At 64.5% G+C, this 57,671-nt stretch carries 51 protein-coding genes (2 of these 51 only partly in view); 36 read left to right on the top strand and 15 right to left on the bottom strand.

All coding sequences use genetic code 11. The features are described 5' to 3' along the window. From J1M81_RS10470 to J1M81_RS10460, 3 genes are all read left to right on the top strand, one after another. Positions 1-1,147, top strand: the 3' portion of a protein-coding gene (locus J1M81_RS10470; protein ID WP_371828235.1) for a nitrate/nitrite transporter. Its footprint begins 155 nt before the window's first position; the window shows 1,147 of its 1,302 coding nt (coding positions 156-1,302); the start codon falls outside the window, past its left edge; its stop codon occupies positions 1,145-1,147. Positions 1,148-1,239: 92 nt separating this feature from the next. Beyond that, positions 1,240-2,952 (top strand): MDR family MFS transporter, encoded by a 1,713-nt coding sequence (locus J1M81_RS10465; protein WP_052068758.1) that lies wholly within the window; start codon positions 1,240-1,242, stop codon positions 2,950-2,952. A 4-nt stretch (positions 2,953-2,956) separates the two neighbouring features. After that, positions 2,957-3,682 carry an alpha/beta fold hydrolase gene (locus J1M81_RS10460; protein WP_206498021.1) on the top strand — a complete coding sequence of 242 codons (726 nt, stop codon included), beginning with the start codon at positions 2,957-2,959 and terminating at the stop codon, positions 3,680-3,682. Positions 3,683-3,689: 7 nt separating this feature from the next. On the opposite strand, the gene J1M81_RS10455 is transcribed toward J1M81_RS10460, so the two are convergent. Then, the gene (locus tag J1M81_RS10455; RefSeq protein ID WP_032365304.1) at positions 3,690-4,367 is read right to left on the bottom strand and encodes a TetR/AcrR family transcriptional regulator C-terminal domain-containing protein; all 678 of its coding nucleotides are present in this window, start codon (positions 4,365-4,367) and stop codon (positions 3,690-3,692) included. 406 nt (positions 4,368-4,773) lie between these two features. Here J1M81_RS10455 and J1M81_RS10450 point away from each other — a divergent pair, with 406 nt between their 5' ends. Together J1M81_RS10450 and J1M81_RS26295 are read left to right on the top strand one after the other, a co-directional pair. Continuing rightward, positions 4,774-6,258 carry an ice-binding family protein gene (locus J1M81_RS10450; RefSeq protein ID WP_206498020.1) on the top strand — a complete coding sequence of 495 codons (1,485 nt, stop codon included), beginning with the start codon at positions 4,774-4,776 and terminating at the stop codon, positions 6,256-6,258. A gap of 7 nt (positions 6,259-6,265) precedes the next feature. Beyond that, entirely contained in the window at positions 6,266-6,937 is a 672-nt protein-coding gene (locus J1M81_RS26295) for a class F sortase (RefSeq protein ID WP_206498019.1), read from the top strand. Positions 6,938-7,181: 244 nt separating this feature from the next. Here J1M81_RS26295 and J1M81_RS10440 read toward each other — a convergent pair whose 3' ends face one another. Beyond that, positions 7,182-7,580: an ASCH domain-containing protein gene (locus J1M81_RS10440; protein ID WP_206498018.1), complete on the bottom strand. Its 399-nt coding sequence runs from the start codon at positions 7,578-7,580 to the stop codon at positions 7,182-7,184. A 7-nt stretch (positions 7,581-7,587) separates the two neighbouring features. Then, on the bottom strand, positions 7,588-8,661 hold the full coding sequence (locus J1M81_RS10435; RefSeq protein ID WP_206498017.1) for an endonuclease/exonuclease/phosphatase family protein: 1,074 nt from the start codon (positions 8,659-8,661) through the stop codon (positions 7,588-7,590). Between the two features lie 94 nt (positions 8,662-8,755). On the opposite strand from J1M81_RS10435, the gene J1M81_RS10430 reads away from it, so the two are divergent. The 18 genes from J1M81_RS10430 to J1M81_RS10345 all read left to right on the top strand — a co-directional run bounded on the left by J1M81_RS10430 (position 8,756) and on the right by J1M81_RS10345 (position 30,197). Then, positions 8,756-9,568, top strand: a complete 813-nt coding sequence (locus tag J1M81_RS10430) for a TIGR03084 family metal-binding protein (protein WP_206498016.1) — start codon at positions 8,756-8,758, stop codon at positions 9,566-9,568. Continuing rightward, positions 9,565-11,292: an acyclic terpene utilization AtuA family protein gene (locus J1M81_RS10425; RefSeq protein ID WP_206498015.1), complete on the top strand. Its 1,728-nt coding sequence runs from the start codon at positions 9,565-9,567 to the stop codon at positions 11,290-11,292. The genes J1M81_RS10430 and J1M81_RS10425 overlap by 4 nt, the downstream gene beginning before the upstream one ends. Continuing rightward, positions 11,289-12,437 carry an acyl-CoA dehydrogenase family protein gene (locus J1M81_RS10420; RefSeq protein WP_027498169.1) on the top strand — a complete coding sequence of 383 codons (1,149 nt, stop codon included), beginning with the start codon at positions 11,289-11,291 and terminating at the stop codon, positions 12,435-12,437. Before J1M81_RS10425 ends, J1M81_RS10420 begins: the two co-directional genes overlap by 4 nt. Next, the gene (locus J1M81_RS10415) at positions 12,434-14,032 is read left to right on the top strand and encodes an acyl-CoA carboxylase subunit beta (protein ID WP_027498168.1); all 1,599 of its coding nucleotides are present in this window, start codon (positions 12,434-12,436) and stop codon (positions 14,030-14,032) included. Before J1M81_RS10420 ends, J1M81_RS10415 begins: the two co-directional genes overlap by 4 nt. 7 nt (positions 14,033-14,039) lie before the next feature. Then, the gene (locus tag J1M81_RS10410; RefSeq protein WP_057472796.1) at positions 14,040-16,016 is read left to right on the top strand and encodes a biotin carboxylase N-terminal domain-containing protein; all 1,977 of its coding nucleotides are present in this window, start codon (positions 14,040-14,042) and stop codon (positions 16,014-16,016) included. Then, positions 16,013-17,173, top strand: a complete 1,161-nt coding sequence (locus J1M81_RS10405; protein WP_032369694.1) for an acyl-CoA dehydrogenase family protein — start codon at positions 16,013-16,015, stop codon at positions 17,171-17,173. Before J1M81_RS10410 ends, J1M81_RS10405 begins: the two co-directional genes overlap by 4 nt. Next, positions 17,173-17,925 (top strand): enoyl-CoA hydratase family protein, encoded by a 753-nt coding sequence (locus J1M81_RS10400; protein ID WP_206498014.1) that lies wholly within the window; start codon positions 17,173-17,175, stop codon positions 17,923-17,925. Before J1M81_RS10405 ends, J1M81_RS10400 begins: the two co-directional genes overlap by 1 nt. 25 nt (positions 17,926-17,950) lie before the next feature. Next, entirely contained in the window at positions 17,951-18,574 is a 624-nt protein-coding gene (locus tag J1M81_RS10395) for a TetR/AcrR family transcriptional regulator (RefSeq protein ID WP_032390459.1), read from the top strand. A 46-nt stretch (positions 18,575-18,620) separates the two neighbouring features. Continuing rightward, positions 18,621-20,036, top strand: coding sequence for a guanine deaminase (locus J1M81_RS10390; RefSeq protein ID WP_206498013.1), 1,416 nt, complete (start codon positions 18,621-18,623; stop codon positions 20,034-20,036). A gap of 72 nt (positions 20,037-20,108) precedes the next feature. After that, positions 20,109-20,627: a DUF3558 domain-containing protein gene (locus J1M81_RS10385; RefSeq protein WP_027498162.1), complete on the top strand. Its 519-nt coding sequence runs from the start codon at positions 20,109-20,111 to the stop codon at positions 20,625-20,627. Further along, on the top strand, positions 20,624-21,166 hold the full coding sequence (locus J1M81_RS10380; RefSeq protein ID WP_032375414.1) for a DUF3558 domain-containing protein: 543 nt from the start codon (positions 20,624-20,626) through the stop codon (positions 21,164-21,166). Before J1M81_RS10385 ends, J1M81_RS10380 begins: the two co-directional genes overlap by 4 nt. A 276-nt stretch (positions 21,167-21,442) precedes the next feature. Then, positions 21,443-21,817 (top strand): 30S ribosomal protein S12, encoded by a 375-nt coding sequence (gene rpsL / locus J1M81_RS10375; protein WP_027498160.1) that lies wholly within the window; start codon positions 21,443-21,445, stop codon positions 21,815-21,817. 1 nt (position 21,818) lies between these two features. After that, positions 21,819-22,289: a 30S ribosomal protein S7 gene (gene rpsG / locus J1M81_RS10370; RefSeq protein ID WP_003941856.1), complete on the top strand. Its 471-nt coding sequence runs from the start codon at positions 21,819-21,821 to the stop codon at positions 22,287-22,289. Between the two features lie 95 nt (positions 22,290-22,384). After that, positions 22,385-24,487 (top strand): elongation factor G, encoded by a 2,103-nt coding sequence (fusA, locus tag J1M81_RS10365; protein ID WP_206498012.1) that lies wholly within the window; start codon positions 22,385-22,387, stop codon positions 24,485-24,487. Between the two features lie 102 nt (positions 24,488-24,589). After that, positions 24,590-25,780: an elongation factor Tu gene (gene tuf, locus J1M81_RS10360; RefSeq protein WP_032365471.1), complete on the top strand. Its 1,191-nt coding sequence runs from the start codon at positions 24,590-24,592 to the stop codon at positions 25,778-25,780. A gap of 262 nt (positions 25,781-26,042) precedes the next feature. Then, positions 26,043-27,353 carry a 3' terminal RNA ribose 2'-O-methyltransferase Hen1 gene (locus tag J1M81_RS10355; RefSeq protein WP_283348150.1) on the top strand — a complete coding sequence of 437 codons (1,311 nt, stop codon included), beginning with the start codon at positions 26,043-26,045 and terminating at the stop codon, positions 27,351-27,353. After that, complete coding sequence (locus J1M81_RS10350; RefSeq protein WP_206498010.1) at positions 27,350-29,875, top strand: polynucleotide kinase-phosphatase; 2,526 nt, start codon at positions 27,350-27,352, stop codon at positions 29,873-29,875. Before J1M81_RS10355 ends, J1M81_RS10350 begins: the two co-directional genes overlap by 4 nt. Positions 29,876-29,900: 25 nt before the next feature. Beyond that, on the top strand, positions 29,901-30,197 hold the full coding sequence (locus J1M81_RS10345) for a putative quinol monooxygenase (RefSeq protein ID WP_032375417.1): 297 nt from the start codon (positions 29,901-29,903) through the stop codon (positions 30,195-30,197). 286 nt (positions 30,198-30,483) lie between these two features. On the opposite strand, the gene J1M81_RS10340 is transcribed toward J1M81_RS10345, so the two are convergent. Together J1M81_RS10340 and J1M81_RS10335 are read right to left on the bottom strand one after the other, a co-directional pair. Continuing rightward, positions 30,484-31,035 carry a hypothetical protein gene (locus J1M81_RS10340; RefSeq protein WP_206498009.1) on the bottom strand — a complete coding sequence of 184 codons (552 nt, stop codon included), beginning with the start codon at positions 31,033-31,035 and terminating at the stop codon, positions 30,484-30,486. Beyond that, entirely contained in the window at positions 31,035-31,967 is a 933-nt protein-coding gene (locus J1M81_RS10335) for a DUF6286 domain-containing Asp23/Gls24 family envelope stress response protein (protein ID WP_206498008.1), read from the bottom strand. Before J1M81_RS10335 ends, J1M81_RS10340 begins: the two co-directional genes overlap by 1 nt. 136 nt (positions 31,968-32,103) lie before the next feature. Between J1M81_RS10335 and ilvA the strand changes: the two genes are divergently transcribed. The 4 genes from ilvA to J1M81_RS10315 all read left to right on the top strand — a co-directional run bounded on the left by ilvA (position 32,104) and on the right by J1M81_RS10315 (position 38,288). Continuing rightward, positions 32,104-33,267: a threonine ammonia-lyase gene (gene ilvA, locus J1M81_RS10330; protein ID WP_218828725.1), complete on the top strand. Its 1,164-nt coding sequence runs from the start codon at positions 32,104-32,106 to the stop codon at positions 33,265-33,267. Between the two features lie 74 nt (positions 33,268-33,341). Then, positions 33,342-36,473, top strand: a complete 3,132-nt coding sequence (locus tag J1M81_RS10325; RefSeq protein ID WP_206498007.1) for an arabinosyltransferase domain-containing protein — start codon at positions 33,342-33,344, stop codon at positions 36,471-36,473. Positions 36,474-36,528: 55 nt separating this feature from the next. Further along, positions 36,529-37,497 carry a daunorubicin resistance protein DrrA family ABC transporter ATP-binding protein gene (locus tag J1M81_RS10320; protein ID WP_032381330.1) on the top strand — a complete coding sequence of 323 codons (969 nt, stop codon included), beginning with the start codon at positions 36,529-36,531 and terminating at the stop codon, positions 37,495-37,497. Further along, the gene (locus tag J1M81_RS10315; protein ID WP_027498151.1) at positions 37,494-38,288 is read left to right on the top strand and encodes an ABC transporter permease; all 795 of its coding nucleotides are present in this window, start codon (positions 37,494-37,496) and stop codon (positions 38,286-38,288) included. Before J1M81_RS10320 ends, J1M81_RS10315 begins: the two co-directional genes overlap by 4 nt. 68 nt (positions 38,289-38,356) lie before the next feature. Here J1M81_RS10315 and greA read toward each other — a convergent pair whose 3' ends face one another. Beyond that, complete coding sequence (gene greA / locus J1M81_RS10310) at positions 38,357-38,851, bottom strand: transcription elongation factor GreA (protein ID WP_027498150.1); 495 nt, start codon at positions 38,849-38,851, stop codon at positions 38,357-38,359. A gap of 223 nt (positions 38,852-39,074) precedes the next feature. After that, positions 39,075-39,515, bottom strand: coding sequence for a DUF4307 domain-containing protein (locus tag J1M81_RS10305; protein ID WP_027498149.1), 441 nt, complete (start codon positions 39,513-39,515; stop codon positions 39,075-39,077). 103 nt (positions 39,516-39,618) lie between these two features. Here J1M81_RS10305 and mca point away from each other — a divergent pair, with 103 nt between their 5' ends. Genes mca through J1M81_RS10290 form a run of 3 tightly spaced genes read left to right on the top strand, consistent with a single transcriptional unit; the run spans position 39,619 to position 42,790 of the window. Beyond that, complete coding sequence (gene mca, locus J1M81_RS10300; protein ID WP_027498148.1) at positions 39,619-40,494, top strand: mycothiol conjugate amidase Mca; 876 nt, start codon at positions 39,619-39,621, stop codon at positions 40,492-40,494. Continuing rightward, positions 40,491-40,781 (top strand): hypothetical protein, encoded by a 291-nt coding sequence (locus tag J1M81_RS10295; protein ID WP_027498147.1) that lies wholly within the window; start codon positions 40,491-40,493, stop codon positions 40,779-40,781. The genes mca and J1M81_RS10295 overlap by 4 nt, the downstream gene beginning before the upstream one ends. Continuing rightward, positions 40,781-42,790, top strand: coding sequence for a thioredoxin domain-containing protein (locus J1M81_RS10290; protein ID WP_206498006.1), 2,010 nt, complete (start codon positions 40,781-40,783; stop codon positions 42,788-42,790). Before J1M81_RS10295 ends, J1M81_RS10290 begins: the two co-directional genes overlap by 1 nt. A gap of 38 nt (positions 42,791-42,828) precedes the next feature. Here the strand turns inward: J1M81_RS10290 and J1M81_RS10285 are convergent, their stop codons facing one another. Next, positions 42,829-43,494: a hemolysin III family protein gene (locus tag J1M81_RS10285; RefSeq protein ID WP_206498005.1), complete on the bottom strand. Its 666-nt coding sequence runs from the start codon at positions 43,492-43,494 to the stop codon at positions 42,829-42,831. Positions 43,495-43,627: 133 nt separating this feature from the next. Between J1M81_RS10285 and J1M81_RS10280 the strand changes: the two genes are divergently transcribed. Then, positions 43,628-44,410: an isoprenyl transferase gene (locus J1M81_RS10280; protein ID WP_027498144.1), complete on the top strand. Its 783-nt coding sequence runs from the start codon at positions 43,628-43,630 to the stop codon at positions 44,408-44,410. 83 nt (positions 44,411-44,493) lie between these two features. Here J1M81_RS10280 and coaA read toward each other — a convergent pair whose 3' ends face one another. Further along, the gene (gene coaA / locus J1M81_RS10275) at positions 44,494-45,426 is read right to left on the bottom strand and encodes a type I pantothenate kinase (RefSeq protein ID WP_027498143.1); all 933 of its coding nucleotides are present in this window, start codon (positions 45,424-45,426) and stop codon (positions 44,494-44,496) included. 126 nt (positions 45,427-45,552) lie between these two features. Between coaA and J1M81_RS10270 the strand changes: the two genes are divergently transcribed. From J1M81_RS10270 to J1M81_RS10260, 3 genes are all read left to right on the top strand, one after another. After that, positions 45,553-46,749, top strand: a complete 1,197-nt coding sequence (locus tag J1M81_RS10270; RefSeq protein WP_032375422.1) for a hypothetical protein — start codon at positions 45,553-45,555, stop codon at positions 46,747-46,749. A gap of 63 nt (positions 46,750-46,812) precedes the next feature. Then, on the top strand, positions 46,813-48,096 hold the full coding sequence (gene glyA, locus J1M81_RS10265; protein WP_027498141.1) for a serine hydroxymethyltransferase: 1,284 nt from the start codon (positions 46,813-46,815) through the stop codon (positions 48,094-48,096). A gap of 429 nt (positions 48,097-48,525) precedes the next feature. Then, a complete protein-coding gene (locus tag J1M81_RS10260; protein WP_027498140.1) occupies positions 48,526-49,851 on the top strand; it encodes a PhoH family protein in 1,326 nt (441 codons plus the stop codon). Positions 49,852-49,904: 53 nt separating this feature from the next. Here the strand turns inward: J1M81_RS10260 and J1M81_RS10255 are convergent, their stop codons facing one another. Together J1M81_RS10255 and J1M81_RS10250 are read right to left on the bottom strand one after the other, a co-directional pair. Beyond that, positions 49,905-50,312 (bottom strand): limonene-1,2-epoxide hydrolase family protein, encoded by a 408-nt coding sequence (locus J1M81_RS10255; RefSeq protein ID WP_283348151.1) that lies wholly within the window; start codon positions 50,310-50,312, stop codon positions 49,905-49,907. Next, positions 50,309-51,901 (bottom strand): serine hydrolase, encoded by a 1,593-nt coding sequence (locus J1M81_RS10250; RefSeq protein ID WP_206498058.1) that lies wholly within the window; start codon positions 51,899-51,901, stop codon positions 50,309-50,311. Before J1M81_RS10250 ends, J1M81_RS10255 begins: the two co-directional genes overlap by 4 nt. 129 nt (positions 51,902-52,030) lie before the next feature. Here J1M81_RS10250 and J1M81_RS10245 point away from each other — a divergent pair, with 129 nt between their 5' ends. Beyond that, positions 52,031-52,888, top strand: coding sequence for an acyl-ACP desaturase (locus J1M81_RS10245; protein ID WP_206498004.1), 858 nt, complete (start codon positions 52,031-52,033; stop codon positions 52,886-52,888). 133 nt (positions 52,889-53,021) lie between these two features. Here the strand turns inward: J1M81_RS10245 and J1M81_RS10240 are convergent, their stop codons facing one another. Both J1M81_RS10240 and glpX read right to left on the bottom strand, forming a co-directional pair. Then, a complete protein-coding gene (locus J1M81_RS10240; RefSeq protein ID WP_027498136.1) occupies positions 53,022-54,425 on the bottom strand; it encodes a class II fumarate hydratase in 1,404 nt (467 codons plus the stop codon). 32 nt (positions 54,426-54,457) lie between these two features. Continuing rightward, positions 54,458-55,498, bottom strand: coding sequence for a class II fructose-bisphosphatase (gene glpX, locus J1M81_RS10235; RefSeq protein ID WP_027498135.1), 1,041 nt, complete (start codon positions 55,496-55,498; stop codon positions 54,458-54,460). A 135-nt stretch (positions 55,499-55,633) separates the two neighbouring features. Here glpX and J1M81_RS10230 point away from each other — a divergent pair, with 135 nt between their 5' ends. Continuing rightward, the gene (locus J1M81_RS10230; RefSeq protein ID WP_027498134.1) at positions 55,634-56,203 is read left to right on the top strand and encodes a DUF4245 domain-containing protein; all 570 of its coding nucleotides are present in this window, start codon (positions 55,634-55,636) and stop codon (positions 56,201-56,203) included. Here the strand turns inward: J1M81_RS10230 and J1M81_RS10225 are convergent. Next, positions 56,200-56,424: an exodeoxyribonuclease VII small subunit gene (locus tag J1M81_RS10225; RefSeq protein ID WP_027498133.1), complete on the bottom strand. Its 225-nt coding sequence runs from the start codon at positions 56,422-56,424 to the stop codon at positions 56,200-56,202. The two genes, J1M81_RS10230 and J1M81_RS10225, sit on opposite strands and share 4 nt — an antisense overlap. Before the next feature lie 29 nt (positions 56,425-56,453). Beyond that, positions 56,454-57,671: the 3' portion of an exodeoxyribonuclease VII large subunit gene (gene xseA / locus J1M81_RS10220; protein ID WP_027498132.1), read on the bottom strand. It continues 45 nt past the right edge of the window; only the last 1,218 of its 1,263 coding nucleotides appear in the window; the start codon falls outside the window, past its right edge — the gene reads right to left on this strand; it ends in the stop codon at positions 56,454-56,456.

Here is a 57,671-nt window from a genome sequence, read left to right as displayed (position 1 = left end):
GTTCGTGGTGCTGCAGGTGGTCGTGTACGCGGCGATGCAGATTCCGGCCGGAGTGCTGCTGGATCGGATCGGTTCGCGCAAGATGATCGCTGCCGGTGCGCTGATCATGGCGTCGGCGCAGATCACGTTGGCGCTCACCGAATCGCTGCCGGTCGCGGTGGCGGCACGTGCATTTGTGGGCATCGGCGACGCGCTGACGTTCATCTCGGTCCTGCGTCTGGTGCCGCGTTGGTTCTCGCCGCGGCGGGTGCCGATCGTGTCCCAGTTGACCGGGCTGCTGGGGCAGCTCGGGCAGGTGCTCTCGGCCGTGCCGTTTCTGATTCTGCTGAACGGGCCGGGGTGGACGTTCGCTTTCGGTAGCGCGGCGGCACTGGGTTTGCTCGCACTCGTCCTCTCGCTCGCTCTGATTCGAGATCGTCCCGACGACAGCACCGCTCCGGAACCGGAGCCGACGTCGTTGCGGCAGACGCTGGACTCCATCGGCGAGGTGTGGCGACGACCGGGGACCCGGCTCGGATTCTTCTCGCACATGGGGACCCAGTTCTCGATCACCACGTTCGCCTTGTTGTGGGGTGTGCCGTACATGACCACCGCTCAGGGATTGTCGGCGTCGACGGCCGGAGCGCTGCTGACGTTGTCGGTGCTGTCGGCGGTGGCGTCGGGCATCGTGCTCGGTTTGCTCACCGGGCGCTACCCGATGCGTCGGTCCTGGCTGGTGCTGGCGATCATGGTCAGCAACGCCACGATGTGGGCCATCGTGCTGTCGCTGCCCGGACCTGCGCCGCTGTGGCTGCTCGTTCTTCTCGTCGTGGTGATTTCCGTGGGTGGGCCCGGGTCGGTGATCGGATTCGACCTCGCCCGCACGTTCAATCCGAGTGCCAATCTGGGGACGGCTCAGGGGATGGTCAACATCGGCGGCTTCCTGGCATCGCTGTTGGTCATCGCGGCGATCGGGTGGATTCTCGACGCGATGGGTGGTTACGACTTCGACAGTTTCCGGGTCGCGATGCTGGTGCAGTTTCCCGTGTGGATCATCGCGATCATTGGGGTGCTGGCGACGCGGCGCAAGACGCGCAAGGTGCTCGCGGCCGACGGCATCCACCCGCACACGATGCGCGAGGTCCGAGACCGGATGCGCCGCAAATAAACCTTTGCTTAGTCGGCTTTGTACGAGCATGCTGGTGGTCCGAATATCGTTGTAGGACACAAGCAAACGTTACGTAAAGGTGAAACAAAGAGATGGTAAGCGAGCCTGAAGCGACCGCCGAGCGTGAAGCGAGTGCGGTGAGTGGCGAGTACTCGCACCGCGAGATCATGACGATTCTGTCGGGCCTGATGATGGGCATGTTCCTGGCGGCTCTCGACCAGACCATCGTCTCGACGTCGGTCCGGACCATCGCCGACGATCTCAACGGGTTCTCCGTTCTCGCCTGGGTGACAACGGCATATCTGATCACGTCCACTGTCTCGACTCCGCTGTACGGCAAACTCTCCGATCTCTACGGGCGCAAGCCGTTCTTCATGACGGCCATCTCGATCTTCGTCGTCGGGTCCATGCTGTGCGGCATCGCGACATCGATGTACGAGCTCGCAGCTTTCCGGGCCGTGCAGGGGTTGGGTGCAGGTGGCCTGATGTCGATGGCGTTGGCGATCATCGGCGACATCGTGCCCCCGCGGGAGAGGGCCAAGTATCAGGGTTACTTCCTGGCGGTGTTCGGTACGTCCAGTGTGCTCGGGCCGGTCATCGGCGGTCTGCTGGCCGGGCAGTCGTCCATTCTCGGCATCACCGGCTGGCGCTGGGTCTTCTACATCAACGTTCCGCTCGGCATCATCGCGCTCGTCGTCGTCTGGCGGGTGCTGAACCTGCCCGTCTACCGCCGCGAGGCCCGCGTCGACTGGTGGGGCGCAGTGCTTCTCAGCGTCGGGCTCGTGCCGCTGCTGATCATCGCCGAGCAGGGCCGCGTATGGGGATGGAGTTCGCCGCGGGCACTGCTGTGCTTCGGGATCGGCATCGTGGGCGTCATCGCGTTCGTTCTCGCCGAGATCAAGATGGGCGACGATGCCCTGATCCCCATGCGGTTCTTCCGAAACCCGTTGTTCTCGTTGTGTATTGCCGTCAGTGTCATCGCAGGCGCAGCCATGTTCGGCGGTATCTCGTTGCTGCCGCAGTACCTGCAGGTGGTCAAGGGTTCCTCGCCGACTCTCGCCGGTTATCAGACCTTGCCGCTCGTCGGCGCACTGATGATCGCGTCCATCGTGTCGGGTTCGATCATCTCGAAGACGGGGCGGTACAAGATCTTTCCGATCGTCGGCACTGCGCTGATGGCGATCGCCATGTTCACGTTCCACTACGTGCACGCCGACACTCCGTTGTGGCAGACGATGGTCGTGATGGGTGTGTTCGGTCTCGGTCTCGGTTCGATGATGCAGCCGCTCACGTTGGCCATCCAGAATGCGATGCCGCCCAAGGATATGGGTGTCTCCACCTCGGCGGCAACGTTCTTCCGTCAGATCGGTGCGACGGTCGGCGTGGCGGTGTTCCTGTCGATGCTGTTCACTCAGCTGACGCCCAAGACCGGCGATGCGTTGGTCGCCGCCGGTTCGACGCCCGCGTTCCAGCAGGCCGTGCAGAGCGCGGCCACCAGTGCCGATCCGTTGGAGTCCGGGTTCGCGAAGGCCATCGCCTCGGGTGATGCATCCGTTGCCGGTAGTGCCTTGCAGGACAGTTCGTTCATCCAGAAGCTCGATCCCGCGCTCGCCGAGCCGTTCCGCATCGGCTTCTCCGACGCGATGGACTACGTGTTCCTGGCCGTGTCGATCCTGATGCTCCTCGGATTCGTCCTGGTGCTCTTCCTCAAGGAGGTGCCGCTGCGCACGATGTCGGGTCTGGCGGCAGCTCAGCAGGAACGCGACGAAGAGCGAGCGAACGACGTGGGCACCGGTCTACATTGATGGCGTGAGTTCGGAGAACTGGGTTCGGCTCGGCTCGGTGGACACCTGGTACGCCGAGGTGGGCGACGGGGAACCGCTGGTCCTTCTCCATCCTGGGGGCGCTGATGCGCGAGCGCTGGATGTCACTGTCGCCGGGCTGTCCTCGGCGTTTCGGGTGCTCACCCCCGAACGTCGAGGGCATGGCCGCACCCCTGATGTTTCCGGGCCTGGTCTCTCCTCCGAGTTGACGTTCTCGGACATGGTCGACGACACCATTGCGTTCATCGAGCAGGTCGTCGGGCGACGGACGCGGTTGGCCGGGTGCAGCGACGGCGGTGTCGTAGCGCTACTGGTCGCACTGCTACGCCCGGATCTGGTGGATCGTCTCGCCTGCGTCGCGAGTGTCTTTCATCGCGACGGTTGGGGCGGCGGGCTGTCCGGACTCGGCGACGCCGACCGTAGCGATTTCGTACGCCGGCTCGACGATATGCACAGTGCAGATCCCGCACTGACTGCGAGCGATCTCGCCGCGTTGTCGGTGCGCACTCTGGTGATGATCGGTGACGACGACGAGGTGAGCATCGAGCATGCTGCCGAGTTCTACCGCAGTATGCCGGTCGCCGAGCTGGCAATAGTCCCGGGTACCTCGCATGGTGTGTTGGTCGAGAAGCCCGCGTTGTCCAATGCGATATTGCTGGACTACTTCACCCGGGATGCAGTGCAGACGTTCGCGCCCATTCGCCGAGCCTGATCCGTGGTCACGGTGTGTGACGCAGGCCGTCGAACAGGGCCTTCAATCCGCGATCGAGCTCGCGGGCACCGTCGTATGCGGTGATGAGTGGCGGCAGTACGGACATGATCGGGAAGTCCTCGATCGGGAGTCTGCGCAACGCGAGGCTGAGTCTGTCGACGGTCTCGTCCGGGTTGTCCGTCGTCTCCTGCGTTTCACTGAGCACGTGACCGCGGAGCATCGACATCAGCAACCGGTAGGCCGAGAGCGCCTCGGGGACAGTAAATCCCGCGGTGGCAAACAGGCTCAATATGCCTTCGAGTGACATCAGGGACCTGGTGGTGCCCAGGCCCAGCGGAGTGGACCGGGGCCGAGTCGCCAGCAAAACGGCCGCGCGCGGGTGTGCCAAGGCGAGTTCGCGATAGTGCCGGCCGAAGATCGTCAGCTGACGTCGCCAATCGGTGTCCGATCCGTCCACCGACACGAGGTCTCCGAGAATCGAATCGGCAACGGCGTCGAGTAGTGCTTCCTTGGTGGCGACGTACCGGTACACGGTCATGGGGTCGCGATCGATCGAGACAGCCAGGCTGCGGATGGTCAGGCTGTCGAGTCCGGTGTCGTCGATGATGGCGAGGGCGGCCGACACGACGAATTCGTGGTCGATTCTGTCCCTAGAGTTGTGGCTACTGCGATCCGAGGGGGTCATCACATTGCTCCGCCGATGTCGGTATTCGAGTAAGCGGCACGCCGATCGGCTTTCGGTCGACAAACAATCTTATTGTTCACCAACGCTTTTCGCTTGACCCCAGACCTTACACATGGTGTGCTGTAGTTCTACACCGTAGAGATACGGGGAAACTCGCTGTTGCGGAGTGGGCCACGAGCCTCCGCGCCCCCTCTACTCATGTCGCGCAGTTGAACAGCCAGCCGGCGACGCCACCGATCTACGGATTCCGCGAGACCTCGACGCCCCTGGTGAATTCCAGTGACCATCGTCGACCGTCGCGTGACATCTTAAATTCTGTCGAATCTCGTCGGGGGAATCGATATTCATAACGCGTTGTGCGGCAACAAGCCTCGCACGCATCTCCTCGAGCAGATCGGTACACACCATGTACTCTCCGCAACACCGTCCTGCGCCGTCCACATCCCGACGCAAGGGCTCGGCGTTGATTCCCCTCGTCGGTACCGTCGCACTGGCAACCAGCGCGCTCATGCTGGTCAACGCCTCTTCGGCCGACGCTCAATCACCTGCTGTCGTCGTCCCCACCGTCGGTCTCGGTGCCGCAGATCCGTACGCAATTCTTGCCGGCTCCACCGTGACCGATGCGGGTGGATCTGTGATCAACGGCTCCGTGGGTGTGAGCCCAGGTGACGGGAATCCTTCGAGCGTCAGCGGACTGCTGCAGGGCCAAATTACCAACGGCGTGATCGATGACAAGAACGAACGAGCATTGAATGCGAAAGCTGCTCTGCAGGTTGCATACACCGACGCTGCCAACAGGTCGGGTCCTGAATTGGTCCCCGTCGAGCTGGGCGGCACCACTCGGTATGCCGGTCTGTACAAGGGCGACACACTCGGACTGACCGGATCTCTGCCTCTGACGCTCGATGCGCAAGGCAATTCCGCTGCGGTCTTCATCTTCCAAGCCGGATCCACTCTCATCACGGGCTCGAACAGCAGTGTCTCACTGATCAACGGGGCCAGCCCGTGCAACGTGTTCTGGCAGGTGGGAAGCTCGGCCACTCTCGGCACCGGCACCGATTTCGTCGGCACGGTCATGGCGCAGGCGTCGATCACCGCGACGACGGATGCCGATGTGCGGGGACGACTCTTGGCTTTGACCGGCGCAGTCACCCTCGACTCGAACACGATCAGCAACGCAGAGTGTGGGATCACCGAACCTCCGGTCACGACCACGAACCCTCCGGTCACGACCACGACGCCGCCGGTCACGACGACCACACCGCCGGCGCCTACGACAACGACACCGGCACCCACGACAACGACGACCGCCCCGGGTGGCGGCGGCGGTACGCCGGGTGATGGTGGCGGAACGCCAGGTACGCCGGGTGATGGTGGCGGAACGCCAGGTACGCCGGGTGATGGTGGCGGAACGCCAGGTACACCGGGTGACGGCGGTGGTGGCGGTACGCCGCCGATCGTCATCGAAGTACCCCCGATCCCGGGTCTGCCGCCGATCCCCGGCATCACGCTTCCGCCGATTCCGGGTATCCCGAACGTGCCGGACAACCCGAACACGCCGGATCAGCCGAACACCCCGGACCAGCCTCGGACTCCGGACCAGCCCAACACCCCGGACCAGCCGCGCACTCCGGACCAGCCCAACACCCCGGACCAGCCGCGCACTCCGGACCAGCCGCGCACTCCGGATCAGCCGCGCACTCCCGATCAGCCGGGTACATACAACCCCGGTGGCCAGATCACACAGATTCCCAACGGTGGAGTCGAAACGGGCGATGGCAGCACCAGCGTGCGGCCGAGTGCGTCGTCGATGACATCGATGCTGAGTGTGCTCGCGGTCCTTGCTGCAGGCGGGATTTCGGCCTTGGCGCTCAGCCGTCGTCGACGCTGAGTAACACGTGAACACTGAGATCGATACTGCTGCAGAAGCATCCCGCACTGTGACCCGCCGCCGGGTTGCAGTGCGGGCTGCGGCAGCAGCCTGCCTGATGGCGGTGGCCCTCGTGTCGGGGTGTGCGACACCGGCCGATGAACCCGCTCCGACTCGAACCCCAGCAACGACATCGGCTGAAGTTGTCGCTCAACCCAATTCGGTCCCTGCCCAGAGCGGTGGTTCGGCCGAGGATGTTGCATCTCCGCCCGAACGTATCGAGATCGACGCGATCGGTGTCGATTCCGATGTGATGGACCTCGGGTTACTTCCCGATGGAGCAATGGACGTTCCGCCGGGCGGTTTTCCCGCAGGCTGGTACACCGGATCGCCGATCCCGGGTCAGCTGGGACCGTCGATCGTTGCCGGCCACGTGGATTGGGCCGGTAGCCCGGCTGTCTTCTACCGACTCCGCGAACTGGAGCAGGGAGACGATGTGTCCGTCACTGCCGAGGATGGAAGTACGGTCCGGTTCGTCGTCAGCGCTGTGGAGCAGTATCCGAAGGATGCTTTCCCCACCCAGAAGGTGTACGGCGATCTCGACCACCCAGGGTTGCGTCTGATCACATGCGGTGGCCAATTCGATTCGGATGTCGCCAGTTACGAGGACAACATCGTCGTCTACGCGGATCGGGTCTGACGCTCTACCTTCCTAGCCCGGCTGCTCGAGTTCGAGGTCGATAAATCTGCCTGTCGTTCCGCGCCTTGGGGTCTGCGGTAGACGGTCGGAAGGTGCCCGTGATTTGCGAGCTGCGTTGTTGCAGGCACGGTGACGGCAGTGGTGCCGGCATTGGAGACCCAGAATTCGACGCCATCAGCAAGGATGACCGGAGTCCACAGGCCCGCGGTCTTCAGGCTGTGGTGATAGCGGCACAGGCAGACCTTCATGCCAGCTCGAATCGCTCCAGCACCACCTGAGTGTCGTCGTTGACCGTGAAATTCGGATTGCCCAGCTCCTCGCGGACTTCGACGGACTGCCAGAATCGTTCGTGTCCGGCACGCCACTGCGCCACATCGGTGTAACCCTCACCCTCGTCGAGCGCATGCTGCAGCGGAACATCGCTCAGCGCAACGACATCCACAGCCGTGGTTTCGATGACCCCGACTACGGCACCCGCCGAATTCACCACCGCACCGCGTTCGCCGACCCTGGGCAGCTCCTCGTCGGTGTACTGAGCCAACAGGCTTGCCGTGCTGGTCTTCGCTCCGCACAGCACGGCCGCAACCAGCGTGTCCCGCAGTGGGCCCGGGTAGGCGAACTCGACAATCGGCAGATCGGTCACGCACGCATCATATTTCGAGGTCTACCCGCACCAGTCTGTGGTCCGACGGGTGCTCGGCCTGATCGGGCCAATACACCTGCGAGTCGCGCACGGTCAGATCGTCCGACGGCAGCACGTAGTCCACCCGAAGGTCACCCGGCGTGGGATCAGCGAAATCGGCTGTGTCCGTTCCATGTCCATCGGACGTGGGTGCCGGATCTCGAACTCGCGGAAGATCCAGAACCTGTGCGATGGCACCGGTCACGGAGTCGCCGTCGACCGGATCGCTGTTCTGGTCGCCCATCATCACGAACGAGGCTCCCTCGTCGAGTCCGCCTCGCACGCCGTTGTCGTCGTAGAGGTAGTCGGCACCGGAAATGTAATCGGCGCTCAACCGGATCTCGTCGTGATTGCGCTTACCGTTACGGTCCTCGGGTCCGTCGAAGGATGGGGGAGTGGGATGCGAGGCCAACACGTGCAGCGTCTTCCCGTTCACGTCGACGGGCACGTCCCAATGAGACTTGCTGGACAGTCGAAGCGCGTCTGCGTTCTCTCCGTAATAGTCGCGCGGTAACAGCGAGTTCGGCATGTCCTTCCACAGAAAGTTCTGGAACGTGCGTACCGAACCGGTGTCGATCGGGAACTTCGAGTACACCACCATGCCGTACTGACCGGGAAACTGTCCGAATCCCCAGGCGTCACCGGGGCCACCGAGTGCGCCGTCCCCGTCCAGGTCGAGTCCCGAGTCGACGCCGGTGTTCACCGGAGCAGTGAAGAAGAACGGGTACTGCCCGTCGAGGTAGTTCTCGTTGAAGAGGGTGGGGCCATCGGACCCCGAATAGTCGAACTCGTTGACCAGCAGAACATCCGGTGAGTTCGCGGAGATCACGTCGGCTACTGCGCGAGCCTGGGCGTTCTCCGCGCTCAGGTCGGTGACCAACTGTCCGGCCGCGGACCGATTGAGACTGGCGTTGAACGTCGCCACCCGGATGCTCGACGGTTCGTCGGGGGTCGGGTCTGCAGTAGACGGGTCCGTGAAGGAGCAGCCGGCAGCCATGAAGGCGAGGGTAACGGCGACGGCCACAAATCTCGACGTTTTCACGTTTCCGACCGTAGAGACGGCAAGCGAACGTAAGGTTACGAATTAACAAGCAAGCGTGCTTGCTTTTTTCTCGTGCCTTTGTGAAGCTGGTCCCATGGCAGACCTCGACTCACTCGTCGGCGATCTCCGTGCCGAGGGTGACGACCTCGACGCGCTGGTGGCCGAGCTGGCACCCGAACGCTGGGCGGCACCTACTCCGGCGGCGGGCTGGACGATCGCACATCAGATTGCGCACCTGTCGTGGACGGATCACGTCGCGGAGCGAACCACTTCCGCAGCGTCCGGTGATGCCGCGGCCGAGCAGGAGTTCGCCCGCACGCTGAAAAAGGCCTGGGAGAACCCCACCGGGTTCGTCGACGCCGCCGCCGAGGAGGAAGCGGGCAATCCGGAACTGTTGAGCGCCTGGCGAACCCGCCGCCACGCCATGACGGACGCGCTGAAGCAGGTCCCGTCGGGCGTCAAGATCCAGTGGTTCGGGCCGCCCATGAGTGCCGCGTCCATGGCCACCGCCCGTCTCATGGAGACGTGGGCCCACGGACAGGATGTCGCCGACGCGCTGGGCGTGACCCGCGTGCCGACCGACCGAATCCGCGGAGTCGCACACATCGGCGTGCGGACACGCGATTTCGCTTACGCCGTCAACGAGCAGACTCCGCCGGCGGAACCGTTCGGAATCGAGCTCACCGCACCCTCGGGCGAAGTGTGGACGTGGGGTCCCGACGACGCAGAACAGCGTGTCACCGGATCTGCACTCGATTTCTGCCTTCTCGTCACTCAGCGCGCACACCGCGACGATCTGGACGTTCGAGCCGACGGGGCCGATGCCGCACACTGGCTCACCATCGCCCAAGCCTTCGCAGGCCCTCCCGGACAGGGACGAGACAAGGCAGGACGCGAGAAAGCATGACCGTACGTATAGGCAACTGCTCCGGTTTCTACGGAGATCGACTGTCCGCGATGCGGGAGATGCTCGAGGGAGGAGACCTCGATTACCTCACCGGTGACTACCTCGCCGAGCTGACCATGCTCATTCTCGGACGCGACCGAATGAAGGACGCGACCCGTGGCTACGCCAAAACCTTTCTGCGGCAGGCCGAGGACTGCCTCGGACTGGCACTCGACAAGGGCGTGAAGATCGTCGCCAATGCCGGCGGACTCAATCCGCGCGGACTGGTCGAGGCGTTGGAGAAGCTCGATTCCGGCGCGAAGATCGGCTACGTGGACGGCGACGACCTCCTCGGCAGGGCAGGCGAACTCGGCCTCGGGAGCCCGCTGACGGCAAACGCCTACCTCGGTGCGTGGGGAATCGTGGAATGCCTGAACTCCGGTGCCGACGTCGTGGTGACCGGTCGCGTCACCGACGCCAGTGTCATCGTCGGCCCCGCCGCCGCTCACTTCGGTTGGTCGACAACCGATTACGATGCATTGGCCGGCGCAGTCATCGCGGGCCACGTCATCGAGTGCGGTACTCAAGCGACCGGCGGCAACTACTCGTTCTTCACCGAGATCGCCGACATGTCCCGTCCCGGGTTCCCGATCGCCGAGATCGAAGCCGACGGATCCTCCGTCATCACCAAGCACGACGGCACCGGCGGTGCCGTCAGCGTCGGTACCGTCACCGCGCAACTGCTGTACGAGATCACCGGTGGCCGATACGCGAACCCCGACGTCACCGCGCGCATCGACACGGCGGTCCTGGCGCAGGAGTCCAGTAACCGAGTATCGATCAGCGGGGTCACCGGAGAAGCGCCGCCGCCCACCTACAAGGTGTCGCTCAACGCGCTCGGCGGCTTCCGCAACGAATTCACGATGGTGTTGACCGGCCTGGACATCGAGGCCAAAGCCGAACTGGCGCAACGGCAGTTCGAGTCGTGGTTGCCCGCCCGACCGACCGAGTTGGACTGGACTCTGGTGCGTACCGACAAGCCCGACGCCGAGACCGAGGAAACCGCAAGCGCGTTGCTGCGCTGCGTCGCCCGCGACAGTAACCCCGACGCGGTGGGACGCCAGTTCTCGGCTGTGGCGGTCGAACTCGCGCTCGCCAGCTACCCGGGCTTCTCGGTCACCGCACCGCCCGGAAACGGAGCCCCGTACGGGGTGTTCACCGCAGGTTTCGTCGACGCACACGACGTACCGCATACGGCCCACCTGGCCGACGGCACCGAACGCAGCATTGCACCCTCGGCGCAGACGCGAGTCCTGGAATCGCTGGTCGAACCGAAGCTGCCGGCACCGCGAGCTGCCGAGGACACCATCCGACTACCACTCGGCACCATCGCCGCCGCCCGCAGCGGAGACAAGGGTGGGAGCGCCAACGTAGGAGTGTGGGTGCGCACCGACGACGAATTCTCCTGGCTCGTCCACGCATTGACCGTCGACACCCTGAAAACGATGCTGCCCGAGGCCGAGCACCTCACGGTCACGCGCCACGTGTTGCCCAATCTGCGGGCCGTCAACTTCGTCATCGACGGCATCCTCGGCCAAGGCGTGGCTTCGCAGGCCAGATTCGATCCACAGGCCAAGGGACTCGGTGAATGGCTGCGGTCGCGGCACATCGACATCCCCGAAACACTCGTGTTCACAGGAGTGGAGCCTGCGGAACGACCCGACAAGAAAGCAGCACTCATATGAGCATCTGGACGACGCCGGAGCGTCAGCAGCTTCGCAAGACCGTTCGCAGTTTCGTGGAGCAGGACATCGCGCCGCACATGAATCGGTGGGAGACCGAGGGCGAGATTCCGCGTGAGCTGCACAAGAAGGCGGCCGCTCTCGGTTTGCTCGGCGCAGGGTTTCCCGAGGACGTCGGCGGCGACGGCGGTGATCTCGCGGACGCGGTGCTGATCTGTGAGGAGATGCACCAGGCCGGCGCGTCGGGCGGACTGTTCGCTTCTCTGTTCACCTGTGGAATTGCGTTGCCGCACTTGGTTGCCGCGAGAGATCCTGAGCAAATCGACAAGTGGGTACGGCCGACGCTGGCGGGGGAGAAGATCGGCTCGCTCGCGATCACCGAGCCGGGTGGCGGCTCCGACGTGGGTCATCTGCGGACCAAGGCGGTCAGAGACGGCGACCATTACGTCGTCAACGGGTCGAAGACCTACATCACCTCGGGGTGCCGTGCGGACTTCGTCGTCACCGCGGTCCGGACGGGAGGCGAGGGTGCAGCCGGAGTGTCGCTCCTCGTCGTCGAAAGGGGCACACCGGGCTTCGAGGTCACCAGCAAGCTCGACAAGATGGGCTGGCGCGCCTCCGATACCGCCGAACTCTCCTTCGTCGACGCACGGGTTCCGGTGGCCAACCTGGTCGGTGCCGAGAACAGTGGCTTCGTCCAGATCGCGCAGGCATTTCTCACCGAGCGTATCGCTCTCGCCGCTCAGGCCTACGCCAGCGCGCAGCGGTGCCTCGATCTGACGCTGCAGTGGGTTCGAGACCGGGAGACCTTCGGAAAGCCGCTCATCGCACGGCAATCCGTACAGAACACCGTCACCGAGATGGCGCGCAAGATCGACATCGCTCGCGTGTACACCCGCTCCCTCGTCGAGCGGTCCATGCAGGAGGACGGTGACTTCATCGCCGAGGTCTGCTTCGCCAAGAACACCGCCGTCGAGTCCGGGGAGTGGGTGGCCAATCAAGCCGTCCAACTCTTCGGCGGACTCGGGTACATGCGCGAGAGCGAGGTCGAACGGCAATACCGCGACATGCGCATCCTCGGTATCGGCGGCGGAACCACCGAGATTCTCACCGGCCTTGCCGCAAAACGATTGGGGTACCAGGCATGAGCGTGCTGAAGTCCACTCTCGACACCGCATCGGAGCAGTACACCGGTGCCACCGAAGCCATGCACACCAAACTGGCCGAGATCGACGCCGAACACGACAAGGCGTTGCTCGGTGGCGGTCAGAAGTACGTCGATCGACACAAGAAGCGTGGCAAGCTGCTCGCCCGTGAGCGCATCGAATTGTTGATCGACGAGGACTCCGCGTTTCTCGAACTGTGCCCACTTGCGGCGTGGGGCAGCGACTTTCCCGTCGGTGCCAGCACCGTCATGGGTATCGGTGTCGTGTGCGGGGTCGAATGTCTCATCGTGGCCAACGATCCCACGGTCCGCGGCGGGTCCAGCAACCCGTGGACCCTGAAGAAGGGGTTCCGCGGCAACGACATCGCCACCCAGAACCGACTGCCGGTGATCTCTCTCGTCGAGTCGGGCGGTGCCGACCTGCCCACGCAGAAAGAGGTGTTCATCCCCGGTGGGCGCATGTTCCGCGATCTGACGCAGCTCTCGGCGGCCGGTATTCCGACCATCGCCCTGGTGTTCGGCAACTCGACTGCGGGCGGTGCCTACGTTCCCGGCATGTCCGATCACGTCGTCATGATCAAGGAACGATCCAAGGTGTTCCTGGCCGGACCGCCCCTGGTGAAGATGGCCACCGGTGAGGATTCGGACGACGAGTCGCTCGGCGGAGCCGAGATGCACGCTCGAAAGTCGGGTCTCGCAGACTACTTCGCCGTCGACGAGCAGGACGCCATCCGTATCGGACGCAGCATCGTCTCCCGGTTGAACTGGAAGAAGAAGGGGCCCGAGCCACGCACCGAGGTCATCGAGCCACTCGCCGATCCCGAGGATCTGCTCGGCATCGTCCCCACCGATCTGAAGATCCCATTCGATCCCCGCGAGGTCATCGCCCGCATCGTCGACGGTTCCGACTTCGACGAGTTCAAGCCGATGTACGGCGGCTCGCTCGTCACCGGTTGGGCAGAGTTGCACGGCTACCCGATCGGCATCCTCGCCAACGCACGCGGCGTGCTGTTCAGCGAGGAATCGCAGAAGGCGACGCAGTTCATTCAGCTCGCCAACCGGTCGAACACGCCACTGCTGTTCCTGCACAACACCACCGGCTACATGGTCGGCAAGGAATACGAGGAAGGCGGCATGATCAAGCACGGATCGATGATGATCAACGCCGTCTCCAACTCGAAGGTGCCGCACATCTCGATCCTGCTCGGGGCGTCCTACGGAGCCGGCCATTACGGCATGTGCGGCCGCGCCTTCGATCCTCGCTTCCTCTTCGCCTGGCCGTCCAGCAAATCCGCCGTCATGGGTGGCGCACAGCTGGCCGGCGTCATCTCCATCGTCGGACGCGCCGCCGCAGAAGCTCGCGGTCAAGCGTTCGACGCGGAGGCCGATGCCGGACTGCGCGCGATGATCGAGAATCAGATCGAAGCCGAATCGTTGCCGATGTTCCTGTCCGGACGCCTCTACGACGACGGCGTCATCGATCCCCGTGACACCCGCACGGTAGTGGGAATGTGCCTGTCGGCCATCGCCTCTGCCCCGATCGAAGGCACCGCGAACTTCGGTGTCTTCCGGATGTGATGCCCGCATGCTGAACAAAGTCCTCGTGGCCAATCGCGGCGAAATCGCCCGACGCGTCTTCACCACCTGCCGCGCGGAGGGCATCGATACCGTCGCGGTCTTCTCCGACGCCGACGCGGCATCTCCCCATGTGCGTGAGGCGGACTCCGCTGTGCGTCTGCCTGGGCAGAGCCCGTCCGAGACCTACTTGCGCGGAGAATTGATCATCGCCGCCGCGGTGCAGGCCGGAGCCGACGCGGTCCATCCGGGATACGGATTCCTCTCCGAGAACGCCGAATTCGCCCGGCAGGTACTCGACGCCGGGTTGACCTGGATCGGACCGCCCGTCAAGGCCATCGAATCGATGGGCTCGAAGGTCGAGTCCAAGAAGATGATGGCCGACGCTGGAGTGCCGGTGTTGACTCGACTCGATCCCGAGTCGGTCACCGAGAACGAGCTGCCAGTACTGATCAAGGCGTCCGCGGGCGGCGGCGGTCGGGGGATGCGTATCGTCCGCAGTCTCGATGCACTGCAGTCGGAGCTCGAGGCAGCCGGACGAGAAGCCCTGTCGGCCTTCGGCGATGGAACGGTGTTCATCGAGCGGTACATCGAAACCGGGCGGCACATCGAAGTTCAGGTCATGGCCGATCGATTCGGCACGGTGTGGACGGTGGGCGAGCGTGAATGCTCGATCCAACGCAGGCACCAGAAGGTCGTCGAGGAAGCTCCGTCGCCGCTCGTCGAACGCATCGACGGCATGCGCGAGAAGCTGTTCGAGGCAGCCACACTGGCATCCGAGGCCATCGGCTACGAGGGCGCAGGCACCGTCGAATTCCTCGCCGACGAAAAGGGAAACTTCTTCTTCCTCGAGATGAACACCCGCTTGCAGGTGGAGCATCCGGTCACCGAATGCACGACGGGTCTCGATCTCGTTGCGCTGCAGATCCAGGTTGCGGCGGGGGAGCGGCTACCGGCCGAACAGCCCACGACTCGGGGACACTCGATCGAGGTTCGGCTGTACGCCGAGGATCCGGCTCAGGACTGGCAGCCGCAGAGCGGTGCCGTGCACCGATTCGATATCTCCGGTGCGCAGTTCGAGGTGTCGGACAAAGCTGGATACATCAGAGTCGATTCCGGCGTCGAGACGGGCAGCGTGGTGGGAACGCAGTACGACCCCATGCTCGCCAAGGTGATCTCCTTCGCCCCGACACGGGACCGAGCGGCGACTCTGTTGGCGAAAGCACTGCAGAACGCCACCATTCACGGCCTGAAGACCAATCGCGATCTGCTGGTCAACATTCTGCGCCATCCGGCGTTCCTGGCGGGCGACACCGATACAGCCTTCTTCGACACGCACGGCCTCGATGTCCTGGCTCAGCCGATCGCGCACGGCCGGGCCGAGGAACTGTCGGCGCTCGCGGCTGCCCTGGCCGACGCAGCGAGCAACGTCTCGCGAGCTCGGGTGAACCGGGGTCTACCCGGCGGCTGGCGCAATCTCCGGTCGCAACCGCAGCGCAAGACGTACAACGACATCACCGTCGAATACTCGATCGGACGCAGCGGACTCGCCTCCTCGGTGGAGGGTGTCGAACTGGTGGAGCACACACCGACCTCGGTGACGTTGGACGACAACGGTATTCGTCGTATCTTCGCAGTGAGCACCTACGGGTCCGACGTGTTCGTGGATTCTTCTCTGGGCCCCGTCCGATTGGCTCGGGCACCGAGGTTCACCGACCCCACCGACGAGGTGGCGGCCGGATCACTGCTCGCGCCGATGCCGGGCAGCGTCATCAGAATTGCTGCTGCGCAGGGAGACACCGTCACCGCAGGCCAGCCCATTCTGTGGCTGGAGGCGATGAAGATGGAGCACACCGTGACTGCACCCGCCGATGGTGTGCTCACCGAACTGAACGTGCAGCAGGGTCAGCAAGTCGAGGTAGGGCAGGTCTTGGCAGTAGTCACCGACACGCCAGTAGTCACCGAGCAGGGAGTGGAGCAAGCATGAGTTTCATCGAAACCGAAGAGCAGAAGGGTCTGCGCAACGCAGTCTCGTCACTGGGCAAGCGCTACAACTACATCGACTACGTGCTGCCCAAGGCGCGCAAAGGTGAGCCACTGACCGAACTGTGGAACGAGGCGGGAAAGCTCGGCTTCCTCGGCGTCAATCTGCCCGAGGAATACGGCGGCGGAGGCGCAGGCATCTACGAACTCGCGCTCGTGCAGGAGGAGTTGGCCGCGCACGGTGCCGGTCTGCTGCTCGTCGTCGTCAGCCCGGCCATCTGCGGCACAATCATCGGCAAGTACGGCACGGCAGACCAGAAGCAGGAGTGGCTCACCGCTCTCGCCGACGGTTCCAAGATCATGGTCTTCGGCATCACCGAGCCCGACGCCGGATCCAACTCGCACCAGATCACCACCACGGCGCGTCGCGACGGTGACGAATGGATCTTGAAGGGCAACAAGATCTATATCTCGGGCGTGGATCAGGCCGACGCCGTATTGATCGTTGCCAGAACGGAAGACAGCAAGACCGGCAAGCTCAAGCCTGCCCTGTTCATCGTGCCCACCGACGCTCCGGGACTGCAGAAGACGCAGATGCAGATGGACATCGTCGAGCCCGATCATCAGTTCGTGCTGTTCCTCGACGACGTCCGGTTGCCCGCCGAGGCACTCGTCGGTGAGGCCGACGCTGCCCTGATGCAGTTGTTCGCCGGACTGAACCCCGAGCGCATTCTCGGTGCTGCGATGGCTGTCGGTATGGGTCGATACGCTCTGGACGCGGCGGTCAAATACGCCAACGAGCGGACGGTCTGGAAGACCCCGATCGGCGCTCACCAGGGCTTGGCGCACCCGTTGGCGCAGTGCAAGATCGAGCTGGAGTTGGCGAAATTGATGATGCAGAAGGCCGCGGTGCTCTACGACTCCGGCGACGATTTCGGTGCCGCCGAGGCCGCGAACATGGCGAAATACGCTGCTGCCGAGGCCAGTATCAAGGCACTCGATCAGGCGATCCAAACCCACGGTGGTGCCGGGTTGAGCAGTGAATACGGATTGGCTGCGATGCTCGGAGCCGCCCGTATCGCCCGCGTTGCTCCGGTGAGCCGGGAGATGATCCTGAACTTCGTGAGCCAGCACTCGCTCGGCCTGCCGAGAAGCTACTGATGGCCGTTCTCGTCGAGTCGGGCAAGGACACAGCGTATTTGACGTTGGATTCGCCGCAGAACCGAAACGCGCTGTCGTCGGTGTTGGTCGAGGAGCTGACAGCGGGCCTCATCGCTGCGGCGCACGACGACGACATCAGAACGATCGTGCTCGGTCACACCGGTACGACGTTCTGCGCCGGTGCAGATCTCCGGGAAGCCGGGGCGTCGCCGGAGCTCCGGACTCGGCAGATGCTGGATCTGATGCGGCTGATCATCGACACCCCGAAACCCGTCGTCGTACAGATCGATGGTCATGTGCGGGCAGGCGGGATGGGGCTCGTGGCGGCGTGCGACGTCGCCATTGCCGGACCGGAAAGCTCGTTCGGGCTGACCGAGGTTCGCCTCGGACTGGCGGCGTCGGTCATCTCCGTCGCCGTGTTGCCGCGACTGTCGTCCCGGGCGGCGAGTCGATATTTCCTCACCGGCGAGACGTTCGACGGTGCCACCGCCCAGGAGATCGGTCTGGTCACCGTGGCCGACGCCGTTCCCGCGGCCGCGGTGGCCGACTACATGATCATGTTCAGGAAGTGCTCGCCGCAGGGCTTGGCCGAGTCCAAACAGCTCACCACCGCCGCGATCCGACGCGAGATCGACGAGCGCGGAACGGCCGTCGCCGAGCAATCGGCCAGGTTGTTTGCATCGGAGGAGGCCCGAGAGGGGATGATGTCCTTTCTGGAGAAGAGGCCGCCGTCCTGGGCTGCCGAAAAGTAGGTCGAGAAGGAGCAGGGAGATGGTGATGGCGCGCGAACCCAAGCAGGATCGCAGCAGGGTGACGCGTCAGCGACTGCTCGAGGCGACGATCGACTCGCTCGCCGAGCAGGGCTGGAGCGCAACGACGGTCGGGGTCGTCGCCGAGCGCGCCGGCGTCTCTCGCGGTGCCACCCAACACCATTTCCCGACGCGTGAGGACCTCATCACCGGGGCACTCGAGTACATGTTCGACACTCGGATGGACCATGCTCGCCGCGAGGCACAGGAGATTCCGCCCGGCCCCGGCCGAACGAAACTGGTGGTGGAACGGCTCGTCGAGTACTACACGGGTCCGATGTTCAAAGCGGCACTGCAGGTCTGGACGGCGGCGTCGGCCGATCCGGAACTGCGTGATCGGATCGTGCCACTCGAAGAGCGATTCGGTCGTCGAGCACACACAATGGCTGTCGAGAACCTCGGAGTCGACGACAACGATCCCGTCACCCACCGTCTGGTTCAGGCGACGCTCGACCTGGCGCGTGGGCTCGGTCTTGCGGACGTCCTGACCGACGACGCGCGTCGCCGCGTCGAAATCGTGCGAGCCTGGGCCGATGTGCTCGACGCCTCGCTGAACGCACGGCTGTCCGCCGCAGGAGCGGTAGCGCACTAGACGCGCACGATCTGCAGTTCCGATCCACCTGTGCTTGAGTCTGCTCGTGACTTCCGATTCCGCACGCGTCCACCGTGGCCACATCTTTCACATCGCGGGCTCGCCCACAGTGCTGGACGCCGCCGCGTCGTTGGTCTCGATTCCCGACGGTGCCCTCGTGGTCTCAGGCGAGGGCAGGATCGAGTTCTGCGGCGAGTTCGATTCTCTGCCAACGCACTACGCCCATTCGGATGTGTCGGATCACCGGCCCGGCTTTCTGCTGCCGGGATTCGTCGACACGCACATTCATTTCCCACAGACCTACGCCGGTGACTCCTACGGCGGCGGGCAATTGCTCGAATGGCTGAACACGTGCATCTTTCCGTCCGAAGCACGATTCGCCGATCCGGAATTCGCGGCGGCGGCCGCGCGCGACTTCTGCGCAGCACGCATTCGCGCCGGGACGACGCAGGCCATGGTGTTCGGGTCGGCCTTCCCCCATGCCCAGGACGCATTGTTCTCGGAGACCTCGAGACGTGGATTACGCATCGTCAGTGGTCGCGGGATCCAGACCACCGGCCCCGCGTCGGCGCACGCACTGATCACCGGCGAGGACGAGGCCATCAGGCTGGTGTCGGAAGAAATCGAGAAATGGCACGCCGCCGACACCGGCGACGTCGACACCGCCATGCTGCACGTCGCCGTCGTGCCGCGGTTCTCGCTGTCGGTGACCACGGACACGCTGAGGAACCTCGGCGAGCTCTACGACTCGGTGCGGGCACGTGGCGTCTACTTCCACACACACCTCAACGAGAACAACCGACCGGGCACGGGCGAGATCGACGCCACCAAGGGTGCGTACCAGGTCGAGAGTTACCTGGACACCTACGACGGCAAGTTCCTGCCGGGCTCGCAAGTAGGTGGCAAGAGCCTGCTGGGTCGACGGTCGATTCTGGCGCACGCGGTGCACTGCGACGACGCGGAACTGACGAGGTTGGCAGAGACGGGTACGTCCATCGCGCACTGCCCCACGTCGCAGCAGTTCCTGGGCTCGGGCACGATGCCGTGGAAGAGAACCGTCGCCGCCGGGGTCACCATCGCCATCGGGTCCGATTTCGGCGGCGGTGACGAGTGGCTACTACCGCAGGTGCTCGCCGACGCGTTCAAGGTGCACATCTCCGAACCGGGAGACGCAGGCCTGTCGCTGCATCCGGCCGAACTGTTGTTCACCGGAACGCTCGCCGGGGCACGTGCACTCGACATGGAGGAGCGCATCGGCAACTTCGACGTGGGGAAAGAGGCGGACTTCGTCGTCGTCGATCCCGACGCGTGGCCGCAGCTGGCCGCGGCCGTCGACCACGGCGTGCGGGCCGAGGACCCCGAGCTGGCCCGCGACCAGACCCTGTTCGCCCTGCTGATGGCCATGCGAGAGCCGGCCATCGTGGGTGTGTACGTCCAAGGACGCGCTGTGCACGGCACATGACCGCTGCCCTGTTCGGTTGGTAGGTTCGGTGCGACGCGAACTGCAGCATCGGACCAGCACGCGAAGGACGGCATGAAGCGAGTGACACTGGTGATCACCGCGGTCGCCGCGTTGATCGCAGGTTGCGGTGGCTCGGATACCGACGCCGCCGATACCGCGCCCGAGCCGTCGACGAGCAAGGCCGCGTACGAGCCCGGCCCGTTCTTCGGCGAATGCGGATCGATCAGCGACGCCGAGGTGCAGGCCGCGTTCGGTGCCGGACCGTTTGCCCAAGTCACCCGCAACTCCGTCGGTTGCCAGTGGGAAACCGTGGCCATCAGCGGACCGAGCGTCAGCTTCTCCTGGTACCGCGGCAGTCCGATCGGCCGCGAACGCGCCGGTTCCGAACTGATCGGCCGTCCGGCCAAGGACATCGCCATCGACGGCAACCCCGGATTCGAAGCCGAGCAGGGCCCGTTGTGCGAGATCGGTGTGCAATTCGGCGACGACTTCTTCCATTGGTCGGTCACCTACTCCGAACAGATCCCGGCGCGCCCGCCGTGCGACGTCGGCAACGAGCTGGCGAAGCTGACCGTGGAGCGCAAACAATGAAGACTCGAGCAAGTACGACGAGACGGGTTTTCGCCGCCGCCGCGACCCTGCTGCTCGCGGCCGGTTGCTCTCAGTCGGTCGAGGGCACGGCGCGGCCGGCGAGCTTCGCCGGATCGGGCAACCAAGAATTCACCAAGTTGTTGACCGAGTGCGATGCCGTCTCCGACGACCAGATCGCCGATGCCACCGGAGCCGACGACATCGCTCGCGGCTTCTTCGGAGCGATCTGCCGATGGGATCTGATCGGTTCCGCGGGCATCGTGAAGGTGACGTTCAACTGGTTCGAGTCCGGCACCCTGGCCGCCGAGCGGGCGGCCGACGAGAAGATGACGTACACCGTCAGCGACACAACAGTGCAGGGCCGCAAGGCAATACAGGCTCAACGCCCGAACGACCCGGACTCGTGCGGAGTGTCGGCCGGAGCGGACCAGGCGGGCATCTTCGGGTGGTGGGTGCAGTACCGTCCGGGCGTCGCACACCCCGATCCCTGCCAGGCGGCAGCGAAGCTGGCAGACCTCACACTCAACCTGAGCAGATAGGTTGCGTATCAGAGCGAAGGGTGTTTTGACCCGAGGCCGCGCCGCCGGGTATCGTTATGGGTCGTGTCCGGCCTGGCCGGACCGTTTGTGTGCCTATGCGAGGTACAGCCGTGCGCACGTTCGTCTCGAGAGCGCGCAACCGGCTGGACGTGTGGGGGTATGCGACACACCCGACCGCGGGGTGCAAGAGACCCGCGGAGACGTCATGGGTGAGGAGCAGTGTTCTCTTGCTCCAACTGCTAGATCCCTGTTTATCGACACGAAGAAAGCCGGTTTATGCCAACGATCAACCAGCTGGTCCGTAAGGGTCGCACCGACAAGGTCGCGAAACTGAAGACCGCTGCCCTCAAGGGCAGTCCCCAGCGCCGTGGTGTGTGCACTCGCGTGTACACCACCACCCCCAAGAAGCCGAACTCCGCTCTCCGTAAGGTCGCGCGCGTTCGCCTGACCACCTCGGTAGAGGTCACCGCGTACATCCCCGGTGAGGGCCACAACCTGCAGGAGCACTCGATGGTGCTCGTTCGCGGCGGTCGTGTGAAGGACCTCCCGGGTGTGCGTTACAAGATCATCCGCGGCTCGCTCGACACCCAGGGTGTCAAGAACCGCAAGCAGGCTCGCAGCCGCTACGGAGCCAAGAAGGAGAAGAGCTGATATGCCACGCAAGGGCCCAGCACCCAAGCGGCCGCTGATCAACGACCCGGTCTACGGATCGCCGTTGGTCACGCAGCTCGTCAACAAGATCCTTCTCGACGGCAAGAAGTCGACCGCAGAGCGCATCGTCTACCAGGCGCTCGAGCAGGCTCGCGAGAAGACCGGCACCGACCCCGTCGTCACGCTCAAGCGTGCACTCGACAACGTCAAGCCGGCCCTCGAGGTTCGCAGCCGACGCGTCGGCGGTGCCACCTACCAGGTGCCCGTCGAGGTTCGTCCCGGCCGCTCCACCACGCTGGCACTGCGCTGGCTGGTCACGTTCTCGCGCGCTCGTCGTGAGAAGACCATGGTCGAGCGTCTGGCGAACGAGTTGCTCGACGCCAGCAACGGCCTCGGTGCCGCTGTGAAGCGCCGCGAAGACACTCACAAGATGGCCGAAGCCAACAAGGCGTTCGCCCACTACCGCTGGTGATCTCCTCGCTCGGGCGGTACTCGGAACTATCCGATACCGCCGGAGCGTTGATCAGCTCAGGCAATACCTCTTCCAACACCAAGGCGGGTTAACTCGTGGCACAGGACGTGCTGACCGACCTCAACAAGGTCCGCAACATCGGCATCATGGCCCACATCGATGCCGGCAAGACCACCACTACCGAACGCATCCTCTTCTACACCGGTATCTCCTACAAGATCGGTGAAGTTCACGATGGCGCAGCCACCATGGACTGGATGGAGCAGGAGCAGGAGCGTGGCATCACGATCACCTCTGCTGCCACGACGTGCTTCTGGAACGACAACCAGATCAACATCATCGACACCCCCGGTCACGTCGACTTCACCGTCGAGGTGGAGCGTTCGCTCCGCGTCCTCGACGGCGCTGTCGCAGTGTTCGACGGCAAAGAAGGTGTCGAGCCGCAGTCCGAGCAGGTGTGGCGTCAGGCCGACAAGTACGACGTGCCGCGTATCTGCTTCGTCAACAAGATGGACAAGCTCGGCGCGGACTTCTACTACACCGTGCAGACCATCATCGATCGTCTCGGTGCCAAGCCGCTGGTCATCCAGCTGCCCATCGGTGCAGAGAACGAGTTCGAGGGCGTCATCGACCTCGTGCAGATGAAGGCTCTCGTGTGGAGTGGCGAGACCAAGCTCGGCGAGAAGTACGAGATCCAGGAGATCCCGGAAAACCTCAAGGAGCGCGCAGACGAGTACCGCACGGTGCTGCTCGAGACCGTGGCCGAGTCCGACGAAGCGCTTCTGGAGAAGCACTTCGGCGGCGAAGAGCTCACGATCGACGAGATCAAGGGCGCCATCCGCAAGATGACGGTCAACAGCGAGCTGTACCCGATCCTGTGTGGATCCGCGTTCAAGAACAAGGGCGTTCAGCCCATGCTCGACGCGGTCATCGACTACCTCCCGTCTCCCCTCGACGTTGCCGAGACCATCGGACACGCCGTCGGCGACGAGGAGAAGGAGATCACTCGCAAGCCGTCCGCAGACGAGCCGTTCGCGGCTCTCGCGTTCAAGATCGCGACGCACCCCTTCTTCGGCAAGCTGACCTACGTCCGGGTGTACTCGGGCAAGGTCGACTCCGGCGCTCAGGTCATCAACTCGACCAAGGGCAAGAAGGAACGTCTGGGCAAGCTGTTCCAGATGCACTCCAACAAGGAGAACGCGATCGCGACCGCGTCTGCCGGTCACATCTACGCCGTCATCGGCCTCAAGGACACCACGACGGGTGACACGCTCTGCGATCCGCAGAACCAGATCATCCTCGAGTCCATGAGCTTCCCGGACCCGGTCATCCAGGTCTCGATCGAGCCCAAGACCAAGTCCGACCAGGAGAAGCTGGGAACAGCCATCCAGAAGCTCGCCGAAGAGGACCCCACGTTCTCGGTGAAGCTGGACGAGGACACCGGCCAGACCGTCATCGGCGGCATGGGCGAGCTCCACCTCGACATCCTCGTCGACCGTATGCGTCGCGAGTTCAAGGTCGAGGCCAACGTCGGCAAGCCGCAGGTTGCGTACCGCGAGACCATCCGCAAGACGGTCGAGAAGCACGACTACACGCACAAGAAGCAGACCGGTGGCTCCGGCCAGTTCGCGAAGGTCATCATCAAGCTCGAGCCTTTCGAGGGCGAAGACGGCGCGACGTACGAGTTCGAGAACAAGGTCAGCGGTGGTCGTGTGCCCAGGGAGTACATCCCCTCGGTCGACGCCGGTGCACAGGACGCCATGCAGTACGGTGTTCTCGCCGGATACCCGCTGGTCAACGTCAAGGTCACACTGCTCGACGGTGCGTACCACGACGTCGACTCGTCGGAGATGGCCTTCAAGGTCGCCGGCTCACAAGCGTTCAAGGAAGCCGCCCGTAAGGCCAGCCCCGTCATCCTCGAACCCGTCATGGCCGTCGAGGTCATCACGCCCGAGGATTACATGGGTGAGGTCATCGGCGACCTGAACTCCCGCCGTGGTCAGATCCAGGCCATGGAGGAACGCAGCGGTGCCCGTATCGTCAAGGCACTGGTTCCGCTGTCGGAGATGTTCGGCTACATCGGAGACCTTCGGTCGAAGACGCAGGGCCGCGCTAACTACTCCATGGTCTTCGATTCGTACGCAGAAGTTCCCGCGAACGTAGCGAAGGAAATCATCGCGAAGGTCAACGGAGAGTAATTCTCTTCGTTTGCTGGACCACGCTCGACCTGTAATAAGTAACAACACATACGCGTGCGTGCCCCGTCGGGGCCCGCACAGATCAGTCCAGGAGGACACACAGTGGCGAAGGCGAAGTTCGATCGGACGAAGCCGCACGTCAACATCGGCACCATCGGTCACGTTGACCACGGTAAGACGACGCTGACGGCTGCAATCACCAAGGTTCTGCACGACAAGTTCCCGGACCTGAACGAGGCCTCGGCTTTCGATCAGATCGACAAGGCTCCGGAGGAGAAGGCTCGTGGTATCACGATCAACATCTCCCACGTCGAGTACCAGACCGACAAGCGCCACTACGCGCACGTCGATGCACCGGGTCACGCCGACTACATCAAGAACATGATCACCGGCGCGGCACAGATGGACGGCGCAATCCTGGTCGTGGCAGCTACCGATGGCCCGATGCCGCAGACCCGCGAGCACGTGCTCCTGGCCCGCCAGGTCGGCGTGCCGTACATCCTGGTCGCACTGAACAAGGCCGACATGGTCGACGACGACGAGATCATCGAGCTCGTCGAGATGGAGGTCCGCGAGCTCCTCGCTTCGCAGGAGTTCGACGAGGACGCACCGGTCATCAAGGTCTCCGCACTCAAGGCACTCGAGGGTGACGAGAAGTGGGGCGAGTCGGTTCTGGAGCTCATGCAGGCCGTCGACGACTCGGTTCCGGACCCCGTCCGTGAGACCGACAAGCCGTTCCTCATGCCCGTCGAGGACGTCTTCACCATCACCGGTCGTGGCACCGTGGTCACCGGACGTATCGAGCGCGGCTCGGTCAACGTCAACGAAGAGGTCGAGATCGTCGGCATCCGCCCCGGCTCGACCAAGACCACCGTCACCGGCATCGAAATGTTCCGCAAGCTGCTCGACTCGGGTCAGGCAGGCGACAACGTCGGCCTCCTCGTTCGTGGCATCAAGCGCGAAGACGTCGAGCGTGGACAGGTCATCATCAAGCCCGGCACCACGACTCCTCACACGGAGTTCGAGGGCAACGCCTACATCCTGTCCAAGGACGAGGGCGGCCGCCACACGCCGTTCTTCAACAACTACCGCCCGCAGTTCTACTTCCGTACCACGGACGTTACGGGCGTTGTGACCCTCCCCGAGGGCACCGAGATGGTCATGCCCGGTGACAACACCGAGATGTCCGTCACGCTGATCCAGCCGGTCGCCATGGATGTCGGCCTGCGTTTCGCAATCCGTGAGGGCGGTCGTACCGTCGGAGCCGGTCGCGTCACGAAGATCATCAAGTGATCTAGCTTCACCCAGCTCTACGAAAGCGGCACCCACCTTTTGGTGGGTGCCGCTTTTGCGTGTGCACGCGACCTCCTCAATGTGCGGCCTCCCTTGTGTGGCCCTCCCGTTGGACGGCCCTCCCGTCGGGATTAATGTGGGTTTCAGTCGCTCAGACTGCAACAAAGTCGCATTGATCCGGCGGGTAGAGGGGAGTACACGACCGAAAAATGGGACGCATCGGACGCGGCTGTCCCGTAACGTCGCTGCGGTGCTACTGACCGTGACTGCAAATGCCACAACCGATTTCCCGGACGCCTCCGATATCGGGTATTTGTTGCACAAGCACCCCGATCGCGTACAGACCCGCAATCTGCCCATGGGTCAGACCACGGTGTTGTATCCCGAGGTCTCGGCAGAGCGGACAACCCTTGCAGTACTGCTCGACGCCACAGACGGCAAGAGTCCGGCTGCATCAGGGCTTGCTGTGGCGTTGTCTCGCCTGTTCAAGCAGACGCTGGCAGGCGTCTGTACCACAAGACCCGAATTGGTCTCTGCAGCAATCGATTTGATCGTCACGATGCCGGCCGCGCCGTCGCGCGGTGCGACTGATCTTGCGCCTCGACTGTTCGGTCCCCTCGGATGGAATGTCGAGGCCACCCCGATCCCACTGGATTCGACGCAGCCGAACTGGGGCGACTCCGAATACGTGGATCTGGTACTCACCGGCACCTTTGCTCTGTCGGCTGCGCTGCGGCACCTGTACGTACTGCTGCCAGTGCTCGACGACACCAAGCACTATTGGGTCGGTGAGGACGAGGCGGACAAACTCGTTCGGGCAGCAGGGGATTGGCTCGGTGATCACCCGGAGTCGTCGTTGATCGCCTCCCGGTATCTGGCGCACCGTCGGGAGCTCGTCGAGTCCGCACTGGATCGTCTGGTCCCGGATGCCCCCGAAGAGGTTGCCATCCCACGGGATCCGACGTTGGCCGAGCAACGACTACATGCGGTGCTGGCTGCACTCGATGCTGCCGGTGCGAAGTCGGTCATCGACATGGGGTGCGGCGAGGGTCGCCTGTTGCGTGAGTTGCTTGCGCACAACACAATCGAGCGGATACTCGGTGCCGACGTGAGTGATCGTGCGCTGGCGAAGGCGCAGCGCAGGCTCCGGCTCGACGAGATGTCGGATCGGCAGCGTGGACGCATCGAACTGCTCCAGTCGTCGGCGACCTATCGCGACGTGCGGTTGCAGGGATTCGACGCGATGGTGCTCATGGAGGTCATCGAGCACATCGACCTCGAACGCCTTCCGGCGTTGGTGCGCTCGGTCTTTCGAGAGGCCCGTCCGAGGACGGTGCTCGTCACCACGCCGAACTCGGAATACAACGTGCTGTACCCGGGCCTCGACGCCGGGGCCTTTCGGCACGTCGATCACCGATTCGAGTTCACCCGTGCCCAATTCGAGCAGTGGGCAACGTCGGTGGCGGACGCACACGCCTACACCGTTCGCTTCGACCGCATCGGACCCGTCGACGACGTGCTCGGCAGCCCTACCCAGATCGCGCTATTCACCAGAGAGGAGCAGTCCCAGTGAGTACCTACGAGATTCCGGACCTGTCCCTCGTCGTCCTCGTCGGCATCAGTGGATCGGGGAAGTCCTCCTTCGCTGCAGACCGGTTCGGCCCGTACGAAACCGTGTCGAGTGATGCCTGTCGAGGGATGGTCAGCAACGACCCCAACCTGCAGAGCGCCACGAAGGACGCGTTCGCGCTCCTGGAATTTCTCGTCGCAACCAGGCTGCGGGCCGGTCTGCTCACCGTCGTCGACGCCACCAACGTGCAACCGGCGGCTCGCAAGGCCCTGATCGCCTTGGCTCGTGAGCACGATGTCCTGCCGGTTGCCGTGGTGCTCGACGTGCCGGAACCGGTCTGCGCACAGCGCAACGCGGACCGCAGCGACAGGACGTTCGGCCGAGACGTGCTGCGCCGCCAGCAGTCCCAGTTGCAGCGCTCGATGCGAGGGCTGTCCAAAGAAGGCTTTCGCTCGGTTCATGTCCTCGACGGTGTCGACGCGGTGGCGTCGGCGACGTTCGTTCGTACCCCGCTGCGTAGCGACCGCCGGGAGCTTTCCGGGCCTTTCGATGTGATCGGCGACATTCACGGATGTCTGTCGGAGCTCGAAAGCCTGCTCACGACTTTGGGTTACACGCTCGAGCGCGACGCAGACGGTAGGGCAGTCGGTGCAACGCCGCCGGAGGGTCGAACGGCGGTGTTCGTCGGGGACTACGTCGACCGTGGGCCGGATTCGGTCGGTGTGCTGCGGCTCGTGATGGGGATGGTGGCAAACGGCGCAGCACTGGCAGTTCCGGGCAATCACGAGAACAAGCTCGTCAAGGCGCTGCGAGGTCGGAAAGTCACTGCCTCACACGGTTCGGCCGAGACACTCGAGCAGCTCGACGGCGAGACCGACGAGTTCCGCCGCGAGGTGCTCGAATTCTGTGATGGTCTCGTCGCACACCTGGTGCTCGACGGCGGAAGACTCGTCGTTTCGCACGCGGGGTTGATCGAGAAGTACCACAACCGCGCGTCGGGCCGAGTGCGCAGCTTCGCCCTGTACGGCGACACCACCGGCGAGACCGACGAATTCGGGCTGCCGGTGAGGTATCCGTGGGCTCAGGACTATCGCGGGTCGGCGACTGTGCTGTACGGACACACTCCCGTGCCGGAGGTGCAGTGGGAGAACAACACTGCGTGTCTGGACACGGGGTGTGTCTTCGGCGGCAAGTTGACGGCGCTGCGGTATCCGGAGCGTGAGGTCGTCTCGGTGCCGGCGGAGCAGGTCTGGTACGAGCCGACCCGGCCGCTGGGCGGGTTCGTTCGGGAGTCGTCGTCGCTGGATCTGTCGGACGTCATCGGACCGACCGGAGTGGAGACTGCGCTGCGTGGGCGTGTGTCGATTCGGCCGGAGAATGCCGCGGGCGCATTGGAAGTGATGAGCCGGTTCGCCTTGGCTCCGCAGTGGCTGCACTACCTTCCGCCGACGATGGCACCGAGTCGTACCTCGGAACGAGAGGGTTATCTCGAGTACCCGACGGAGGCATTCGACGCGTATCGGGCGCTCGGTGCGTCGACGGTGATCTGCGAGGAGAAGCACATGGGCTCGCGGGTGGTCGTCGTGGTGTGTCGCGATGCCGACACCGGTCGGGCGAAGTTCGACGCTCCCGACGGTGTCCTCGGCACCGCGTACACGCGGACCGGTCGGCCGGTGTTCGACGAGACCGTGACCGGGGTGCTGATCGCTGGGGTGGCCGACGCTCTGGAGGGGGCCGGCGTGTGGGACGAATTGTCCTCGCACTGGCTGGTTCTCGACTGCGAACTGATGCCGTGGTCCGCCAAGGCGGAGGGCCTGATCAAGTCCGAGTATGCGGCACCTGCGGCCGTGTCCCGGGCGAATCTCGAGGCCGAGGAGTCGGTGCTCGCTCGGGCGGCCTCGCGCGGCCTGGCCGTGTCCGAACTGCAGGAACGGAACGTGAGTCGGCAGCGCAACCTCGCCGAGTTCACTGCTGCGTATCGGCGGTACAGCTGGCCGACGGATGGACTGGCAGGCGTCAGCCTCGCCCCGTTCCAGCTGTTGGCCTCCGACGCAGGCACGTATGCGGACCGCCCGCACGAATGGCACCTTGCACTGGCCGATCGACTGGTGGCCACTGCGCCGAAGCTGTTCACGACGACACGTCGAATCGAGGTCGATCTGGCATCGTCGGATTCGGTTGCGGCAGGGGAGAGATGGTGGGAGGAGTTGACGGCACAGGGCGGTGAGGGAATGGTCGTCAAACCGGCGGCCAACATGCCGCGCGGAAAGATGCAGCCCGGCATGAAGGTTCGTGGCCGGGAGTACCTGCGGCTGATCTACGGTGCGGATTACACCGACCCGAATCGACTCACTGCACTGCGTAACCGAAACGTGGGACACAAGCAGTCGATGGCTCTGCGCGAATACGCGTTAGGAATGGAGGCACTGGACAGATCGATTCGCGGTGAGCCGCTCTTTTCCATCCACCAGGCCGTGTTCGCGGTACTCGCTCTGGAATCGGAGCCGGTGGACCCGCGGTTGTAGGTGCCTGCGGCGTTAGTATGAGGCGATGACCATCAGACTCGTTGTATCCGTGGAGACGAAGGCCGGTCTCGGCGAACGCCAGGTTCAGGCGTTCGCCGAGTTGGCACCACTGGTTCGAGCGGAATCGGGTTGTCTCCAGTACGACCTGCACCGAGTCGTCGGCACCGAGGATGAATTTGTGATCCTCGAACACTGGGAGTCAGCGGAGGCCTTAGCAGGCCACGACGATGCGCCGCACATGGTCGAGGCGGATGCCGCTAACAAACAGTTTCGGGCGGGACCTGCTCGAGTGCTGATCATCGAAGGCGCAGCAGTCCGTTAGACCGCGAGTGCTGCGCCCGCCCCGGCTGGGATCAATGTGGATTTCAGTCACTCAGAATGCAACAAAGGCGCATTGATCCGAACGGGGGAGGGCTACGGCACTAGTTTCGGGGCGACGAAAACGGAGTGATTCCGGCACCGATGGGTGCGGCAATTGCCGCGGTCACCGCTATGGATGCCCAGAAGGTGGTCTCCGAATGCCACCGGGACAGAGAGGGGCATTCCGCCGGACCATCGCTCGAATCTGCTACGCGTCGATGCCGTCATGGATCCACCGTAACGTGACGTCAGGTCCGTTTGTCGATGTGCAGTTGGACGCGTGTCGCCACGTCCGCGCCGCCAAGCGACCGCGCCACGAACGCGGCGCGGGACTCAGCTTCGGCGGTGAAGCCGACGACGTCGAAATCGGCTGCAGCATAGACCAATACGGTGATGGTGGGCATACCTCGGTCGTCGATGGCAGTTCCCCTGGCCCGTCTTACGCCAGGGAACTGCGCCAACTCCGCGGCCACGCCCGACGCGATCGCACTCAGGTCCACATGCGCCGAGAAGTGTGGCTCCTCGATAACGCTCGCCGTTCCGGTCGTGCGTGGTGAGAAGTTGCCGATCAACAACACCAGCGCCGCGACGACGGCCACCGCGACGACGATTGCCAGAGTCGGTACCCACCAACCCTGCTGCGGCAGTTCGGCAATACGAGCACGCTCGAAGCGAGAGAGCGTCTCCCGTGCCCACGGAACGTCGTACTGCCACGCAAGTGCGATTCCGCCACCGGCGAGCAGAGCGGCTCCCGCGATGACGGCAACGACTCGATCCAGTCCGGCGACAAAGGTTTTCACTACGACACCCGTGTCGGTTGCGACACCGAGTGCTGCACCGTCAGACGCCGCCCACCCGCGGCGACGGACAGTAACGGACCGAGGGCAGCGCGCACGGCAGCGTCGGCAGTGTCCGGAGAAACAGCTCGATCTCGCTGCACCCGGACCTCGATCTTCCTGCGTGTGACGACGGTATGCGCGTCCACGACTCCGCGGGTGGACTGCGCTGCAGCACTGCACAATCGAGCGATGTCGGTCGGCGTGGCCCAGACGGTGGGTGTCGGGCCGCCCAATCCCGAATGAGTTCTCGTCCGAGGTTTGACGCCCGGAAAGACGAAGAGTGCACCGACGACGATCGATCCGACGGCGGGCGCGATCAACCACCCCTGCCAGTGCAGTTGCGAAACCCAGTGCACGGCATCGGCAATCCATGGACTGCCGACGATGTGTCCCTGAGCGATGAAGAATTCGCGGCCGGCTACGAACGCCACGGCGAGGAGGGCGAACCCGAACACCAGCGCCACCGGCATCGCCGCGGGACCGGCCGTGGGTGGTCGAGGTGAAACCACCGCAGCAGCAACATCATCGGTGGCAACGTCGGGCCCGCGCGCCGAACGGTCCAGCGCGGTATCCGACACCAGCACGTTCACCCGATGCACGTGCACGCCGGTCATCGTCGCCAGTGCGGCCTCGACGGTGCGGTGAACCGACTCGGTCACGTCGGTGATCTGCGAGGGCCAGCGCACTCCGATGTAGAGGTTGACCGAGACGGTGTCCTCTCCGAGGGTGACGTCGGCTCGGGGAAGTTCGCGGCCGGTCAAACGCGACATGCCGCCGGTGGTGCGGGTGACCCGAGGGTCCTTCGATGCCGCCGCGATGGCCGTTCTCGACAGCGCACGGTGTTTGATCTCCAGACTTCCGCGCGACTCGTCGTGGGCACTGTGGTGTTGCACTCCACAACTGTAGTGACGCGGTGCACCTCGGCCGGATCGGCGGCGCAATTCTTCCTGGCATACTGCGGTTGTGTCGGAAATCGTTCGGGTGACCACGTCGGATATTGCCTCGGCCGAGGCGTTGCTGGAGCCGGTCATGCGCCGGACGCCGGTGGTCGCGTCACGGATTCTGTCCGACCTGACCGGTCACGAGGTGCGCCTCAAATGCGAGAACCTGCAGCGCACCGGATCGTTCAAGCCGCGCGGGGCGTACAACCGCATCGCCAGGCTCGACGCCGACCAGCGAGCCCGAGGCGTGGTGGCGGCCAGCGCAGGCAACCACGCTCAAGGTGTCGCGTGGGCCGCGTCGCAGGTGGGGATCACCTCGACGGTGTTCATGCCGGTCGGAGTGTCGCTGCCCAAACTCGTCGCCACCAAGGCGTACGGCGCGACGGTTCATCTGGTGGGCAATACCGTCGACGAGGCTCTGACGTCGGCACGGGAATTCGCCGACCGTACCGGTGCCACGCTCATCCACCCGTTCGATCATCTCGATATCGTGGCCGGGCAGGCGACGCTCGGAACCGAACTGCTGCAGCAGATGCCGGACGTCGGCACCATCGTGATTCCCACCGGCGGCGGGGGACTGTTGGCGGGTGTCGCCGCTGCGGTGAAGCTGACGAGACCGGACGTCAGGGTTATCGGCGTGCAGGCCGAGGGCGCGGCCGCGTGGCCGGCGTCGTTGGAGGCGGGCCACCCGATCGCGCTGACGTCGATGTCGACGATGGCCGACGGCATCGCCGTCGGTCTCCCCGGATCGGTGCCGTTCGATCACGTGCAGGGCTGGGTCGACGACGTCGTCACCGTCAGTGAGGACGCGCTGTCGCGCGCCTTGGTGCTGTGTATCGAGCGAGCGAAGCTCATCGTCGAACCGGCGGGTGCCGCTGCGGTGGCAGCGCTCATGACGCACTCGGCCGAGGAATTGGGTCTGACGGGGTCGGTGTGCGCGGTGCTGTCGGGCGGAAACATCGATCCACTGCTACTCACTCATGTCATCACCCACGGGCTTCGGGCCGGTGGACGTTATCTGGCCGTGCGGGTGACGATTTCGGATAAGCCCGGCGGACTCACCGGCGTCCTGGGGGTCGTGCGCGACGCCGGTGCGAGTGTCGTCGACGTCGTGCATTCCCGCACCGGCGGACGTCTGGGTCTCGAGGAAGTCGACGTCATGTTGACCGTCGAGACCCGCGGACCCGATCACCGCGGCACGGTTCTCGACGCCCTGGGCGCAGCGGGATATGCGGTGCAGGTCGAGAACTGACGGCCGGGTTCACACAGGTCGCACTGGTACCTTGATCAGCGACCTGGACCAGGACATCGGTGGGAGAAGTTTGCATGGCACGGCTCGTCGCGATCGTTTCCGCACTGGTGGGAATCCTGCTGACGATCTCGATACCGCTGTTGCCGATCGAACAACAACAGTCGTCGTTGACCTGGCCGCAGAGCGAGACCGTCGGCAATGTCGAGGCTCCGCTCGTCGGCTACACCCCGATCAGCGTCGACGCGACCGTCCCGTGTGCGGCCGCGGCTGATCTCTCCGACGGCGGCCTGTTGCTGTCCACCTCGCCCAAGGGATCGCCCGACGCCTATCGCTATGGTCTTGTCGCCGAGGTGACCGGCGGCGAGGCGTCGCAACTGAAGGTGACGCTGCGCGATTCGGTTCTGCTCGAGAAGCCGGTCGCGGAACTGAGCCCATCGACCGCGGGCGACTGCTCGCTGACGATCACCTCGAACGGCACCGCGACCACTGTCGGACTGACCGGTGACGACACCGTCTCCCGCGAGGGCGACGTGCGGCCCCAGCTGGTCGGAGTGTTCAGTGATCTGCAGGGCAACGTTCCCGGTCTGCAGCTGCAGGCCGAGCTGGACAGTAGGTTTTCTTCCACGCCCAGCGCGCTCAAGTGGTTCGCGATGATCGTCGGAGTGCTCACCGCGGGAATCTCGTTGGTGGCCCTGCACCGCCTCGACCTGTCCGATGGCCGCCGCGCCCGCCGGTTCCTGCCGCGTCGCTGGTGGAGCTTCGGGCCGGCCGACGCGGTGGTGATCGGGACGCTGCTGGTGTGGCACGTCATCGGCGCGAACACCTCCGACGACGGCTATCAACTGGGCATGGCACGCACGGCCGACCACGCCGGATACATGGCCAACTACTTCCGTTACTTCGGGGTGCCCGAAACACCGTTCGGCACACCGTTGTACGACATGTTCACCCTCCTCTCGCACGTGTCGACGGCCAGTGTGTGGATGCGGATCCCGACGCTGATCTGCGGCGTCGTCGTCTGGCTCGTCCTCAGTCGTGAGGTGATCCCGCGGTTCGGTGCCGCTGCCCGCGCGTCGAAAACTGCGTTGTGGACCGGCGGGCTGGTGATGCTGGCGTTCTGGTTGCCGTACAACAACGGTCTGCGCCCGGAGCCGTTCGTGGCTCTGGGCGTGTTGCTGACGTGGTGTTCGGTGGAGCGGTCCATCGCGACACGGCGACTGCTGCCTGCGGCAGCGGCGATTCTGATCGCCGCGTTGACTGTCACGTGCGCACCGTCGGGCTTCATCTGTTTCGCGCCACTGATTGCCGGTGCCCGGCCGGTGATTCAGATCGTCGTCGGCCGCGCCCGCGCGTTCGGCACCACTACACTCGGCGCGGCAACACTGCTCGCCCCGCTGGTGGCGTCGGGCACGGTGGTACTCGTCTTCGCGTTCGGAAATCAGACCGTGGCCGGGATGCTCGAGATGCAGCGGGTGCACACTGCGGCCGGGCCGAGCCAGGCGTGGTTCGAGGAGTACCTGCGCTACCAGTGGCTGATGAACATGGACATCGACGGCTCGCTGGCGCGCCGCTTCGGGGTGTTCGTCATGGTCGTCTCGCTGATCGCGGTGGTGATCGCGATGCTGCGCAAGGGCGGCAAGATTCCCGGCACCGCCACCGGGCCCGCTCGACGCATCGTCGGCATCACCGTCGGGGCCATGGCATTGATGATGATCACCCCCACCAAGTGGACGCATCACTTCGGCGTGTTCGCCGGGCTCGCGGCCTCGGTTGCGGTGCTCGCGGCCGTGGCGACCGGCGCAGCGGTGCTCCGTTCGCGGCGCAACCGGTTGCTGTTCGCGGCGGCCGTGTCGTTCCTGACGGCGGTCGCCTTCACCGGAACCAACGGCTACTGGTACGTCTCGGCGTGGGGAGTTCCGTTCTGGGACAAGCCGATTCTGGTGGCCGGTCTCGGCGTCTCGACGATGTTCCTCGGCCTGACGGTACTGCTGTTGCTCGCCGCCGTGTGGTTCCATCTGCGTGCGCCGTACGTCCGCGCCGACAAGCCGATGGCGCGATGGTGGTCGGTGCCACCGATCGCCGTGGCCGCAGGTCTGATGGTGCTGCTGGCCGTGGCATCGATGGCCAAGGGTGCGGTGGCTCAGTGGCCGTCGTACTCGGTCGCGAAATCGAACCTGTCGGCGCTGGCCGGCAACACGTGTGGACTTGCGAACGACGTGCTGCTCGAGACGAACCCCAATGCCGATGTGCTGCAACCGGTCAGCGGCGACGCCTTCGCTGCTCTCGGGGCCGAGAACGACGGTTTCACCCCGGACGGGGTTGCGCGGGACCTCACCGCAGACAAGGAATCCTCGGCGTCGGGCACCTCGAACACCGTCGACACCGAGGATCAGCAACAGCCGACGTCGACCACCGGAGCCGGAACCGGGGGCAGTGCACTGCCGTACGGCCTCGACCCTGCGACCGTGCCGGTACTGGGGTCGTTCGGATCGGACACTCCCGCCACCCTGACCACCGGCTGGTACGCGCTGCCCGCCGATCCCGGTCAGCTCGTCTCCATTGCCGCGGCCGGACGCATCCGCTCGGTGAACTCCGACGGCATCGTCACCTACGGCCAGAACCTCGAACTCGAGTACGGAGTGGACGGCCGGGCGCAGGGGCGGGTGACGCCCATCGACATCGGCCCGACGCCGTCGTGGCGCAACCTGCGGGTGCCGATGGACCTGATTCCCGCCGGCAGCAACATGATTCGTTTGGTATTGAGTGACACCGACCGCGACCCCGACCAGTGGCTCGCGGTCACCCCGCCGCGGGTGCCGCGTACCCAGACGTTGAACGAGGTCGTCGGTCGCGAGAATCCCGTGCTGCTGGACTGGGAGGTGGGCTTCAACTTTCCGTGTCAGCATCCGTTCGATCACCGACTCGGGGTTGCCGAAGTTCCGCAGTACCGGGTGTTGCCGGACCGCAGCGGTGCCGTCATCACCAACGCATGGCAGGACCATTTCGGCGGCGGCCCGCTCGGATGGATCGATGTCGTTGCCTCGGCCCGCACCATCCCGTCGTACCTGGACGGGGACTGGGATCGTGACTGGGGATCGATCGAGCAGTACACACCGTACGACCGATCGGCTGAGCCGGCGAAGATCACAGCAACCGAGATCCAGCGTTCCGGCCTGTGGACGCCCGGTCCCATCAAAACCGGTTAATCTCTACGCGTTCGGAAGTCCTTATACCGACAGTGGAAGAAACGGGGAGAGGGCCATGGCGAACGCTATAGAAGTAGAGAACCTGGTACTTCGGTACGGGAAGAACGTCGCGCTCGACGGGATCGATTTCACGGTTCCCGAGGGCACGGTGCTCGGTGTGCTCGGCCCCAACGGTGCGGGCAAGACGACGGCGGTGCGGATCCTGGCCACTCTGCTGCAGGCAACGTCCGGTTCGGCGCGGGTGTTCGGGCTCGATGTGGCCAAGCAGGCCAACGAGGTTCGGGGAACTATCGGCCTGACCGGTCAGTTCGCGGCTGTGGACGAGTATCTGACCGGGTACGAAAATCTGGAGATGGTCGGCAGACTGTTCGGGCTGCGCAAGGCCGAGGCCAGGAAACGCGCCGACGAGCTGCTGAGCAGATTCGACCTGGAATATGCACGCGACCGCACCGCCAAGCAGTACTCCGGAGGTATGCGTCGCCGACTCGACATCGCGGCCAGTCTGATCGGCAGGCCACGGGTGGTGTTCCTCGACGAACCCACCACCGGTCTCGACCCCCGCAGCCGAATCACGATGTGGGAGTTCATCGCAGATCTCGTCCGTGACGGAACGACGATCCTGTTGACGACGCAGTACCTCGAGGAGGCGGACCGGCTCGCCGATTCGATCATCGTGCTCAACAAGGGCAAGATCATCGCGCGCGGCACCGCCGACGAGCTGAAGGCCCAAACGGGCGGCGAGCGAATCGAATTCGTGCTCACGGACCGATCTCAGGCCGATCGTGCCAAGGAGATCCTGACCCCGATCGGCGTCGAGCCGCCCACCCTGGACGAACAGGTGGGACGGATCGTCATGCCGGTCAACGGTGGATCGAAGGATCTGTCCACGGCGTTGAGTCATCTGGAAGCTGCAGGGATCGGGGTGGTCGACGTCGGTCTGCGACGGCCGAACCTCGACGATGTGTTCCTGTCTCTGACCGGTCAGACCACCGGCGAGCCCGAGGCTGCGGAGGAAGAGAAATGAGCAACGTTCTCCTGGATTCGGCGATCATCACCAAGCGAAACCTGATCAAGCTCAAGCGAGTTCCCGATCTGCTGTTCTTCGCAACGCTGTCACCGATCATGTTCGTGCTGTTGTTCGCCTATGTCTTCGGCAGTGCCATCGACGTACCCGGTATCGACTACAAGAGCTTCCTGATGGGCGGCATCTTCGTTCAGACGATGATCTTCGGTGCGTCCATCACCGGATCCTCACTGGCCGAGGATCTGCAGAAGGGCGTCATGGATCGCTTCCGGTCGCTGCCGATGGCGCGATCTGCCGTCGTCATCGGGCGGACGGCCGCCGACGTCGGCAACAACGTCGTCACCATCACGATCATGTCCATCACCGGACTCATCGTGGGCTGGCGCATCACGTCGTCGTTCTTCGACGCTCTGCTCGGTTACGTGCTGTTGCTGTTGTTCGCGTACTCGATTTCGTGGGTGATGGCGCTGGTAGGACTGATCGTGCGCTCCCCGGAGATCTTCAACAACGCGTCGTTCATCGTGATCTTCCCGCTCACGTTCATCGCGAACACCTTCGTGCCGATCGACAACTTCCCGAGCGTGCTCAAGACCATCGCGGAATGGAACCCCATCTCGTCGGTGACCCTGGCCGTGCGTGAGCAGTTCGGCAACACCAATCCGATGGCCCCACCGCCCGAGGTGTGGCCGTTGCAGAACCCGGTTCTTTACACGTTGATCTGGGTCGTGGTGATGCTCGTGGTGTTCGTGCCGCTGTCGGTCCGCAAGTACCAGAAGACGATGACTGCCTGAGATCGTCCGAAACGACAACACCCCCGGCCGCTGAGCGACCGGGGGTGTTGTTCGAGAAAGGGCTCGAATCAGGTGTGGTACGGCTCTGCGCTGACCAGCGTGACCTTCATGGTCTTGCCGTTGGGCAGGGTGTACTCGCGGGTGTCGCCGACCTTCGCGTCGATGAGCGATCCACCCAGCGGGGACGCGGGGGAGTACACCTCGAGCTTGCTGTCGCGGGCACCCTCTTCGCGGGTGGCGATCAGGAAGGTCTCGGTGTCGGACTCGTCGCCGTCGTAGTAGACCTTCACGACGGATCCGGGCAGAGCCACGCCCGACTGGGTGGGCGCCTCGCCGACCTTCGCGTTGTTGAGCAGTTCCTGCAGCTGACGAATGCGTGCTTCCTGCTGGCCCTGCTCCTCGCGCGCAGCGTGGTAGCCGCCGTTCTCCTTCAGATCGCCCTCTTCGCGACGCTCGTTGATCTCGGCGGCGATGACGGGGCGATTGGAAATGAGCTGGTCGAGTTCGCTCTTGAGCCTGTCGTGTGATTCCTGGGTAAGCCAGGTCACCTGGGTCTCGGTCATCTCGATCACTCCCTCGTAGTCGGAATCTCGAGTTCGATTCCGGTTTCTAGGCGGTAGGGCACGCAACGAAGAGGGGACTCCAATGGATGGATCCCCTTGGTCGGCCCGCATCCTGGAGCCGTCGACATCGTTGACGCAGGTAACCCTGCCCGCAATGCAGCAATACACGGCACCTGTGCGGCAGCCGTGTACGACCCGAGCTTACCACGAACAGGCTCTTCGCCTATCGGGCTCGTAAATACTCGGGAACATCGAGGCTGCAGCCGTACACGTCTCCGACGGCGGGTGGGGACGACGTCGTCACGTCGGTGGTGAGCTCCACCGTGGTCGAGGAGGACTCCGGTGGGATGTACACCTCGCGCCGTCCCGTCTCGGAACCGTCGCGAGAACGAGCGCGGACGATGCACACCGCCGGCTGCTCCGGGTTCTCTCGGGTGACGCTGAATCGGATCGACATCGTGCTCTCGTCGACGATGTCGAACGAAAGCTGGCTGCCTTCGACGGGCTTGACCGAGAATTTCGTGTACGCGTAGTAGGCCACGCCGAGCCCGACCAGCAGGACCAGTGCCACCAGTGCGATCTTCGTCGCACGTTTCGGAGCTCGCCGAATGCCGCTCGGACCGGAACCCGACGGGTATCTACCTGCGGGAAGTGCGTTGGTCATGTCAGCTCTCGGAGTGAAATCGGGGGTGCCGCTGGGGGCATGTCGGCGTCAGGTGGAACTATAGGGCAGGCAAGAACAAGGCGAATCCGAGGTGAGGAAGAACGTGTCCGGACTGCGGCTCATGGCAGTGCATGCCCATCCCGACGACGAGTCCAGCAAAGGTGCTGCGACCACGGCCCGCTATGCGGCCGAAGGGCACGACGTTCTGGTCGTCACGCTCACCGGCGGCGAGCGAGGGGACATCCTCAATCCGGCGATGGACATTCCGGGCGTCCACCAACGGATCAGGGAGGTTCGACGCGAGGAGATGGCCGAGGCCGCGCGCATCCTCGGGGTACAGCAGACGTGGCTCGGATTCGAGGACTCGGGACTCCCCGAGGGCGATCCGCTGCCGCCGCTGCCCGAGGGCTGCTTCGCGCTGGTGCCTTTGGAGGTGTCCACCGAGGCGTTGGTGAAGGTGGTTCGAGACTTCAAGCCCCACGTCATCACCACCTACGACGAACGCGGTGGCTACCCGCATCCCGATCACATCCGCTGCCACGAGGTCTCGATGGCCGCGTGGGAGGCCGCGGGCGATCCCGAGCGTTTCCCCGATGCGGGTGAGCCGTGGACTCCGCTCAAGCTCTACTACTCGCACGGTTTCCTGCGTAAGCGCATGCAGCTCTTCCACGACTGGTTCATCGATCGCGGCGAGGAGAGCCCGTTCGTCGACTGGCTGAAGCGGTGGGACGGTCAGCGCGACGAGATCATGGAGCGCATCACCACGCAGGTCGACGTGGGTACCTGGTTCGAGCAGCGCGACGACGCACTGCGAGCCCATGCGACGCAGATCGATCCCAACGGAGCGTTCTTCGCGGTGCCGGTGGACGTCCAACGCAAGTTGTGGCCCACCGAGGAGTTCGAGCTCGCCCGCACCCGCGTGACCACGTCACTGCCCGAGACCGACCTGTTCGCGGGAATAGAAGAGACCGAACAATGATCGTGTCGATCCTCGCCCAGCAGCCCACGGGGCCCGAGTTCGGCAAGTCGTCGCCGATCGGTCTGGTGATCCTCGTTGCGTTGCTGGTCGGAACGGCGCTGCTGATCTGGTCCATGAACAAGAAGATCAAGCGTCTGCCCGCGACGTTCGAGAAAGAAGATCCCACGCTGGATCAGGCGCTCGACGAGGGCACCGATCGTGGGGGCATCACGCCGAGCCCACAACCGGACACCAGCCGTCCGAAACCTGCTGTCTCCGACAAACCCGCTGTCTCCGACGAACCCTGATGCTCGACGCGAACACGCTGGGCGAATCCACCAGTCCGTATCTGCGTCAGCACGCCGACAATCCGGTGCACTGGCAGCAGTGGGGACCGCAGGCACTGCAGTCCGCGCGTGATCGCGACGTCCCGATCCTGTTGTCCATCGGGTACTCGGCGTGCCACTGGTGTCATGTCATGGCACACGAATCGTTCGAGGACGAGGCCACCGCGGCCCTGATGAACGAGCACTTCGTGTGCATCAAGGTCGATCGGGAAGAACGCCCCGACCTCGATGCGGTGTACATGAACGCCACTGTCGCGATGACCGGTCAGGGCGGTTGGCCGATGACCTGTTTCCTCACACCCGAGACCGAACCTTTCTACTGCGGGACGTACTACCCACCGGCCCCGCGCCAGGGGATGCCCTCCTTCGAACAATTACTGACCGCAATCGCCGATACCTGGTCCACCCGGCGACAGGAGGTGTTCGACGCGTCCGCGGCCATCGTCACCGAACTGCGCAAACAGAGCTCCGGAATTCCGGCCGGCGGACGATCGCTGGACGCCGATTTTCTGGCCGCGTCCGTCGCGGCGGTCTGCGCCGACGAGGACACCACCTACGGCGGCTTCGGCCGGGCACCGAAGTTTCCACCGGGTGCACTGCTCGAGGGTCTGCTCCGGCACTACGAGCGCACCGGCAACGGTGAGGTACTCGACGTGGTTCGACGTACCGCGGCGGCAATGGCGCGCGGCGGCATGTACGACCAACTCGCCGGCGGCTTCGCACGGTATTCGGTCGACGCCGAATGGATCGTCCCGCACTTCGAGAAGATGCTCTACGACAATGCGCTGCTGCTGCGGTTCTACGCGCACGCCGCCCGGGTCGACGACGATCCGCTGGTGCGTCGGGTGGCGTCGGATACAGCAGGATTCATGCTCGGTGAATTGCGGACGGCCAACGGCTGTTTCGCGTCGGCGCTCGATGCCGACACCGAAGGAGTCGAAGGTCTGACCTACGTGTGGACGCCGGAGCAACTGGTCGACACCCTCGGTTTCGAAGACGGTGTATGGGCTGCGGGTCTGTTCGCGGTGAACTCCGCCGGCACGTTCGAGGCCGGTATGTCCGTGCTGCAACTGCCCGCCGAGCCCGAGGACTACGACCGGTTCGCCCGCATAAGGAACGCGTTGTCGGCGGCTCGAGCGTCGCGGCCGCAACCCGGTCGAGACGACAAGGTGGTCACCGCGTGGAACGCACTGGCCATCACCGCGTTGGCCGAGGCCGGAACCGGCGCGAACGAACCGACCTGGGTCGACGCCGCCGTCGAATGCGGCGAGCAACTGTTCGCCACTCACGTCGAATCGGGACGTGTCCGGCGGGCGTCCCTCGGTAGCGCAGTGGGTGAGGCCACCGGAGTGCTCGAGGACTACGCCTGCCTCGCCGTGGCCGCTGCCACGCTGTTCCAGGCCACCGGCGACGCGGTCTGGACCCGGCGGATGACGACGATCCTCGACGCCGCGATCGAGCACTTCGCCGATCCCGACGACGCCGGCAGCTGGTTCGACACCGCCGACGATGCCGAGACCCTGGTGACCCGGCCGCGGGATCCGATCGACGGTGCGACTCCGTCGGGAGCGTCGACGATGGCCGAGGCGCTGCTCACCGCCGCCGCACTCGTCGATCACGAATCGGCCGCACGGTACGCCGAACTGGCCGCTGCTTCGCTCGCGCGAGCAGCGGCCATCCTCGAACGCGCCCCGAGGTCGGGTGGTCACTGGCTGGCCGTGGCCGAGGCAGCAGTGCGCGGCCCGATTCAGATCGCCGTGTCGCTCGCACCGGGCGGTGAGTTGCTCGCCGCCGCGCGGTCGCTGGCGCCCGGAGGTTCCGTGGTGGTCGCAGGCTCCGCAGACTCGTCTGCGCTGCTGACGGGCCGACCGCCCGTCGACGGGCAGGAAACGGCGTACGTGTGTCGCGGATTCGTCTGCGACCGGCCTGTGACGTCGGTCGAGGATCTGGCGGCCGCACCGCGGAAGTGACGTCGCCGACGCGGTGTTCCGAGCCTTCCGACGCGTCGTCAGAACAGGACGAGCCACACTGCCACGAGGTGGCAAATTGCCGCCAACACCGTTGCTGCGTGGAAGAATTCGTGATGGCCGAATGTCGTGGGCCACGGATTCGGCCACTTGGTGGCGTAGAGGATCGCCCCGACGCTGTAGAAGATGCCGCCGACCAACAGCAGCAGGAACGGTGCGAAGCCGACGTGCTCGATCAGGGTGTGAGCGACCGGCACGATGGCCCAGCCGAGCACGAGATACAGCGGTACCCCGACCCAGCGGGGAGCGGTGGGCCACAGCATCTTCAGAGCCACCCCGCAGATCGCTCCGATCCACACGACGATCAACAGAGTTCGTCCCGTCGCGGCCGGCAGACCCAGTACGGCGAACGGGGTGTAGCTACCGGCGATGAACAGGAAGATCATGGAGTGGTCGGCGCGTTTCATCCAGATCTGCGACGCGGTGGTCTTCCAGTGCACGCGGTGATAGGTGGCGCTGACGCCGAACACCCCGCACACGGTGATCGAATAGATACCCGTCGCGAGGCCTGCGCTGACCGACACCAGGCTGAACGCCATCGTGACGAGGGTGATCGCGCACACCACCGCGACGCCGAAGGCGTACAGGTGAATCCAGCCACGCATGCGTGGCTTGACGGGTATCTCGTCCAGTCCGAACATCGTCATGAAAGATGACCTCCCGTTCCGCCGTAGTGAACCTACGCAACCGTAGGTTCGGACGCTACTGTACCGGCCGCCCGCTCGAAGACGTCGGCGTAAGGTGATCCTCCGTGGTGATGAGAGCAGCGGTGACGAAGTAGTGGTGATCATTCCGCAGAAGGTGCGCGGCGTTCTCTACAACGTGTACGAGCGGCGTTTGTTGAGTCAGCTCGAGGGTGTGCAGCACCCGCGGCACGTCGCGGTGATGTGTGACGGCAACCGGCGGTGGGCACGGGAGAACGGGTTCACCGACGTCGCGCACGGCCACCGCATGGGGGCGCTCAAGATCGCCGAGATGCTCGGCTGGTGCGACGCTGCCGGAATCGAGATGGCCACCATCTATCTGCTCTCGACCGAGAATCTCCGACGGGATGCCGACGAACTCGATTCGCTGCTCGACATCATCACCGACGTCGTCGAGGAGATCTGCGGACCCGAGATGAACTGGGGTGTCAAACTCGTCGGCACTCTCGATCTGCTGCCTGCTTCGACCTCACGCCGGCTCAAGGAGGCGGCTGCGCGCACCGAGGGCCGAACCGGAACGCACGTCAACGTCGCCGTCGGATACGGCGGGCGTCAGGAAATCGCCGACGCCGTGCAGTCTCTGGTCACCGAGAAGATCGCCGAGGGCATCACCGGGGACGAGTTGGTGGCCTCCATCAACGTCGACGGTATCGACAGTCACTTGTACACCTCGGGTCAACCCGATCCCGATCTCGTCATCCGCACCTCGGGAGAGCAACGGCTGTCCGGTTTCCTGCTGTGGCAGAGCGCATATTCGGAGATCTGGTTCACCGAGGCCTATTGGCCGGAATTTCGCCGCGTCGACTTCTTGCGCGCACTCCGTGATTTCGCCGCACGACACCGTCGGTTCGGTATCTGACGTGCACGGCTGGACCGTCTGGTCATTCCGCAGGCTCCACTCCAGCTCGTAGCCTGCTACGAACTTCCACTCACGACCTGGACCTACAACTTTCGCAGGCGCAGCCGGTTGATCGCATGGTCGTTGTCCTTGCGTAGCACCATCGTTGCTCGCGGACGAGTCGGAAGAATGTTCTCCACCAGGTTCGGCAGGTTGATCGAATGCCAGAGATCCTCGGCCGCGATCTGCGCGTGATCGTCGGACAGTCCTGCATAGTGATGGAAATGCGAGGACGGGTCGGTGAACGAGGTCTTGCGTAGCGCCAGGAATCGTTTGACGTACCAGCTCTCGATGTCCTCGATCCGAGCGTCGACGTAGATCGAGAAGTCGAACAGATCCGAGACCATCAGCCGAGGTCCGGTCTGGAGTACGTTGAGCCCCTCCACGATCAGGATGTCGGGCTGGCGAACCATGTGGTACTGGCCTTTGACGATGTCGTACGACACGTGCGAATAGACCGGCGCGCCCACCTCTTCGGTTCCGGACTTGACCTCGGTGACGAACCTGAGCAGCTTGCGTCGGTCGTAACTTTCGGGAAAGCCCTTGCGGTGCAGGATCCCTCGGCGCATGAGCTCGGCCGTCGGATACAGGAAACCGTCCGTGGTGACGAGGTCCACGCGGGGATGGTGATCCCACCGGGCCAGGAGTGCTTGCAGCACACGGGCAGTGGTGGATTTACCGACCGCGACGCTGCCCGCTACGCCGATGACGAACGGAACCTGTCGATCGGGATGTTTCTCACCGAGGAACGTGGCCGTTGCCGCGAACAACCGCTGGCGCGCGGCCACCTGGAGATGAATCAGCCGGGCCAGCGGCAGATAGACCTCGGCCACCTCGTCCAGATCGATCTGCTCACCGAGGCCGCGCAGACCGACCAGTTCTTCCTCGGTGAGTACCAGCGGTGTGGATTGACGCAGCGTGCGCCACTGCACACGGTCGAACTCGACGTACGGACTGGACTCGCTCACGCACGCCACCTGAGCATCGGAGCTGCTGAGGATTCGGCGGTGCTCCTGTCGGGCGCGAGTCGCATGGTTCCAGATTGTGCTCGGTGCCTGTCCACCGCGCACGGGCGGGGTCGTTCGCCGTACTAGGGTTCGGATATGGATGCTGCTTCCCTGGTTCGCGAATACCTGTTGCTGGGCCTGAGTTTCGACCGACTCGAAGACGGTTTCGTCGACGCGTACACCGGTGATCCCGAACTGCGTCGAATCACCGAGAACGCCCCGGCGCCGGAGCCGCGTGAGCTCGTCCGTCGAGCGCAGACACTGCGCGCCGAGCTCGGCAACGTCGAACTGACAGCGGAACGCCGGACGTTTCTCGACGTCCACCTGCGGGCGTTGGAATGCTCCGCGCGCAAGTTCGCAGGTGAGAACATCGGCTTCGTCGACGAGGTCCACGCCTACTTCGACGTTCGAATCGCACCGGGGGATCAGGACCAGTACCTGCAGGCGCATCGCAAGATGGACGAGGTGCTCCTCGGACCCGGCTCGCTGAGCGAACGGTTGATCGCCCACCGCCGCGCCGACGTCATTCCAGCGGATCGACTGCAGGACTGCGTCGAGGCGTTCTCGTCCGCATTGCGCGACCGCGTCCGCGCCGAATACTCGTTGCCCGAGAACGAGAAGGTGACGTACGAGGTAGTCGGCGACAAGCCGTGGTCCGGATTCAACTACTACCTCGGCAACTTCCAGTCCACCGTCGCGATCAACTCCGACATCGAACAGCAGATGGCCAACCTGCCCCACCTGATCGCGCACGAGTCCTACCCCGGCCACCACACCGAGCACTGCCGCAAGGAGACGGGTCTCGTCGGCGCAGGACAACTCGAGCAGACGTTGTTCGTGGTCAACACTCCGCAGTGCCTGATGGCCGAGGGGCTCGCCGATCACGCTCTCGGGGCGATCGTCGGCGAAGGCTGGGGTGCGTGGGCGCAGGAAATCTACGCCGACCTCGGACTGCGATTCGACGGCGACAAGGCCGAGCGACTCTCGGCGGCGTCGAGCCAACTGCTGGGGGTTCGCCAGGACGCCGCGCTGTTGCTGCACGATCAGCACAAGAGCGAGGACGATGTGGCCGCCTACCTGGAGCGATGGTCGCTTGCCTCGCCGCAGCGCGCACGGCACAGTCTGCGCTTTCTGTCCTCGCCGCTGTGGCGGGCGTACATCAGCACCTACGTCGAGGGCTACAAGCTTCTCGCCGGCTGGCTGGACCAGGGAGAGACCGCCAGTGAGCGGGCGCAGCTGTTCGGCAGACTGCTCGACGAGCCACTGACACCGGGCGCAGTACGCGTCTCGTAAACTGGCTCAGGTCCGTTGTTTATTGATGCCCCCTTACTCTGCTGTCCCTTGGAGACTCCTGTTATGACTGACGTCAACAACCTGTCACTGGCCGAGCTCGATCCCGAGGTCGCCGCGGCGATGGCAGGTGAACTGGGACGTCAGCGCGACACCCTCGAGATGATCGCCTCGGAGAACTTCGTGCCCCGCGCGGTTCTGCAGGCCCAGGGCAGCGTCCTGACCAACAAGTACGCCGAGGGCTACCCCGGACGCCGCTACTACGGCGGCTGCGAGCACGTCGACATCGTCGAGGACCTCGCCCGCAATCGCGCCAAGGAACTCTTCGGTGCCGAGTTCGCCAACGTGCAGCCGCACGCCGGTGCGCAGGCCAACGCCGCGGTACTGATGGCACTGATCAACCCGGGCGACAAGATCATGGGCCTCGATCTCGCCCACGGCGGCCACCTCACCCACGGCATGAAGCTCAACTTCTCGGGCAAGCTCTACGAGGTCGAGTCCTACGGTGTGTCGAAAGAAGACCACCGGATCGACATGGACGAGGTCCGCAAGCAGGCCATCGCCGCCAAGCCCCAGGTGCTGATCGCCGGCTGGTCGGCCTACCCGCGCCACCAGGACTTCGCTGCGTTCCGCTCCATCGCCGACGAAGTGGGCGCACTGCTCTGGGTCGACATGGCGCACTTCGCCGGACTCGTCGCCGCAGGCGTACACCCCTCACCCGTGCCCTACGCAGACGTCGTGTCCTCGACGGTGCACAAGACCCTCGGCGGACCGCGCTCCGGCATCATCCTCGCCAAGAAGGAATGGGCCAAGAAGCTCAACTCCGCCGTGTTCCCCGGCCAGCAGGGTGGGCCGCTGATGCACGCCATCGCCGCGAAGGCCGTCGCCTTCAAGATCGCTGCGACGCCGGAGTTCAAGGAACGCCAGGAGCGGACCCTTCTCGGCGCGTCGCTGCTCGCCGAGCGTCTCACCGGTGCCGACGTCGCCGACAAGGGCGTCTCCGTCCTCACCGGCGGCACCGACGTGCATCTGGTACTCGTCGACCTGCGCAACTCCGAGCTCGACGGCCAGCAGGCAGAAGACCTGCTGCACGAGGTCGGCATCACCGTCAACCGCAATGCCGTGCCCTTCGACCCACGCCCGCCCATGGTCACCTCCGGCCTGCGCATCGGCACCGGCGCACTCGCCACCCGCGGATTCGGCGAAGCCGAGTTCACCGAGGTCGCCGACATCATCGCAACCGCCCTGGCCACCGGTCAGGCCACCGACGCCCTCAAAGAACGCGTCGTGAAACTGGCACAGAGCAAGCCGCTGTACGAGGGCCTCGAAGACTGGGGATTGCTGGGCTGACCCTGGCTTTCCTGCCCACCCCGGTCGCGTCAATGGACCATTGCAGCGTTCAGACGTTTGCAGTGGTTCATTCACGCTGGCCCCCGGTCGGATCAATGTGGCTATCAGTCGATCTGAGTGCAACAAAGCCACATTGATCCGACGGGGGAGGGCGGTCTCGGCACCGAACGTCCCGCCGACCTGGGGCGAATCGGCTGTAACGCGTTGTTCACCGACACGCCAGACTTCCAGCGCGCCCCCAAGTGATTTCGGCGGTACCGTCGGCAGTAACAGGCAGCGGGGAAGCTGCCTGTGCGGGAGGTTCTGATACGTGACTGAGCTAGTGAGCGCGAGAGGGCCGGTACCCGGTCCTCGTGTCACCTGACACATCGGACCCGACCGGCCGAGCGACAGAGTTTGCGCGGTGCCGCGCAAACGTAGGAGCCCCACGTGACCACTTCACGCTCCGTTTCCGCCCCTCTTCGGACATTCGTGCTCGATACCTCGGTCCTGCTGTCGGATCCGTGGGCAGTCATCCGGTTCGCCGAGCACAATGTGGTACTTCCGTTGATCGTGATCAGCGAGTTGGAGGGCAAACGCCACCATCACGAACTGGGATGGTTCGCGCGGGAATCCTTGCGCATGCTCGACGACCTTCGCGTAGAATTCGGCCGACTCGATCAGCCGGTCCCCATCGGAACGTCCGGCGGCACACTGCAAGTCGAGCTCAATCACACCGATCCGTCGGTGCTTCCCGTCGGGTTCCGTACCGACTCCAACGATTCTCGAATCCTCGCCTGCGCCCTGAATCTGGCGGCCGAGGGCAAAGATGTGGTGTTGGTCAGCAAAGATATCCCGCTGCGCGTCAAGGCCGGTGCTGTCGGGCTTCCCGCCGACGAGTACCACGCTCACGACGTCGTGCCGTCCGGATGGACCGGTATGACGGAGCTCGAGGTGCCCTCCGATGCCGTGGACACCCTGTTCAACGACGGCGTCATCGATCTCGTCGAGGCCCGAGACCTGCCGTGTCACACCGGAGTTCGACTGCTTGCCGGACGGCAGAGCGCACTGGGGCGCGTCACGCCCGACAAGCAGCTTCAGCTCGTGCGCGGCGAGCGTGAGGCGTTCGGCCTGCACGGTCGTTCGGCGGAACAGCGTGTGGCACTCGATCTTCTGCTCGACGAGAGCATCGGCATCGTCTCTCTCGGCGGCAAGGCCGGCACCGGTAAGTCCGCACTGGCTCTCACTGCCGGACTCGAGGCCGTCCTCGAACGTCGCTCACACCGGAAAGTTGTTGTCTTCCGGCCTCTTTACGCCGTCGGTGGGCAGGAACTCGGCTACCTCCCCGGCAGTGAGAGCGAAAAGATGGGCCCGTGGGGCCAGGCTGTCTTCGACACCCTCGAAGGACTCGCGAGCCCCGAGGTGATGGAAGAAGTCATCGCTCGCGGAATGCTGGAAGTGTTGCCGCTGACGCACATTCGTGGCCGGTCGTTGCACGACTCCTTCGTGATCGTCGACGAGGCGCAGTCACTCGAGCGCAATGTGCTGCTGACGGTCCTGTCCCGGCTGGGGTCGGGCTCACGCGTCGTGCTCACCCATGACGTCGCGCAACGAGACAACCTGCGGGTCGGACGACACGACGGCGTCGCTGCCGTCATCGAAAAGCTCAAGGGGCACCCGCTTTTCGCGCACATCACCCTCACTCGCAGTGAGCGTTCACCGATCGCTGCACTGGTGACCGAAATGCTCGAGGAATTCGGTCCGTCAGGGGCCTGACGCCCCTCGTGAGTGGAACTTCGTAGCCTGCTACGAAGTTCCACTCACATGGGTCACCGGCCCACCGCAGCCCTGAGCGCTCCTCGCGCAACACCTTTCATGAAATCGACGTTGTCGAAATAGTCGCGCCACACAGCTACTTTGCCGTCGCGCAGCTCGAATGTTCCGCACACCCAGAACTCGACGCGGAGCCGACGCCAGATCAGGACGTCGGTGCGCTCGGTGAGCACGACATCTCCGTCGGCCGCGATGTTGTGCACGACGACGTCGAAGCCGTAACCCGGCTTGGCCAGCAGCGTCAGAAATCTGCCGACGTTCGAGATTCCGCGTACCTTCGGAAGCCCGACGTTGTGCCACACGATTTTCTCGTCGAGAAGCGTCAGCGCGCGATCGGTCTCGCGAAGCCTCAACGCGTCGAACAGGTTTTGCACGATATCGGTTGCTTGTCGGGTATCAGTCACTTGGTGAACCGTCCTAATCCATCGCCGTCGAAGAACTCGAGTGTGACCGTGTTCCCCTCGAAAGTCGCCTGAGAAATCGTTCCGTCCGGTGCGTTCTCACCGGTCGGCTCGAACGCGAACGTATCACCGTCCCAGTGCGACAACTCGTAGGAAGTCGAGTTCGGTCCGAGGGTCAACACCAGCCTCCCGTCGACCTCCGCGACGGTCGCCGGCCCCCAGTAGGCGTTCTGGTACACCCCGGTGTACGACGTGAGCGGTTGTGGCGTAGCGGCATTCGTCGGAGCGGTCTTCCCCGCGAGGTCGCCCTCCGGCTCGCTCATACCGGCGAAGGCATTCTTGTACAGCGTTCGCCAGTCCTCGCGTACCTCGCCGAACTGCACGAGGTCGGCGAACTCGGCCGTGACCGTTTCTGCGATGCCGAGTGGCGCGGCGTTGGTCAGTACGACGATGGCGACGTTGAGCGACGGGATCCAGAGAAAGTTCGTGCCCGCCCCGAGCGCGAACGCTCCGGAATGGCTGACGGTCGTGCGGCCGGCTGCACTGGTGGAGACGTTGAATCCGTATCCGTAGTAGCCCGCGCGCGAATCCGCCGTCGTCGACGGGCTCGAGACGATCTGCGCGCTGATGGCAGGAAGGAGGGCGTCGGGATCGACGATCTGCTTCCCGTCGTGGGTGCCGTCGGCGATGAGCATCGTCAGCCACCTGGCGAGATCGTTCACCGAGGAGCTGACGCCACCGGCCGGCGTCTGCGGATCGGGTTCGCGTTGGTATCGGGCCTGATACTCGCCGTCCACGAGGACGTGAGGTACCGCTCGGTCGGCGCGGCCGATGTAGTCGGAGAACGACGAGCTGGTCGAGGTCATGCCGAGTGGACCGTAGATCGTGTCCTGGCTGAGGGTGTCCCAGTCCTTGCCCGAGGCGGCAGCGACGGCCTCGGCCGCGGCTGTGATCCCGAAGTTGGTGTAGTGATACGTGGAACGGAACGGATCGAGGGGCACCTCCCGAAGGCGCTCGAGGATCTGTCTGCGGTCGTAGCCGAGGTCTTCGAGCAGATCGCCTTCGTGCTCGGGCAGTCCGCTTCGATGCGCGTAGAAGTCGCCGACCGTGATGTTCTGGGTCACCCACGGATCGTCCAGCGCAAACCACGGCAGCTCGGAGACCACCGGCGTCGACCAGTCGACCACACCCGCTCCCACCTGTGACGCGACCACCGTCGCACCCACCGACTTGGACAGCGAGGCCAGCTGGAACACGGTGTCGCCGTCGATCGGGTCGTCCTTCCCCATTTCGCGAACGCCGAAGCCTTTCGAGTAGACGACGTCCGAACCGTGCACGACGGCAATGGCCATACCCGGAATGTTCGACGACGCCATCAGCTCGTCGGCGATACCGTCGAGCTTGCCGACCGCATCGTCGACGCGACCGGCCGGAACGTCGACGCCGGCAACCTGGCCGGGGGACAGATCCTCGGTCGGCACCGGCTCGGACGCCGGTGGACTGTCTGCGGTGGGTGCGTCTTCGGAGCACCCGGCCAACAGAACCAGAGAGCACACAACAGCAAGACACAGAAAATTTCGACCCGACCGCATCATGAGGAGTCCTCACGTCGATGACTGGATGCACCTGAGGATAGACCCGCAACGACCTGGCGTTAGGAGAATTCACAGAGGTCAGGGGCGCGACGTCGGACGCTCGGCGGCAGGCGCTACGGTTACCGCATGTCTACGAACCTGTCCGACGGTGATCTGCTGGTCCGTTTGGAGCCCGCGGTCGAAGAGAATCTACGACGCCATATCGAGGCAGCGAGTGATTGGCACCCCCATGAGCTCGCGCCGTTCGACGACGGCAAGAACTTCGCGTTCCTCGGCGGCGAGGATTGGTCGCCCGAGCAGTCGCACCTGAGCGACGTCGAAATTCTGTCCGCCACGGTGGGCGTGTTGGTGGCCGACAACCTCCCCGCCTACCACCGGGAACTGGCCCACGCCCTCACTGGCCTCGGTGCCTGGTGGAAGTGGACGGGCCGCTGGACGTCGGAAGAGAACCGACAGTCGATCGTGCTGCGCAACTTCCTGGTGCTCACCCGCGCTGTCGATCCGGTCGCCCTCGAGCGGGTCCGGATGGAACACATGACACTCGGATTCGACGCGCCCAGCCAGCGGCTGCTCGACATCCTGGCGCACTTCGCCATCGAAGAAGCTGCCGCCGCCCTGCGTAACCGCAACACCATCGCTTTGGGCAAGGATCCGGTGCTGGCCACCATCCTCGGCAGAATCGCCGACGACGACGAGCTGCAGTCGGCATTCTTCGCCAGCATCCTCGACGAGGCATTCGCTGTCGTACCCGATCAGGCTGCGCGCGCAGTGGCCGACCGCATCAACGGCTTCAAGATCCCCGAGATCGAGCTTCCGGACCGCGGCAGCAGCATCGCCGCCCTCGCCGAAGCCGGCATCTACGACACCGACCAGGAACGCGACAAGGTGTTCAAGCCGTTGCTCGCAGGCTGGAAGATCTTCGACCGCACCGATCTGGGTGAGGACGGCCTGAAGGCACGCGAGGAACTCGCGCACCTGGCCTGAGGTTCGCCCCTTTCGAAAGCGACCCGCCCCCGGTCGGATCAATGCGGCTTTGTTGCAATCAGAGTGACTGAAACCCACATTGATCCAACCGGGGGCGAGCGCGTTCAGGGGTCCGGCGGGTAGAGCAGCGAAACTAGTCCTTGACCTTCGCCATGGCGAGGACGTCGAGGCGCTTGTCCAGTTCTGCTTCGCTGAGCTTGTCGCCGATCAGTCCGCGGTCGATGACGGTCTGACGGATCGTCTTCTTTTCCTTCAGTGCCTGCTTGGCGACTGCGGCCGCTTCTTCGTAGCCGATTGCGGAGTTCAGCGGCGTCACGATGGACGGCGAGGACTCGGCGAGGGTCTTGAGGTGCTCGACGTTGGCTTCGAGGCCGACGACGCACTTGTCGGCGAACAGCACCGAGACGTTGGCGAGCAATTTGAAGGATTCGAGAACGTTGCGGGCCATCATCGGGATGTAGACGTTGAGCTCGAAGGCACCCGATGCGCCGCCGAAGGCCACTGCCGCGTCGTTACCGATGACCTGCGCGGCGACCTGCGTGACAGCCTCGGGCAGAACGGGATTCACCTTGCCGGGCATGATCGAGCTGCCGGGCTGCAGGTCGGGGAGTGCGATCTCGCCGAGTCCGGTGAGCGGTCCCGATCCCATCCAGCGAATGTCGTTGGCGATCTTGGTCAGTGACACTGCGATGGTGCGCAGTGCACCGGATGCCTCGACCAGTCCGTCGCGAGCGGCCTGCGCCTCGAACGAATCCTTGGCGGCGGTGAGGGCGTCGATGCCCGTCGACTTCACCAGAGCAGCAACGACTTTCGGGCCGAAGCCGTCGGGTGCGTTGAGGCCGGTGCCGACGGCGGTGCCGCCGATGGGCAGTTCACCCAGACGCGGCAGGGTGGCTTCGACGCGCTCGATGCCGGCCTCGATCTGCCGGGCGTAGCCGCCGAATTCCTGACCGAGAGTGACGGGGACGGCATCCATCAGGTGGGTGCGTCCGGACTTCACGACGTGCTTCCACTCGGTGGCCTTGGTCACCAGAGCCTCGTGCAGGTGCCGCAGCGCGGGCACCAGGGAGGTGACGGCTGCTTCGGTGGCGGCAACGTGCGTGGCCGTCGGGAACGTGTCGTTGGAGGACTGCGACATGTTCACGTGGTCGTTGGGGTGCACCTCGACGCCGTTGGCCTTGGCGATCGACGCGATGACCTCGTTGGCGTTCATGTTGGAGCTGGTGCCCGAGCCGGTCTGGAAGACGTCGATCGGGAACTGATCGTCGTGCTTGCCCTCGGCGATTTCGTTGGCTGCCGCGATGATCGCGTCGGCCAATGCGCCGTCGAGCAGACCGAGATCCTTGTTGACCTGTGCGCAGGCTGCCTTGAGCAGGCCCATCGCGCGGATCTGGGTGCGCTCGAGCGGGCGGCCCGAGATGGGGAAGTTCTCCACCGCACGCTGCGTCTGGGCGCGCCAGAGCGCGTCGATGGGGACGCGAACCTCTCCCATGGTGTCGTGTTCGATCCGGAACTGCTGTTCGTCTGTCTGCGTCATGAGCCTTACTTTGCCAGTCGTGGTTTCGGGGATCAGAAGGACGGTGCCTGGCCGGATTCGTCGGCGTCGAAGTCCACCGAGGAGTACTCGCGCAGCTTCTCGAGGCGGTGGTAGGCGTCGATCATGCGCACGGTGCCGGACTTGGAGCGCATGACGATGGACTGGGTGTGGGCTCCGCCGCCCGCGTAGCGGACGCCGCGCAGCAGGTCGCCGTCGGTGACGCCGGTGGCGGTGAAGAAGACGTTCTCACCCGAGACGAGGTCCTTGGTGTCGAGGACGCGATCGAGGTCGTGGCCGGCGTCGATGGCCTTCTGCTTCTCGGTGTCGTCCGTGGGTGCCAGACGGCCCAGGATCGCGCCGTCCATGCAGCGCATCGCGGCGGCCGCGATGATGCCCTCGGGCGTTCCGCCGGTGCCGATGAGCATGTCGGTGCCGGAGTCGGGACGAGCGGCGGCGATGGCACCGGCGACGTCACCGTCGGAGATCAACCGGATGCGTGATCCGGCGTCGCGCACCTGCTGGATCAGTTCGGCATGCCGGGGGCGATCGAGGATGCACACCGTCACGTCGGAGGCTGAACCCTTCTTGATCTTGGCGATGCGGGCGATGTTCTCGGCGACGGGGACGGTGATGTCGATGACGTCGGCGTAATCGGGTCCGACGGCGATCTTCTCCATGTAGAACACGGCCGAGGGGTCGAACATCGCGCCGCGTTCGGCGACGGCGAGTACCGAGATGGCGTTGGGCATGCCCTTGGCCATCAGGGTGGTTCCGTCGACGGGGTCGACGGCGAAGTCCACCTCGGGTCCGTTTCCGTTGCCGACCTGCTCGCCGTTGTAGAGCATCGGCGCTTCGTCCTTCTCGCCTTCGCCGATGACGACGACGCCGCGCATGGAGACCGAGCTGACCAACTGACGCATCGCGTCGACGGCTGCTCCGTCGCCACCTTCCTTGTCGCCCCGACCGACCCAGCGACCCGAGGCGAGCGCACCGGCCTCGGTGACGCGGACGAGTTCGAGTGCGAGGTTGCGATCTGGCGCCATGGCGCGAGTGGACTCGGTGCTGGCCGTCATCGGTTTGTAGCCTCCTGGTTGGTGGGGTGTTACCCAGGCAGGATTATCTCACTTCTGTGATGCCCGCGGTGGGGTCGGGTCGACTGTGAGGTACGCGCCGACCGAGCACTGCCGCACAGAGGGGATACTGGAGATGTGGCAAACAGCAAACCTCGGATTCTCAACAACAACCGCGACATGGTCTGGTCGCTGATTCCGCTGGTCATTGCGTGTTTGTTGATCGCAGGCGTGGCCAGTCAGTGCTCGTTGAGCCCGGGTGGACCCAAGCAGGGACCCATTCCCAACTTCGACGTGAACTCGGCACTGCAGTACGACGCGGCCGAAATAGGGTTCCCGGTGCGCAATCCGGTCGTTCCCGAGGAATGGACGCCCAATTCGGGGAGCCGCGCGACCATTTCCGGTGACAGTGGTGGAGCGGCGTCGACTGTCGGATACATCACCGGATCGGGTGCGTACCTGCAGTTGACTCAGACGGCCGCGTCCGAGGAACTGGTGGTGCCGTTCGTGGCCGGGGAGACGGTGTACGCGTCGGGCGCGCAGAACGTCTCGGGTCGAGACTGGGTCGTGTACGGCGAGGAAGGCTCGCGCACCTACTGGGTCTCGGACTTCGGTGACGTGCGAATCCTGTTGGGCGGCACGGCGAACACCGAGGAATTCACCACTCTCGCGGCTGCGGTCGAGGCCACCGAACCGCTCGCGCCCTAGCTGTCGTTCTCGGTGCTCGCCAGCGCGGTCTCGATGCGCTTGCGTGCGCCCGCCAGTTGTTCTTCGCAGCGCGTCGCCAATTGTTCGCCGCGCTCCCACAGAGCGAGGGATGCGTCGAGATCGAGCCCGCCCTGCTCGAGGATCTTCACCACTCCGACCAGCTCGTCGCGGGCTTCCTCGTAGCCCAGTTCGGACACCGGCTTGTCTTCGTTCTCGCTCATCGAATCTCCCTCTGTCTTTTCACTCGGCGTCATTTCACTCGGCCCATTACTGCGGCGGTGACGGCACCGTCGGCCACCCGCACCCTGATCTGTGTACCCGGCGGCGCGTCCTCGACCGAACGCAGTACCTCGGGATCGGCACCCGGCACCACCCGCTGTACGACGGCATAGCCCCGGGCAAGTGTGGCAGCAGGCCCCAGCGTCGACAGCCTCGCCCGCAGATGTTCGACGAGCGTGTCCTGGGTGGTCAGCTCGCGCTGCACGTCGCGTCGAGCTGCATCGGCGAGTCGCCGAACTTCCTCGCGACGCTGTTCGAGGGCCGCCAACGGATCGGCCAACACGGGTCGATGCCGCAGCATCTCCAGCCCACGCGCCTCCCGTTCCACCCAATTGCGCAGCGCTGCAGCGCTTCTGGCCTTCAATTCGGCGACCAACGCTTGTTCGGCGACGGCGTCGGGCACCACGAGCTTGGCGGCATCGGTGGGGGTGGCGGCGCGCAGGTCGGCGACGTGATCGCTGAGGGGACTGTCGGGTTCGTGTCCGATGGCGCTGACGATCGGCGTCGTCGCCCGTGAGATGGCTCGGCACAGTGCCTCGTCGGAGAACGGCAACAGATCCTCGACGCTACCGCCGCCGCGGGCGAGGACGATGACGTCGACGCGCGGGTCGTCGTTCAGATCCTTCAACGCGTCCAGGATTGCCGGCACCGCTTGTGGACCCTGGACCGGAGTGTTCCGTACCTCGAATCGCACTGCAGGCCAACGCCTCTGCGCGACGGTGAGGACGTCCTTCTCGGCTGCGCTGGCGCGAGCGGTGATGAGCCCGATGGTGCCGGGCAGGAACGGCAGCGGACGCTTGAGTCGCGGGTCGAACAGTCCTTCGGCCGCCAGCAGAGCCCGGAGCCGTTCGATGCGGGCCAGTAGTTCGCCGACACCCACAGCGCGAATATCGGTGGCGCGCAGCGAAATGGTGCCACGGCCGGTGAAGAACGACAGCTTGCCGTAGAGGATGACGCGCGCGCCCTCGGTCAACGGAACGGGCGAACGATCCAGCAGCTGCGGCGAGCAGGTCACCGACAACGACATGTCCGCCGACGGATCACGCAGAGTCAGAAATGCCGTGCGCGTGCCGGGGCGGGCGTTGATCTGCGTCAGCTGACCCTCGACCCAGATGCTGCCGAGTTTGTCGATCCACCCGGCGACTTTCATCGCGACGGTGCGCACCGGCCATGGTTGTTCGGCGGTGCT

Origin of the sequence: Rhodococcus sp. KRD175, assembly GCF_017168275.1 — a bacterium.
GTDB lineage: Bacteria > Actinomycetota > Actinomycetes > Mycobacteriales > Mycobacteriaceae > Rhodococcoides > Rhodococcoides fascians.
Note: the sequence above shows the minus strand (reverse complement) of the source record. Positions and strands in the feature narration are given on the sequence as shown.

Excerpts from the sequence above, each read along its gene's own strand:
- J1M81_RS10245 (WP_206498004.1), top strand. The coding sequence starts at position 52,031 with ATGTCTACGAACCTGTCCGACGGTGATCTGCTGGTCCGTTTGGAGCCC.
- J1M81_RS10410 (WP_057472796.1), top strand. The coding sequence starts at position 14,040 with ATGCTGAACAAAGTCCTCGTGGCCAATCGCGGCGAAATCGCCCGACGC.
- J1M81_RS10225 (WP_027498133.1), bottom strand. The coding sequence starts at position 56,424 with ATGAGCGAGAACGAAGACAAGCCGGTGTCCGAACTGGGCTACGAGGAA.
- J1M81_RS10430 (WP_206498016.1), top strand. The coding sequence starts at position 8,756 with ATGGCAGACCTCGACTCACTCGTCGGCGATCTCCGTGCCGAGGGTGAC.
- greA (WP_027498150.1), bottom strand. The coding sequence starts at position 38,851 with ATGACCGAGACCCAGGTGACCTGGCTTACCCAGGAATCACACGACAGG.
- J1M81_RS10380 (WP_032375414.1), top strand. The coding sequence starts at position 20,624 with ATGAAGACTCGAGCAAGTACGACGAGACGGGTTTTCGCCGCCGCCGCG.
- J1M81_RS10345 (WP_032375417.1), top strand. The coding sequence starts at position 29,901 with ATGACCATCAGACTCGTTGTATCCGTGGAGACGAAGGCCGGTCTCGGC.
- J1M81_RS10250 (WP_206498058.1), bottom strand. The coding sequence starts at position 51,901 with ATGCGGTCGGGTCGAAATTTTCTGTGTCTTGCTGTTGTGTGCTCTCTG.
- J1M81_RS10420 (WP_027498169.1), top strand. The coding sequence starts at position 11,289 with ATGAGCATCTGGACGACGCCGGAGCGTCAGCAGCTTCGCAAGACCGTT.
- J1M81_RS10305 (WP_027498149.1), bottom strand. The coding sequence starts at position 39,515 with ATGACCAACGCACTTCCCGCAGGTAGATACCCGTCGGGTTCCGGTCCG.
- J1M81_RS10385 (WP_027498162.1), top strand. The coding sequence starts at position 20,109 with ATGAAGCGAGTGACACTGGTGATCACCGCGGTCGCCGCGTTGATCGCA.
- J1M81_RS10240 (WP_027498136.1), bottom strand. The coding sequence starts at position 54,425 with ATGACGCAGACAGACGAACAGCAGTTCCGGATCGAACACGACACCATG.
- J1M81_RS10450 (WP_206498020.1), top strand. The coding sequence starts at position 4,774 with ATGTACTCTCCGCAACACCGTCCTGCGCCGTCCACATCCCGACGCAAG.
- rpsG (WP_003941856.1), top strand. The coding sequence starts at position 21,819 with ATGCCACGCAAGGGCCCAGCACCCAAGCGGCCGCTGATCAACGACCCG.
- J1M81_RS10320 (WP_032381330.1), top strand. The coding sequence starts at position 36,529 with ATGGCGAACGCTATAGAAGTAGAGAACCTGGTACTTCGGTACGGGAAG.
- J1M81_RS10295 (WP_027498147.1), top strand. The coding sequence starts at position 40,491 with ATGATCGTGTCGATCCTCGCCCAGCAGCCCACGGGGCCCGAGTTCGGC.
- J1M81_RS10465 (WP_052068758.1), top strand. The coding sequence starts at position 1,240 with ATGGTAAGCGAGCCTGAAGCGACCGCCGAGCGTGAAGCGAGTGCGGTG.
- ilvA (WP_218828725.1), top strand. The coding sequence starts at position 32,104 with ATGCGCCGGACGCCGGTGGTCGCGTCACGGATTCTGTCCGACCTGACC.
- J1M81_RS10315 (WP_027498151.1), top strand. The coding sequence starts at position 37,494 with ATGAGCAACGTTCTCCTGGATTCGGCGATCATCACCAAGCGAAACCTG.
- J1M81_RS10285 (WP_206498005.1), bottom strand. The coding sequence starts at position 43,494 with ATGACGATGTTCGGACTGGACGAGATACCCGTCAAGCCACGCATGCGT.
- J1M81_RS10455 (WP_032365304.1), bottom strand. The coding sequence starts at position 4,367 with ATGACCCCCTCGGATCGCAGTAGCCACAACTCTAGGGACAGAATCGAC.
- glpX (WP_027498135.1), bottom strand. The coding sequence starts at position 55,498 with ATGACGGCCAGCACCGAGTCCACTCGCGCCATGGCGCCAGATCGCAAC.
- J1M81_RS10405 (WP_032369694.1), top strand. The coding sequence starts at position 16,013 with ATGAGTTTCATCGAAACCGAAGAGCAGAAGGGTCTGCGCAACGCAGTC.
- rpsL (WP_027498160.1), top strand. The coding sequence starts at position 21,443 with ATGCCAACGATCAACCAGCTGGTCCGTAAGGGTCGCACCGACAAGGTC.
- J1M81_RS10270 (WP_032375422.1), top strand. The coding sequence starts at position 45,553 with ATGGATGCTGCTTCCCTGGTTCGCGAATACCTGTTGCTGGGCCTGAGT.
- J1M81_RS10400 (WP_206498014.1), top strand. The coding sequence starts at position 17,173 with ATGGCCGTTCTCGTCGAGTCGGGCAAGGACACAGCGTATTTGACGTTG.
- J1M81_RS10290 (WP_206498006.1), top strand. The coding sequence starts at position 40,781 with ATGCTCGACGCGAACACGCTGGGCGAATCCACCAGTCCGTATCTGCGT.
- J1M81_RS10325 (WP_206498007.1), top strand. The coding sequence starts at position 33,342 with ATGGCACGGCTCGTCGCGATCGTTTCCGCACTGGTGGGAATCCTGCTG.
- J1M81_RS10415 (WP_027498168.1), top strand. The coding sequence starts at position 12,434 with ATGAGCGTGCTGAAGTCCACTCTCGACACCGCATCGGAGCAGTACACC.
- J1M81_RS10395 (WP_032390459.1), top strand. The coding sequence starts at position 17,951 with ATGGCGCGCGAACCCAAGCAGGATCGCAGCAGGGTGACGCGTCAGCGA.
- glyA (WP_027498141.1), top strand. The coding sequence starts at position 46,813 with ATGACTGACGTCAACAACCTGTCACTGGCCGAGCTCGATCCCGAGGTC.
- J1M81_RS10425 (WP_206498015.1), top strand. The coding sequence starts at position 9,565 with ATGACCGTACGTATAGGCAACTGCTCCGGTTTCTACGGAGATCGACTG.